This window comes from Paenibacillus sp. R-74696 (assembly GCF_055814915.1).
Window position 1 is genome coordinate 115,344 of record NZ_JBPULM010000026.1, and the last position, 57,671, is coordinate 173,014.

Annotated in this window: 48 protein-coding genes (2 of these 48 cut by a window edge); 15 read left to right on the top strand and 33 right to left on the bottom strand. The window is 50.2% G+C overall.

The genetic code is table 11. The features are described from left to right. On the bottom strand, positions 1-411 hold the 5' portion of the coding sequence (locus ACSR9A_RS09405; RefSeq protein ID WP_473756905.1) for an MBL fold metallo-hydrolase. 348 nt of this gene lie to the left of the window's left edge; only the first 411 of its 759 coding nucleotides appear in the window; its start codon is at positions 409-411; the stop codon falls past the left edge of the window. A 118-nt stretch (positions 412-529) separates the two neighbouring features. On the opposite strand from ACSR9A_RS09405, the gene ACSR9A_RS09410 reads away from it, so the two are divergent. Continuing rightward, positions 530-943 carry an Lrp/AsnC family transcriptional regulator gene (locus ACSR9A_RS09410; protein ID WP_341280635.1) on the top strand — a complete coding sequence of 138 codons (414 nt, stop codon included), beginning with the start codon at positions 530-532 and terminating at the stop codon, positions 941-943. A gap of 140 nt (positions 944-1,083) precedes the next feature. Here the strand turns inward: ACSR9A_RS09410 and ACSR9A_RS09415 are convergent, their stop codons facing one another. The 11 genes from ACSR9A_RS09415 to ACSR9A_RS09465 all read right to left on the bottom strand — a co-directional run bounded on the left by ACSR9A_RS09415 (position 1,084) and on the right by ACSR9A_RS09465 (position 22,641). Then, a complete protein-coding gene (locus ACSR9A_RS09415) occupies positions 1,084-1,863 on the bottom strand; it encodes a squalene/phytoene synthase family protein (RefSeq protein WP_473757074.1) in 780 nt (259 codons plus the stop codon). Between the two features lie 108 nt (positions 1,864-1,971). Beyond that, positions 1,972-3,477, bottom strand: a complete 1,506-nt coding sequence (locus tag ACSR9A_RS09420; RefSeq protein ID WP_473756907.1) for an NHL domain-containing protein — start codon at positions 3,475-3,477, stop codon at positions 1,972-1,974. A gap of 16 nt (positions 3,478-3,493) precedes the next feature. Next, the gene (locus ACSR9A_RS09425; RefSeq protein ID WP_473756908.1) at positions 3,494-5,839 is read right to left on the bottom strand and encodes a FecR family protein; all 2,346 of its coding nucleotides are present in this window, start codon (positions 5,837-5,839) and stop codon (positions 3,494-3,496) included. Beyond that, positions 5,836-7,593, bottom strand: a complete 1,758-nt coding sequence (locus tag ACSR9A_RS09430; RefSeq protein ID WP_473756909.1) for a CHASE2 domain-containing protein — start codon at positions 7,591-7,593, stop codon at positions 5,836-5,838. The genes ACSR9A_RS09425 and ACSR9A_RS09430 overlap by 4 nt, the downstream gene beginning before the upstream one ends. Before the next feature lie 246 nt (positions 7,594-7,839). Next, positions 7,840-11,052 carry a GAP1-N2 domain-containing protein gene (locus ACSR9A_RS09435; RefSeq protein ID WP_473756910.1) on the bottom strand — a complete coding sequence of 1,071 codons (3,213 nt, stop codon included), beginning with the start codon at positions 11,050-11,052 and terminating at the stop codon, positions 7,840-7,842. Beyond that, entirely contained in the window at positions 11,052-12,311 is a 1,260-nt protein-coding gene (locus ACSR9A_RS09440; protein ID WP_473756911.1) for a TRAFAC clade GTPase domain-containing protein, read from the bottom strand. The genes ACSR9A_RS09435 and ACSR9A_RS09440 overlap by 1 nt, the downstream gene beginning before the upstream one ends. A gap of 22 nt (positions 12,312-12,333) precedes the next feature. Then, complete coding sequence (locus ACSR9A_RS09445) at positions 12,334-12,975, bottom strand: beta-mannanase (RefSeq protein ID WP_473756912.1); 642 nt, start codon at positions 12,973-12,975, stop codon at positions 12,334-12,336. 25 nt (positions 12,976-13,000) lie between these two features. Continuing rightward, entirely contained in the window at positions 13,001-14,287 is a 1,287-nt protein-coding gene (locus tag ACSR9A_RS09450) for a vWA domain-containing protein (RefSeq protein ID WP_473756913.1), read from the bottom strand. A 52-nt stretch (positions 14,288-14,339) separates the two neighbouring features. Continuing rightward, entirely contained in the window at positions 14,340-16,748 is a 2,409-nt protein-coding gene (locus ACSR9A_RS09455) for a transcription initiation factor TFIID (protein WP_473756914.1), read from the bottom strand. Between the two features lie 4 nt (positions 16,749-16,752). Further along, positions 16,753-20,142 carry a tubulin-like doman-containing protein gene (locus tag ACSR9A_RS09460; RefSeq protein WP_473756915.1) on the bottom strand — a complete coding sequence of 1,130 codons (3,390 nt, stop codon included), beginning with the start codon at positions 20,140-20,142 and terminating at the stop codon, positions 16,753-16,755. A gap of 726 nt (positions 20,143-20,868) precedes the next feature. Continuing rightward, the gene (locus ACSR9A_RS09465) at positions 20,869-22,641 is read right to left on the bottom strand and encodes a vWA domain-containing protein (protein WP_473756916.1); all 1,773 of its coding nucleotides are present in this window, start codon (positions 22,639-22,641) and stop codon (positions 20,869-20,871) included. A gap of 273 nt (positions 22,642-22,914) precedes the next feature. Between ACSR9A_RS09465 and ACSR9A_RS09470 the strand changes: the two genes are divergently transcribed. Beyond that, positions 22,915-23,841 (top strand): hypothetical protein, encoded by a 927-nt coding sequence (locus ACSR9A_RS09470; protein WP_473756917.1) that lies wholly within the window; start codon positions 22,915-22,917, stop codon positions 23,839-23,841. A gap of 412 nt (positions 23,842-24,253) precedes the next feature. Continuing rightward, positions 24,254-24,865, top strand: a complete 612-nt coding sequence (locus ACSR9A_RS09475; protein ID WP_473756918.1) for a hypothetical protein — start codon at positions 24,254-24,256, stop codon at positions 24,863-24,865. 103 nt (positions 24,866-24,968) lie between these two features. On the opposite strand, the gene ACSR9A_RS09480 is transcribed toward ACSR9A_RS09475, so the two are convergent. The 4 genes from ACSR9A_RS09480 to ACSR9A_RS09495 form a co-directional block, all read right to left on the bottom strand. Beyond that, entirely contained in the window at positions 24,969-25,922 is a 954-nt protein-coding gene (locus ACSR9A_RS09480; protein ID WP_473756919.1) for an aromatic acid exporter family protein, read from the bottom strand. Between the two features lie 81 nt (positions 25,923-26,003). After that, positions 26,004-26,837 carry a methyl-accepting chemotaxis protein gene (locus tag ACSR9A_RS09485; protein ID WP_473756920.1) on the bottom strand — a complete coding sequence of 278 codons (834 nt, stop codon included), beginning with the start codon at positions 26,835-26,837 and terminating at the stop codon, positions 26,004-26,006. 156 nt (positions 26,838-26,993) lie between these two features. After that, a complete protein-coding gene (locus ACSR9A_RS09490) occupies positions 26,994-28,160 on the bottom strand; it encodes a Gfo/Idh/MocA family protein (RefSeq protein ID WP_473756921.1) in 1,167 nt (388 codons plus the stop codon). A 227-nt stretch (positions 28,161-28,387) separates the two neighbouring features. Next, positions 28,388-28,588 (bottom strand): cold-shock protein, encoded by a 201-nt coding sequence (locus ACSR9A_RS09495; RefSeq protein WP_046231731.1) that lies wholly within the window; start codon positions 28,586-28,588, stop codon positions 28,388-28,390. Positions 28,589-28,958: 370 nt separating this feature from the next. Between ACSR9A_RS09495 and ACSR9A_RS09500 the strand changes: the two genes are divergently transcribed. Further along, positions 28,959-29,636: a cyclase family protein gene (locus tag ACSR9A_RS09500; RefSeq protein WP_473756922.1), complete on the top strand. Its 678-nt coding sequence runs from the start codon at positions 28,959-28,961 to the stop codon at positions 29,634-29,636. Positions 29,637-30,632: 996 nt separating this feature from the next. After that, entirely contained in the window at positions 30,633-31,289 is a 657-nt protein-coding gene (locus ACSR9A_RS09505; protein WP_473756923.1) for a phosphatase PAP2 family protein, read from the top strand. Between the two features lie 150 nt (positions 31,290-31,439). Here the strand turns inward: ACSR9A_RS09505 and nikE are convergent, their stop codons facing one another. Genes nikE through nikA form a run of 5 tightly spaced genes read right to left on the bottom strand, consistent with a single transcriptional unit; the run spans position 31,440 to position 36,554 of the window. Further along, a complete protein-coding gene (gene nikE, locus ACSR9A_RS09510; protein ID WP_473756924.1) occupies positions 31,440-32,261 on the bottom strand; it encodes a nickel import ATP-binding protein NikE in 822 nt (273 codons plus the stop codon). Positions 32,262-32,264: 3 nt separating this feature from the next. Then, positions 32,265-33,098, bottom strand: coding sequence for a nickel import ATP-binding protein NikD (gene nikD / locus ACSR9A_RS09515; protein ID WP_473756925.1), 834 nt, complete (start codon positions 33,096-33,098; stop codon positions 32,265-32,267). A 15-nt stretch (positions 33,099-33,113) separates the two neighbouring features. Then, positions 33,114-33,944, bottom strand: coding sequence for a nickel ABC transporter permease subunit NikC (gene nikC / locus ACSR9A_RS09520; protein ID WP_445933823.1), 831 nt, complete (start codon positions 33,942-33,944; stop codon positions 33,114-33,116). Beyond that, positions 33,944-34,888 (bottom strand): nickel ABC transporter permease subunit NikB, encoded by a 945-nt coding sequence (gene nikB / locus ACSR9A_RS09525; protein WP_473756926.1) that lies wholly within the window; start codon positions 34,886-34,888, stop codon positions 33,944-33,946. Before nikB ends, nikC begins: the two co-directional genes overlap by 1 nt. A gap of 25 nt (positions 34,889-34,913) precedes the next feature. Beyond that, entirely contained in the window at positions 34,914-36,554 is a 1,641-nt protein-coding gene (nikA, locus tag ACSR9A_RS09530; RefSeq protein ID WP_473756927.1) for a nickel ABC transporter substrate-binding protein, read from the bottom strand. A 276-nt stretch (positions 36,555-36,830) separates the two neighbouring features. On the opposite strand from nikA, the gene ACSR9A_RS09535 reads away from it, so the two are divergent. Next, positions 36,831-38,177 carry an MFS transporter gene (locus tag ACSR9A_RS09535; RefSeq protein ID WP_473756929.1) on the top strand — a complete coding sequence of 449 codons (1,347 nt, stop codon included), beginning with the start codon at positions 36,831-36,833 and terminating at the stop codon, positions 38,175-38,177. A 23-nt stretch (positions 38,178-38,200) separates the two neighbouring features. On the opposite strand, the gene ACSR9A_RS09540 is transcribed toward ACSR9A_RS09535, so the two are convergent. From ACSR9A_RS09540 to ACSR9A_RS09570, 7 genes are all read right to left on the bottom strand, one after another. Beyond that, positions 38,201-38,938, bottom strand: a complete 738-nt coding sequence (locus ACSR9A_RS09540; protein ID WP_473756930.1) for an ABC transporter permease — start codon at positions 38,936-38,938, stop codon at positions 38,201-38,203. 1 nt (position 38,939) lies between these two features. Next, positions 38,940-39,659 carry an ABC transporter permease gene (locus ACSR9A_RS09545; RefSeq protein WP_473757076.1) on the bottom strand — a complete coding sequence of 240 codons (720 nt, stop codon included), beginning with the start codon at positions 39,657-39,659 and terminating at the stop codon, positions 38,940-38,942. Beyond that, positions 39,659-40,573, bottom strand: a complete 915-nt coding sequence (locus ACSR9A_RS09550; protein WP_473756931.1) for an ABC transporter ATP-binding protein — start codon at positions 40,571-40,573, stop codon at positions 39,659-39,661. Before ACSR9A_RS09550 ends, ACSR9A_RS09545 begins: the two co-directional genes overlap by 1 nt. Before the next feature lie 59 nt (positions 40,574-40,632). Next, complete coding sequence (locus ACSR9A_RS09555; RefSeq protein WP_473756932.1) at positions 40,633-42,060, bottom strand: sensor histidine kinase; 1,428 nt, start codon at positions 42,058-42,060, stop codon at positions 40,633-40,635. After that, on the bottom strand, positions 42,057-42,731 hold the full coding sequence (locus tag ACSR9A_RS09560; protein ID WP_473756933.1) for a response regulator transcription factor: 675 nt from the start codon (positions 42,729-42,731) through the stop codon (positions 42,057-42,059). Before ACSR9A_RS09560 ends, ACSR9A_RS09555 begins: the two co-directional genes overlap by 4 nt. Before the next feature lie 78 nt (positions 42,732-42,809). Further along, positions 42,810-44,282, bottom strand: a complete 1,473-nt coding sequence (locus ACSR9A_RS09565; protein WP_473756935.1) for an amidase family protein — start codon at positions 44,280-44,282, stop codon at positions 42,810-42,812. 237 nt (positions 44,283-44,519) lie between these two features. Then, the gene (locus tag ACSR9A_RS09570; RefSeq protein WP_473756937.1) at positions 44,520-44,969 is read right to left on the bottom strand and encodes an SRPBCC domain-containing protein; all 450 of its coding nucleotides are present in this window, start codon (positions 44,967-44,969) and stop codon (positions 44,520-44,522) included. A gap of 254 nt (positions 44,970-45,223) precedes the next feature. On the opposite strand from ACSR9A_RS09570, the gene ACSR9A_RS09575 reads away from it, so the two are divergent. Beyond that, entirely contained in the window at positions 45,224-46,045 is an 822-nt protein-coding gene (locus ACSR9A_RS09575) for an AraC family transcriptional regulator (RefSeq protein ID WP_473756938.1), read from the top strand. A 34-nt stretch (positions 46,046-46,079) separates the two neighbouring features. Here ACSR9A_RS09575 and ACSR9A_RS09580 read toward each other — a convergent pair whose 3' ends face one another. Next, a complete protein-coding gene (locus tag ACSR9A_RS09580; RefSeq protein ID WP_473756940.1) occupies positions 46,080-46,964 on the bottom strand; it encodes a LysR family transcriptional regulator in 885 nt (294 codons plus the stop codon). Positions 46,965-47,072: 108 nt separating this feature from the next. Between ACSR9A_RS09580 and ACSR9A_RS09585 the strand changes: the two genes are divergently transcribed. Continuing rightward, positions 47,073-47,867, top strand: coding sequence for an SDR family oxidoreductase (locus ACSR9A_RS09585; RefSeq protein ID WP_473756941.1), 795 nt, complete (start codon positions 47,073-47,075; stop codon positions 47,865-47,867). Positions 47,868-47,896: 29 nt separating this feature from the next. Then, positions 47,897-48,250, top strand: a complete 354-nt coding sequence (locus tag ACSR9A_RS09590) for a nuclear transport factor 2 family protein (protein WP_473756942.1) — start codon at positions 47,897-47,899, stop codon at positions 48,248-48,250. A 112-nt stretch (positions 48,251-48,362) separates the two neighbouring features. Here ACSR9A_RS09590 and ACSR9A_RS09595 read toward each other — a convergent pair whose 3' ends face one another. After that, on the bottom strand, positions 48,363-50,063 hold the full coding sequence (locus tag ACSR9A_RS09595; protein WP_473756943.1) for a methyl-accepting chemotaxis protein: 1,701 nt from the start codon (positions 50,061-50,063) through the stop codon (positions 48,363-48,365). Between the two features lie 170 nt (positions 50,064-50,233). Beyond that, on the bottom strand, positions 50,234-51,118 hold the full coding sequence (locus ACSR9A_RS09600) for a TetR/AcrR family transcriptional regulator (protein WP_473756944.1): 885 nt from the start codon (positions 51,116-51,118) through the stop codon (positions 50,234-50,236). Between the two features lie 172 nt (positions 51,119-51,290). On the opposite strand from ACSR9A_RS09600, the gene ACSR9A_RS09605 reads away from it, so the two are divergent. Both ACSR9A_RS09605 and ACSR9A_RS09610 read left to right on the top strand, forming a co-directional pair. Beyond that, positions 51,291-52,031: an MBL fold metallo-hydrolase gene (locus tag ACSR9A_RS09605; protein ID WP_473756945.1), complete on the top strand. Its 741-nt coding sequence runs from the start codon at positions 51,291-51,293 to the stop codon at positions 52,029-52,031. After that, entirely contained in the window at positions 52,028-53,146 is a 1,119-nt protein-coding gene (locus tag ACSR9A_RS09610; protein WP_473756946.1) for an AbrB family transcriptional regulator, read from the top strand. Before ACSR9A_RS09605 ends, ACSR9A_RS09610 begins: the two co-directional genes overlap by 4 nt. Positions 53,147-53,197: 51 nt before the next feature. Here ACSR9A_RS09610 and ACSR9A_RS09615 read toward each other — a convergent pair whose 3' ends face one another. Beyond that, entirely contained in the window at positions 53,198-54,145 is a 948-nt protein-coding gene (locus ACSR9A_RS09615) for a ketopantoate reductase family protein (RefSeq protein ID WP_473756947.1), read from the bottom strand. A gap of 164 nt (positions 54,146-54,309) precedes the next feature. On the opposite strand from ACSR9A_RS09615, the gene ACSR9A_RS09620 reads away from it, so the two are divergent. Continuing rightward, entirely contained in the window at positions 54,310-54,876 is a 567-nt protein-coding gene (locus ACSR9A_RS09620; RefSeq protein WP_473756948.1) for a TetR/AcrR family transcriptional regulator, read from the top strand. A gap of 13 nt (positions 54,877-54,889) precedes the next feature. After that, on the top strand, positions 54,890-54,997 hold the full coding sequence (locus ACSR9A_RS09625; protein ID WP_473756949.1) for a hypothetical protein: 108 nt from the start codon (positions 54,890-54,892) through the stop codon (positions 54,995-54,997). Between the two features lie 197 nt (positions 54,998-55,194). Here ACSR9A_RS09625 and ACSR9A_RS09630 read toward each other — a convergent pair whose 3' ends face one another. After that, complete coding sequence (locus ACSR9A_RS09630) at positions 55,195-55,743, bottom strand: hypothetical protein (protein ID WP_473756950.1); 549 nt, start codon at positions 55,741-55,743, stop codon at positions 55,195-55,197. A gap of 669 nt (positions 55,744-56,412) precedes the next feature. Here ACSR9A_RS09630 and ACSR9A_RS09635 point away from each other — a divergent pair. Then, positions 56,413-56,892 carry a MarR family winged helix-turn-helix transcriptional regulator gene (locus ACSR9A_RS09635; protein ID WP_473756951.1) on the top strand — a complete coding sequence of 160 codons (480 nt, stop codon included), beginning with the start codon at positions 56,413-56,415 and terminating at the stop codon, positions 56,890-56,892. After that, positions 56,892-57,671, top strand: the 5' portion of a protein-coding gene (locus ACSR9A_RS09640; RefSeq protein WP_473756952.1) for an MFS transporter. The gene runs 609 nt beyond the window's last position; only the first 780 of its 1,389 coding nucleotides appear in the window; its start codon is at positions 56,892-56,894; its stop codon lies beyond the right edge, outside the window. The genes ACSR9A_RS09635 and ACSR9A_RS09640 overlap by 1 nt, the downstream gene beginning before the upstream one ends.

The following is a 57,671-nucleotide window of genomic DNA, read 5'->3' on the forward strand; positions in this document are numbered from 1 at the left end:
GCCCATTTGCTCGCCGATTTCCCCTGTTCCGTGCCGTCCATAGGTTCGGCTGAGACTCACTTCCCCAAGCTGCCCCGATGGCATAAACAGCTGTACCTGCTCAAAGCCTTTTTCACGAATGGCTGCCGCATCCTGCTCATTTTGGGCAAAAATCAGCATATCCTTCGGCAGCAGCTCAATCGCCGCCTGATCAAAATGATCAATATGCAAATGTGTGACAATGACCGCATCTACAGGGAGCAGCTGCTCCGCTGGAAAGGGCAGCTCGACCGTCGGATTAGCCTGCTCCTGGTTAGCTGTATTGGGGATCGGCGGATAAGTTCCCTTTGGCGCCAAAAAAGGATCGATCAAAAAGCTCAGGCCACCGTAGTTTATTTTCAAAGTTGCATTGCGGACTTGGGTAATTTGCATATGCTGTTCCTCCTTTATTGTTGCTCTTTAATAGGTTACTATCTAAGAAATGACATGAACATAGCAGCAATCATTTAAATTGCACCAAATACTTGATTTTTGAAAGAGGTTGTCGCTTATGCTGGATCATACGGATAAACGCATTATTGAAGAGCTGTCGAAAAATGGCCGTATCTCGATGAAGGAGCTTGGCCAGCTCGTTCATTTGACCGGTCAGGCCGCTGCAAATCGTGTCAGCCGCCTGGAGGAAGAGGGATTTATCGAGGGATATACGATTCGTTTCAATCAGGAGAAGGCTGGACTTGCGGTCCATGCTTTCATCCACGTTTACATACGCGGGCTTTATCATGGGCCTTATTTGGCGTTTGTACAGCAGCAGACGGTCATCCTCCATCATTACAAAACGAGCGGGGAAACCTGCTACATGATGGAATGCCGCTTTCCATCCAATGCCGCGCTCGACCAGTTTCTCACTGACCTGAACGAGCATGCCAATTACAAGCTGTCGATTGTGATTAATCAGACGCTTTAAGCGCAATAAAGTAGAAAGTAAACGGTATAGAACGCATACAGAGTGTATGCAAACATAACAAATAACCCGCAGGGATAGCGGCTTTACGAGCAAAGTCGTTATCCCTGCGGGTTATGAGCGCCCGCCTGTCCAATCGGCAGCTAGTTCAATCGGTTAACCAGCTTAAGCACCGCATCGCGAGTGAGCTTATTGCCGCCTGCGGCAATAAGGTTCACAGTAGCATGAGCCAGCGTGAGCGGGATTTTACAGAAGCTGAGCGCAGGACCCTTCTTCAAATCCGCGATATAAGCATCCGCAACCTTCAGATTGCGGCGCGTATACGCCAGCATTTCCTTAGGCCCCCAGCCATCCGGGTAGAAGTCCACGCCACGTTCCAAATCCTCATCGCGGTTGCGAAGAATATTGACAGCTTGCAGCCCACGGCCAAAAGCGACCGCCTTCACCGTATCCGACTTCGTTCCATCAAACCATAACCAGATTTCCGACAGCATCTCGCCTACCATTCCAGCTACGCTGTATGTATAACGGTCGAGATCCTCCTCCGTATGGATATGCCAGCCTTTCTCCACCCATTCTGCCATTTGCTTCGACATCATCGCGATATAGCGATAGATGGTGCGGGCAACAGTCGACGGACACAGCTCCGCCCATTCATTTACCCGCATCGATACAGCTGGCAATACATCGTCATAAGGGGACAATAGCTTCTGTGTGGCGGCTGTCACGTCAGGAGACTGGAAAGCTTCTTCCATTCCGACGAGCAGCTTGACTTTCAATTGGTCTGAGATGTCGTTATGATCCTCTATTTCATCAATAGCCCGCATACACAGATATGCAGCTGCTACAGCTTCCTTCAAGCCGGGCTCGAGACGGCTGATAGGAATATAGAAAGTCCGGCTTGTTTGCTGCAGCATGGTCATAGCATCATTAAGGACGACGTTAGTAATGAGTGTTCCCTCCAAAAGTAGCTTCACATTTCTTATAATCATATCATACGACGCTTAACTTCCCAAATAAAAAACGTCCTATTATTGCCCGCTGTCTAGGACAGCAGCGCGATATTCGGTGTCATAGACGGCAAGGAATGAAGTTAAGCTCTCCAAGTGGCTGGCCTCGATATAAAGCACGCCTCTCGTTATGACAACTTTGCCCTTGGAATCCGGCTTAAGGCTCAGTGACCAATCGCCTTTATGCAGCTTGGCGGTTTTCGATGCGGCATGCCAATTCAGCTCAGCGCCCCATGCTGAAAATACGCTTCGCACCGGGAGATACACCTTATTCTCACGCGTGTAAGGTGCAGGACCGCTCGTCAGCTGCTTGCCGTCCAGCCACAGCTGTACAGCTGCTCCCGCAGGCAACAAATCAATGCCAGACAATAAATCCTCTGCACTTCGCACAGGCTGCAATTGAGCCGGATTAACCGCTAGCGTCTTCACATTGCCATTCGGCGGATCGGAAATATACAGCTTTCCTGAGCGGTAAAACAGCCCCGAAGGCTGATTGAACTGCGTCTGCTCAGCTGTGCCGATCTGGTCGCCAGCCGCATTGTTTCCAGCCAGTGTTACCACTCGGCCGTTCGCCGTCACAGCGCGAACCCGGTGATTGAGGCTGTCCGCCACGAACAGGACGCCATCTGCATAAGCAAGCCCACGCGGGCGATTGAAGCGTGCATCAGCAGCAGCTCCGTTTTGATAGCCTCCCATCCGATAGCCGGTCAAAGGATCGACTGCTGTCTTTTGCCCCGCAAGCGTCGCGACCTCTCCTTTATCTATTACCCTAATGACATGATTTCCACTATCTGCGACAAAAAGGCGCCCCGCTTCGTCAAAAGCAAGTCCTGTAGGCTCATTAAACCGTGCCTGTGCTGCCGTCCCATCTACATAATCACCTGTTTCTCCTGAAGGCGCCTGTCCAGCAAATGTCGATACGACACCTTCAGGCGTAATCCGGCGAATAACATGATTAAGCGTATCGGCCACATAAACGCTGCCCTCAGCATCAACCGCAATACCCGTTGGCGAGTTAAAACGCGCCTTGCTCTGCTCGCCATCCATGTAGCCAGCTTCGCCGTTTCCCGCCAGCGTCGTCAGCTTGCCACCCGCAAATTTGCGAATAGCATGGTTGTCTGTATCGCTAATGTACACATTGCCCTTCGCATCCGTAGCAGCAAAAGAAGGCGTGCGGAATGCAGCTGCCGCCGCTTCCCCATCCACATACCCCGCTGCTCCGCTGCCTGCGGCAGCACTGATTTTACCCGCAGCACCGTTCCAGCGGCCGATGTTATGGCTGCCCGAACTCACGACAAGCAGCTCGTCCCCGCTCGCTGCTGCCGTCAAGCCCCATGGCTGCTTCAAGCCTTGCAGCTCATAGGTTACAGCGGTAGCTGTCTCCTCCGCGACTGACCATTCCATAGCTGTTCCAGCTCCTGCTGTTGCGCCCGTGGCTGCCCCAGCGGCCGCGGCTATGCCTCCTTGCGGCAGCAGCGACGTGACCAGCAGCGCGCCGACTGCTAGCAGCATTCTTTTTTTGTTCATTGGATTTCCACTCCCTTTAGCCCAATATTCGTGCCGGCAAAATCAAAATTTCAATGAGCGCTGAGCTGACTTCTTGCCCATTTTGCATAATAAGGACTTCAACGAAATGGCTTCCCACATCCAAGCGATTATAAAAGGCTTCTGTTAGCGTAATCGTCGGACCTCTGCCCGGCTCTTGTTCAATGGTATAATCCGCTGCATCCACGATTCTCGATCCGATCTCCGATCCACCATAAATTCGCACCTCCCCTAAGTCATCACCCATCGTATTGATTCGAGTAACAGGGGGATTCGGCATGCTGCTATCTTTGATATGCTTTACATATCCCGGACTCCACGATACGGTAAAGAAAGTGCGCTCAGGCGTTTTCAGCATATCCGGCTGAACTTTGTCCTTTTCCGGGTTTTTCAAGCTGTTTCCGGCAATCGTTACTAAAATCCCCGTGCCTCTAGGGACAGCTTCAGCCAAATAGATCGACAGCTCCTGGCCTGATATTTCCACATATTCGAGCGGCAGCCTCCTGCTTCGATCTCCTTGCTCGTCATAGAGCCAGAACTCTACTTGCTGTGCGAGTCCCTGATTAGGAAAAGCCTGCTCATTGTAAATAATCGCTGTCGTGAAAGGCAGCACAAACGTATGGTCATTTTTAATATAAAGATCTTGATCGCTATTGAAGGCCTCCTCGTCAAAATAAGGCAGGTCGCGAGAATCCTCCACCACAATGTTCATCGTCAAATCTGCAACCTCTTCGCCTTCCAAATCCAGCTTAACCGACAACGTATAAGGCGCTGCTGCTGCATCCAAAGTTTCGAGCCATTGATTATTAAAGGTGAAGGTCAAATGATTTTCCCCGCTCATTTGAGTGGAATACGCCACCTCGGAATCAAAAGCTACCGGGCCTTCTGCATTTGCCAAAGTCATTGTCATAGTGGCATTGCTATAGCCGATATGATAGACGAATATATCGTCCAATTCAGTCGTTTCGCTCAAGTTCTGTACATAACGAAGGTCCGTTTGGCTAAGCGCTGGCTTAAAATCAATATCATTGCCATCCCGGCCAAGCTCGGTAAAGTCCGCCTGTACTTCACCTGTTTGAGCGTTTTTCAAATAATCGCCACGTACAGATATATACAGTCTGGAATTGAGCGGAAGCTCATTGGCTAATTGGATAACCAAATTTTTGCCGTCTATCGTTGCACTCTGGGCTTCCCAGAAAAACTCCGGATCATTGATTGCAAATATTACGCCGTCCAAAAGCGTCCGATTCGGATCATCCTCCTGCTCATTGAAGGCAAGCAGCGTCGTGAAAGGAATAACGATCGTCGTGCTATTTATGAAATAATGATATAGATTGCTGTAAAAAGCAGACGTATCCGCCTCTGGCGCCCCTTCATACACGACTGGTGTCGGTGTCGGGGTTTCCGTCGGCAGTGGTGTTGGCGTCACATCTGTTGTTGCCGTAGCAGTAGGCGTTGGTGTGGCTTCTGGTGTTGGCGTCACGGCAGGTGTCGGCGTTGGCGTGCTTCCTCCCGAACCAGAACCATTGTTTCCTCCACTGCTCGCTGGCACACTAGAAGCGGGCTGATCATACACAATAGTCGGCTTACCGAAAGGCTGCCCTGCCGCTTCTGCCGCCTTCTCCAGCTCCGCCTGTTTTTGCTTCACGAGCTCGCGTATTTGCTGCTGGAGCGCCGCATTCGCTTCCGTGTCAGCAGCCTGCTCCAGCTCCTCCAGCAGCTTCTCCAGCGCAACGAGCGGCAGATCGCCCAGCATAAGCGGCTCTTTCGCGCCTTCGCCTGCTTGATTCAGCTCGATCTGCTCATTCGCCAAAAGCGCCGCGATTCGCTCGCCATCCTCTCCGGTGACGCTTACGACACCTTCAAGCACGCCGACATAGCTGTTGTCCTGCTCATACGAAACAGCGAATTTAGTGCCCATAACGCCCATTGTCGCTGTCGGCGTCTCGATTTCAAAGCGGGAATCGCCGGTGAGCTTCTTCTTCACCTGAATAATGACTGAACCGTTCTGGAGCGTCAGCTTCGTCTTCCCGCCAATCGCGCTGGCGCTTTTGACCAGCTCACTGATGAGCAGCGTCGTGTTCGCTCCAATCGTCACTTCCTTGTCGCTGTCGAGGTCCATGCTTACTTTGCCATTGCTTCCCGTCTTAATCGTATCCCCCTGCGTAATGGCCATGCCCTTAAACGCATTGAAGCTTTTTGTGCCGCCGCCCTTCTTCACCTCGGCTTTGCCCGAAACAGACGTCAGCTTGCCGACTTTATCGGTATCCTTCGCCCATGCCGCTGCAGGCAGTGCTGCATAACACACAAGCATCCATACAAGCAGCCATTTGAAGCTTCTCATTTTAATCCCTCCAATTCATAAATGTGAATGCCCTGCTCCTTGCCCTTGACCTTTATTTCTCCAAGCGATTCCGCCAAAATGCGATCCTTGACCGCCTCATACGTCGACTCGCTCAGCACAATTTGTCCCGGCTTTGTATGGCTTTCCAGTCTGGCAGCCGTATTGACCGTATCGCCAATTGCCGTGTAGTCCATCCGCGTTTTGGAGCCGATGTTGCCGAAAACCGCAGGCCCCGTATGGATGCCGATGCCGAATTTCACCCCAAAGCCAAAGCGCTCGATAAGCTTCTTCTCCAGCTCCACTGACCCCTGCTTCATCGCCCACGCGGCGCGCACCGCTTTCATCGGATGATCGTCCAGCAGCAGCGGCGCGTTGAAGATCGCCATCGTCGCATCGCCAATAAACTTGTCGAGCGTCCCCTCCTGCTCAAAGATGCAGCTGGCAGTCAAATCCAAATACTCATTCAAAATTTCGACGATCTCTTCCGGCTCAGCCTTCTCCGACAGCGGCGTAAACCCGCGAATATCGACGAACAGTACCGTCAGAACGCGCCTGCTTCCGCCCAGCTTCAATCCATCCTCGCCATTTTTCAATATCTGATTGACGACCTGCGGTGCCACATACCGGCCAAAAATATCCGTCACCCGCCGCCGTTCCGCCAGCTCGCTTACATAGTTGAAAATGACGACCGCTAGACAGCTGGCTGCCAGCAGCGGCACCACATAACCCAGCGACAGCAAAATGCCCTGCCCATATAAATAACGTCCACCTGCGATAAATACGGCGATAAGCACCGCAACCGACAGAAAGGACAGCAGCATATTCAGCTTGCGGAACAAATAATAGGCCAGCACCACAGCCGCGAGCAGCACGAGCGCGTTCCATTTCCAATCCAGCTCCCGCTTGAAATCCTGCTCCATAAGCTGCTGAAGAATATTTGCATGAATCTCAACGCCGTTCATCGCTTGCTTATCGTTCATTGGCGTCAAATAATGATCGTTGAAGCCAACAGCATAAGGACCGATCAAGACGATTTTATTGGTAAAATAGTCCGCCGGAACGTCGCCGCTCAGCACGGCCGAATAAGAAATCGCCTCATACTGATTGGGACTGCTCGTATAGGCGATCGGGAAACGCTGAAAGCCATCGAGCGACAGCTTGGACGTTTCGGCCTGCTTGCCTAAACGCTGCATATACAGCTTGTAAATCTCCCATGTAAAGCTGTCGATCTGCACGCCTTCTTTATTAAAAGAATACAGCGCCTTGCGCACGACCCGATCTGAATCGGTAATCGTGTTGATGTGGCCAGTCGCTGCGGCCGCTTCCTTAAGGCCCTCGAACGGCTCGGAAAGCTCCTCCGCCTCAATCGCGCCTAAACGCGCCGACTCGGCGAAGGTCCCGTAGACAGGCAGCACGACATTGCCTGCTCTCGCAACCGCATCGACAAACTCGCTGTCCGCCTCCTCATCCGAGCTCGTCGCAAAGGTGACATCAAAGGCAATGACCTCCGGCTTGCCCTCGCTCAGCGTATCCACCAGCTGCGCATGTGCGCTGCGGCTCCACGGCCAGGTGCCGAGCTCCTCCAAGCTTTGATCATCGACAGCGACGATGACGATTTGTGTATCAACCGGGCTTTCCCGCTGCATTACATGGTCTTGGAAATAAAATTCAGCCTGTGAAAACGTCCCCCGATATAGACACAGCAAAGCAAGCGCCGTCAGAACAGCCATGACATGCTTGAGCTTGAGCTTCAATTGTTTTTCCCCTCTCAAGGCTTGCCGAATGACTGACTATGCGAGCAACGGCAGCCGGCAATATCTCTGTCTAATTTATCGTTTTAAATCTTTTGCTTTTATGTAAAATTATCCTGTCCTTTATTATAATTCAGAATGCTACGCTTGGCATGATCTAGCGTGAACTTTAGGAAAAAACATGGCTTTCAGTTGCATAGGAAGCAGCCCCCTGCCAATAAAACCGACAGAGGGCTGCTTCCTGCATGCTTAATTCGTTGTGTTGGTTGATGGTGTCGGTTCGCTAGTGCTTATGGCAGCATCTGTATCGGTCAGGCCTGCATCCTCAAAAGGCTCGGACAGTGTATATTCAACGCTTCCTACCTTCAATTTGCTTGCTGGCAGCAGCTCCACATCCTCGCCTAAATCGACAACGACGCGGTTCGGATAATCGCTCGGATTCGGCTGTGCTATGCTGCCAGCAGAACCTGGCTCGCTGGTGCCTGTTCCACCTGGGTTTGCACTGCTTCCGCCGGTGGAGGCTGCATCGTCATCCGCTCCTGCACTTGCATCCGGCGATGAGGAGGCGATACCGGGACTAGCTGATCCGTCATCTGCGGTACCAGCGGCTGTATTTTCTACATTGCCCGTATTGCCTGGCGCTGCATCGCTGGTTGCTGTAGGAGTGGGCGATGCGCTATCGCCCGGGCTGGCAGAAGCTCCGCTTTCATCCGTTCCTGACCCAGCGGGGGTTTCCGCAGGGGCTGCCGAACAGCTAGGAATGAACGTTAGGCCGCTATATTCCTTTGTTTCTCTATCTGCTGCGACAACAGCCACCGTCTCTGGGGAGAAGGTGCTGCATATGGCAGCATCCGTGAACCGGAATACGAGTGTTGTCGTTTGTTTGCCGTCAACACCTTCCTGCTTCGCCGCATATACGAGTGTATCTGGAATCGCTGCTCCTGGAGTAGTCAGGCCAGGGCTACCCGTAGCGCCAGGAAGATTGGCCCCGTCCTCAGGCTCGTCTCCGCCACCAAGCGCAAGCAAGCCACCTATGCCTACCATTAGTATGGCGAAAGCTATAACTATGGAGAAGAGGAACGGTTTACGATTTTGCCGAAACATCTTCGCCAGAGGCGAAGACAGCTCCCCTCTAACCTGCTTGTAGACAGCCTGCAGCCTCGGTCCTGCCTTGGAGAAATATTCATTCCGATTCGCACGGCTCTTGAAGGCATCGCGGTCATGCTGCCTGAAATAATTCGTAATGGCGGTTGCATACGCAGGCACGAAGCCACGCGGCCGCATAAAATCCTCATGGCGCTCCGACCATGCAAAAAATTGATAAATGAGTTCTTTTTCCCCTGCGCTCTTGCGCAGCGTATCCAGAAGCCCTGCATAATCAATCGTCTCCATGTCTGAGCTGCGATAGAAGGCAAGCACAAGCTGCTCGAACCGCTCGGCTTTCATTTCCGAATCGACCGTCAGCATCCAGCGCCGTCCAAGCTGCTGGACGCGGTCGATTTCGACCGGAGACAGCTTTGCGAACAGGCTCGCCTTCGGCAGCGGTCTGAAGAACCAGTCGTAAGCCGCTTTAATAATAAGCGCCGTCGACTTTTGCCTAGGATCAGTCAATTGAGCGTTCCACTGCTCCAGCCGATCCGCTCTCTCCAGAAAGCTGCCCTTGAGCAGCTCGCGCTGCGACAGCCGGTCCAAATCTAGCTCCGTCAGCAGCGTCCGGTAAGCGACGAGCTCCAGCTCAAACAGCCGGACGCCAATTCCTGCCGTCAAATGGTTCGTCTTCACGCGGCCCTCGTCGCTGTCGAAAGCGGTAGCGCTAAGCTTATCCAGCTGCTCATGCACTTGCTGGAACACCTGCACAGGCTGCGCTTCATCCATCAGCTTATCCTTAAGCTGCTGCCTGACGAGCTTGTGCACGACATCATTATCGAGAATGGCTGGAAACTCCTTGCCCCATTTGCCCATAAAAATAATAATATCCTTCGCCGATCTTGCATCCCGCAGCTTGCCGTCCAAAAACGGGAGCAGCAGCCGTTCCAGCAAGGGGCCGTTCGCGAGCATTTTGCTGACAAAGTCCTTCAGCAGCAGCGGGTCGGATTCCAAGGTTCCATAGTAGGCAGCCATCGCTTCCGCTTGCCCCTGCTGCTGTGCAGCAAGCAAGGAACGGATGAAGAAATCGACGATTTTGCCACCATTATATTTGCTGTCGATGTGGTAATAATCCTTAAAGCTCTCCGCAATGAACGGCTCGGGCACACGCCCGTCACGAACAGCATCAAACTCATAATCGAAGCGGGACAAAAACAAATCATTCATCCGAATGCGCTGCGCAAGCGCTCCTGCCGGCTGCAAATACTCCAGCATTCCGCGCAGCACGGCGCTTTTATGCGTTTCATACAGCTCATCGCTGCCTTCCTCGACTTGGAACAGGACGCTTAGCTCATGGTAAGAGTGGGGCGACATTAGCCGCTCCTGCCCCATGCCGCTGAGCATTTCCTCAGCAAACTGATAAAAACGCTCGGCGCGGTCCGGCTCGTCCAAGACGCTCCAAGCAAAATCCAAATAAGGATGCTCTCCCTTATCCAAATCCACATTCAGGAATCGATCGTTAACAAAATCAAAGGTGTAGTCCTTATCCACATTGCGGTCGCCCGCCCGCAGGCTGCCCTTCTCGACGAAGGTGAGATGAATCCCTTTGCGGCTTTGCGGCTCCTTGGCAAACGTCATGAAGCCAAGCTGCTTGCGGAATGCATAAGGCAAGCTCGCATAAAGCACCGCCAGCAGCGCTTTTGCTTGTTCCGGCAGCCGCCCGATAGGCACATCCAGCGCCACATATACCTTCTTGCGTCCGCCAACCGATGCCATTACGGCAAGCAGCAGCTGCTTAAAGCGCTGCTCGCTTATGTTCAGCGCAGCGAGCGCCGCCCGCTGTCCACCACCGCCAAAGCCCGCAAGCCCTGCACCGCCAGCCGCAGAGCTTGCGGCTCCAGCCTCGCGGGCCGTCCATGCTCCGCCCGCCGCTTGCGGTAGCGCCGCTAAATCGGGCAGCTCCATGCCTTGCTCAATATCGTAGCTGTCTACGAAGGCAGCGCCGAGGAAAGCTTTATAGCTTTCCGGGTCAGCATCTGCAATCGCGGCAGGAATGACGTAGTTGTGCGTGAAGAAGGCGCTGCGCAGCCCCGTAAAGTCAACGGCTTGATAGACGCTGCGGCCGACAACCGCCTCGCCGCCCTCCAGCCGCAGCACATACGCGGTTTCCGGATAAGCGGCGCCATCCTTCTCGCCGCTTGCGGCCAGCTCAGCTGGAGCATCATAGACGCAAAGCGGATGCAGCTGCTTTTTCACAAACTGCTGATCCAGCCCTTCGGACTTGGCTACCGTGTCATAACCTTCCGTCGAGCGAAAAATGCCGCGCCGCTCCCGCGTATACAGCTGCTGGCCAATCATAGAGGTAGAATGCTTCACTATTCTCTTCTCCCCTCTATATAACCCAGCTTATACAGCAGCCATATAAAGGGCTCATCAACGCGGATCGGGCTGACGACCGTCTCCATCTTCTGATTGACTGGATTGCTGCCGAGCGCCGATACCGCATAATAGGCCGTATCCTTAAAGTAAACGTCCATCGTCCCTTTAAACGGGCGGTCGACCTTCTCAATAAAGCGCCGCATTTCGCCATCTATATTCTCAAATTCGGTTAAATTAAAATAATTGCGATGCACCATATTGTGAAAAATGTTGCTGTTCGACTTAATATATTCGCCTTCATCGTCCTTAAGCGCATGCAGCATATCGCTCTTCGTCAAGACGACGGCGGTTGGAATATCCGTCTTGCTGTTGTCCTGGTAGGCGATAAAATCCTTGAACATCGTCAGCACGACATCCCTTGGCTCATCATATTGCGGAGCCCACTCGCCCGGCTTGTCACCGTGGTTAATGCGCAGCTTCTCGCGGATGGAACGGATTTGCAGCGGATCGACCATGAACAAAATGCCGGAGGAGTTTTTAATGTGCTGCCCATGCAGCCCCAAATAATCCTCCTCGACCATGCCCTCGCCCGCCACATCGAAAAATACAAGCGTCAGCGGCGGCTTCGACTCGTCACGGAAAACGAATTGAAAAATAAACGGCTCCTGCATTTTTTCCTTCTGCGTGGAAGCCAGCAGATCGCCGCGCCCAAACAGCGGCTCCTCATAGTTCGTGCGGAACTTGCGGCTGATCTCCGCCGTAAGCGGCATGCACGCCGCGTTGAAATGATCGGCTGTCGTATTTTGCAGCGTATGTATGAGCGCTGTCATATACACCGATTTGCCGACCTGGGAAGCGCCAATAATCGAAATAATATTGCTCGGCACCTTGCCCGATGTCACCGGCAGCTCGTTATGGCATTTCGGACACAGCCTTCTGCGCGTCAGCTCCCCGTACCGGTCGTTCAAGCCGATCAGCACCTCGCCTGCATACAGATGCTTCTCCTCCGGCACATCCTCGGGATGAATAACCGCCTCAAAATCATGTACCGAATCGAGGCCGAAACGCTCTCTGTACCGATTCAGCTGCTCATCCTCGCCCAGCGCATAATCCTCATCGTCCTCGCGGCTGTGTGTGGCACGAAATACGACATCTTCCGGCGAAAACTTGCTGAAGCAAAATGGGCATACAATATCATAAGAGCCTTGAAGCAGCTCTGCTTGCGGTTTTCTTTTCAAAAAATCAAAAAAGCCCATGCCTTATCTCCCCTTCCTGCTGTCATTCCGGCACCAGTTCGTACAGCTGTGCGAAACGCGGGCCATCGGTGAAAAATACACGGACGAAGTCCTGCTTGCCGACCTCGATTGGCGGCAGCACATTCCGCCCGGAGGCGAAAGCAGCGGCAAATGGATACATCATGCCATCGTCCTTGCTCGCTGGATAGCCCCCTGCCTTTTTCACATAACATAATACATCCTTGGCAATCGGCACCTCCGCCGTCACCTGAATAGACACCGTCTTATAGCGCTGAAGAAATCCGGTCTTCTGCTTGACGGAATAGCGGATCTTCGCTCTGCCGGCGCTCACATCCAGCTCGCTCAGTCCATCGCTCTGCAGCCAGATGACTTTGCCATCCTCCGCTCCCTCTTCATAAATGTAGACGGTAAAGCGGTAGCGCCCGATGCCCTCCAGCCGTATATGATAGCCGTTGTTTGACTTGTATTCAGCCCTTGTATAGAGCTTTAATGATGCAAGGTCCGGCGTTCCTCTGAATGCCGCCTGCTCAGCCTCCGCCTTGCCGATATAAACCGCCTCGACGCCGCTCGGCCATAGCCATTGCAGCGTGCAGCGGTCGCCACTCAGCGTATGAGTCAAGCCTTTGATTCGCGGCGAATCGCCCTCTGCTTCCACAAATCGCATCTGTCAATCGCCCCCTAGCTGACTTCTAAAATCCATGGTTGCGGCTATCCTTTGATTTTCCGTCGCCGCTTGATGCTCCGCGCTCTCTCGGGACTGGAGCCCCGCGGCGCCTGTCGTTCACCGGACGGCTATTCTCCCTTATTGGCACAATCAAGGTGAATAAGGAGATCATAATCGCAAGCAGCGCAATCGCCATAAAGCGAGTGAACGAATCACTGAGAACATGGCCTGACAGCCACGCTTCCAGCACGAGGCCCGCCAGCAAGCCGCCAACTGCGCCGCCGATGCCAAAGCTGCGCGCCAAATAGCGATTGTCGAAGAATAATCCGATCGCCACGCCCAGCACACCGCCGATCAGCAGCATCGAGATGACGCGAACGATTTTGTAAAACGTTGCATCGGCCATCGGTCCCGTGCGCTCGGTTACGAGCGTACGATCATCGATCGTATCATAGATCGTCTGGAAGGCCGTAGATACCTCTGTTGCCTTCTGCACATCGTAATAAGCGCCGCCTGTTGACTCGGCGATGTTGCGCAGCAGATCCGCCCCTCTCGAGTCTACGAGGCTGAGGCCGACGGAATTAATTGCAATCTGCTGCTCCTTATAGAGCGCAAGCTGCGGAGCCACATCGGATTCGCTGAAGCCATCCGACAGCAAAATCACCATCGTACCACGCTTGCTCTCCGCCTTCGCCTCAATCGTCTTTAACGATTCCTCCAGCGCGACGCTGAAATTCGTTCCGCCATCCGTTGGCACAAATGAATCAATCGCCGCGTTGACCGCTGCCTTATTGGCAGCCGAGTCTACGCTCGTAAACGGCAGCACCTGCTCCGCCAAATCGCTGAAGCCCACAATCGCAACGCGTTTGTCATTGTCCATCTGGTCAATAAGCTGCTTCGCCGCCACATAACGCTGATTGTCTGGATCCGTCTCCGCCATGCTGCCGGAGTTGTCGATGACGAGGACTATGTCCTTCACCTGCTTTAAGCCGCCAATATTGAGGCCATAAAAAAATTGCAGTCCCCAGCCCGCTACGAATAGCAGCACAAGCGTCGCCGGCACGAACAGCTTCCACGAAAGCCCCGTGTAGCGCTGGCGCCAGGATGAGCCGTTCAAATGCGGATTGACCAGCTCTGCAACAAAGCAGCCGAGCCCGATAAATAATGCGAGTACGCCAAAATACAAGCCCATAAGAACCGAACGCGGCATATCGCCCGTCCACTGCGTAAGCATCAGTTCTCCGATGGCGTAGCCGATGAATCCCCCTATTAAGCTAAACAACAATAGTAGCAGGTTTATTTTTCGCTGCATGTGTATAGCATCCTCTCTTACATTCATTCGGCCTATTTACCGCGCCCCCGGTCTAACGCAGCTCCGGCAAGCCCGCCGGGTCCACGCCGTGGAACGCATAGCCGTTCTCTCTATATGTCTCGTAATACACCTTGCCATTGCGATAATACAGCAGGTCTTCAAGATGGAAGCCGCCCATCAGGTTCAGCTTCTCCACACCGCTGCTGCGCTTCTCGTGAATGCAGCCGAGCTTGTAGATCCGCGACGTTTCGTCGACGCCAAGCGCATACTGCACAAACTCGCTGTCCGCATCGCCGAACATATATTTTTCCTCGTAGCGATGCTCATGCGTGTAGTCCAGCAGCCGAACGTTGATTGACGCATTTTCCTCCAGCGTCCGGTAGAGGCGCTTGAACAAATCCTCTTTCGCCAGCGCTTGGCGGTTGGTGTAGTCGATCGTCACATTCGCCCTGCGAAGCAGCTCCTCCTCAAACGTCTGGGCGAATGGCTCCGCCGTCAGCACATGCTTCAAGCCTAGCTGGGCTAGCTTATTCACGTAAGCCTCGTTGCCCTGCTCCAGCAGCTCCGCCGCCGAACCGAGATAACGCTCATCAAACCAGATGCCCGCACCCCGTTTGTCCTGTACATCCAGCACGATATCACCCGTTACCCGAGCATAATATTCAAAAATATTTTGCCCGATGTAATCATCAGCGGTCTTGATGCTTTGCAGCGCCGTCAGCTTCATGACGTCTGCCATATCCGCCATCTGCTTGACGCGCAGACGATACAGCTCATGAAGCTGCTCCAGCTCATCCGCCAATCGGCGATACAGCGACAGCTCCAGCTCCAGCCGGAGCAGCTCCCATTTCTGGCCATATACCAACCCAAAAAAAGCACGGATAAACGAACGCAAGTTTTGCTTATCCATAAAAGGCAGCCGCTGAATGCGGACATCCTCCGCGCGTCCCGACTGCGTGCGCTCCAGCTCCTCGCGCGCCTGCTCCACCGCAATCGCCAGCTCTTTAATGCGGCTGCGGACGCCTGCAAGCACACTGCCATCGTCGCCGCTTGGCTCCGTCCAAGCACATAGCTGGTAAAAGCTAATGTCCGTACGCTCCCGCTCGAACTTGGCAACAGCACGGCGCATTTCCGCCGCCGCGCCAAATTCGGACAGCCGCTGCTGCGCCGTGCGGGCGAAATGATTATGGAAAAAGACAGAGGCTCCGTCCCCAAACAGCGCCTCCTCGGCGTCACGCAGCGATAACGGCTTAAGCTGCTCATAACGAACGCCGGAGGTTAGCAGTCCCGTCATGTCGGTAAGCTGCTCGTCGCTCGGCAGCAGCTGTGTCAGCATCGCATCGACCGAGGCCGGATCGAGGCCGAAGCAGGCAAGCTTCTCCCGCATGCTGAGCTCAGGCTCCTTCGCCAGCAGCTCGGATAGCTGCATATGAAGATGATACAGCACCGTCAGCGCAATCGAATAATTCGGGCGCTTCACCTTCGACAGCCCCGCAGAGACGAAGCCCTGCCTGCCTGATTCCGTACGCAGGCTGTTCTTGAACGTCGAGTTATTGTAGCCGCCATAGGCAGCGTCCGCCTGCGCGTCCTTGCGCTTGCGGTTTTTGAGCAGCTGAATATGGCAAATAATATCGTAATTGTCTCGAATTCCGTTGACGGCTGTCATGCCCTTCTCATTGCGGTCCGACAGCACGTAGACGAGATCGAACAGCGGAGACGGCGGATGAACGACCGGAATCGCCAGCCCGTCGCCAGTCACCTCAAGCAGCGCCGAGAACGTATAATCCGGCCGCTGCATGCCTTCCAGCTCGCGCAGAAAGCTCACGCCAATAGCGCTGGCGTGAGCGAAGGTATCCATTTGCTCACGCTCGCTGATTAGCGTATAAAGATCCATCTGCACGGATTTAAACGATTGCTGAAAAATCGCCTGTGCCAGCAGGGAAATATCCGGCACCAGCGCGTTCATTGGGTCATCCGCACGCGTGATAACCGCCAAATGCAGCCGATCAAAGGAGGCATACAGCCTGCCATAATCGGCAATCGTATCGCTGACACCGCGGAGCGCGCGGTTCAGGTCAGCCAAATAACCGGCATTGCCGCGGAAAGCTTCCCATAGCTCCTTGCGCCCCGCCTTATGGTCGCTGCCAAACGGCGACAAGCCGTCCAGCACGACCTCTGTCACCTTAGCGGCATGGGCGGCGCTCGCCGCCTGCCGTCCGTTCCCGCCGGCGGAATCGCCGCTCCTTGAAGCGGACGCCGCGTGAAAATAAATCACGCCAGCGCTATTTTCCCATTTCGCCGCATTCATCTGAATCATGGGCTCAATCGCTTGGCCCGCCTCGTCGCCAATATACAAAAACACGGTCGGATAATGAATGATGCTCTGGTCGTCTCCATGACCGCTGAGCATTTGCTCGGCAGCCGCATAATCAGCTGCATACCGCTCCAGAAGCTCTCTCATAGGCCTACTTCAACTTTCTGCGTATGTCGTTTAGTTTGCTCGTCATTTGCTTGTAGAACTGGTACAAATCTTCTCCGTTCGCCAGCTCGATCCGCTCGTACTCCAGGCGGTCGCGGGCGTCGAGGAATGCATTAAACAGCTCATCCAGCTTATGAACGAGCAGCTTCGTATCCTCCGTTGCCGTCAAATCCGTCACCCGGCGCGATGCTTTGCGCAGCAGAGCGGCACGGTTTTTCTCATCCAGCGCCCGGAAGCTCTCGAACACTTCATGCTCCACGAAGCTGCTGCTCTTCATCAGATTGGCGAATGGCGTCCACGCCTCTTCCTCTGGGTCGCGGTCATAGACGTAAAGCGCGCCCTTCTTCACAATCGTATCCGTATAAAGCGCCTCAATAAATTGATCCAGCCACTTCTCCTCATCCTGATGCAGGCTCAGCAGCTTCTCAAGCTCAGCGACCTTGTCGCTAATCGAGTCGTATTTCGCCAGCTCCTCGCGCACACGCGCCAGCAGCTCTGGGGAACGAATAAGGTTTTCCTGCGCCAAATCTTCATTCAGGCTGCCGAAAATATCCTTCATTCCATCCGATGCCAAGCCTTCAGCAAGCAGTCGGCGAAGCTCAATGACTGCGCGCTTCACTTCTCCGAGATTCGGCTTAGCAGCAGCTGCCTCCATATTGTAGGAGCTCAGCAGCGCTTGCAGCTGGAATGGCTGGGTGAACTGCACCGCATAACGGCTGCTCATGCTGTTGTCTACACCCTTCTCGCTAATAATCCGGTAGCCAAGCGCACGCTGGAATTCGGCGCGAACGCGGGCATTATAGCCTTTCACCCTCGCATTGCTGTACGTATCGCCCCATGATTTTTCAGGAATTGGCGAAGGAAGATTCGTCCAGTTGACCTTCTCCGTCATCACGAGATGGCGGCCGACGCCTTCCTTATCGAGAATCGTCCGTTCATAGCTTTCCTCATATACCTTAAGCGGCGTATAGACGAACAGCGGCACACCATTTTTCGTATTCAGCCAGAAAATCCGGTTTTTCACTTCACTCTCTTTAATGGTGAAATGCGATTTCCCTACCGCATTGCTCTGGTAGTTGCGAATGCCCTTGAGTATGCTCGGCGCATGCTGCGGCACCGATACGAAGCCCCATGATGGGAAATGCAAATTGCCTGAGCTGTTGCTTAGATTGAATACGGCAACGGCCTCTTCATCCAGCTTAGTTGCAATAAAGCGTTCTACGAACTTCTCAATCGACTCGTCATTGCCATATTTCATCACGAGGAAATCTTCCATCGATCTCGTAATCAAATCGCCGAATTTATCGGTCAGGAAGTCGGAAATGGAATTGACGATGTCAATGTCCTTCTCCTTCACCCACTGGTCGGAATGGTCAAGCAGCCCCTGCGAGAAGTCGCGAATGAGCTCATCGACATCCTTCTTCTCCATGATGCGAGCGATCACATCGGAAATGTCTGGCACGCCGACCAAATTCCAATAGTAGGTTTTGTTGCCCTTGTGATCGGCTTGCTCGTCGCCATTGATCAGAATATCGCCATTTTTCGCAAAAATGCCGTTCAGCACGTTCAGCACTTCGGTAAATACGCTGTAGAAGCGATTATTCTCGTTGTTCAGCAGCTGATACAGATCCTCGTAGAACTCAATCATTTGCTCGGTACGCTCTACATCGGCGCGCAGCCAATATTCATTGATTTTAGCTTCGATATAGCTGTTTTTCTTCTTGTCCTTGGACACGAAGGCGCTCTTCGCATCGCCCATCCGCTCTTCCGCTTGAATGCTTGCCGACTCAATGTCGCGCGGCAGGCGCAGCAGCGTTTCGCGCAGCACCTCAATGTAGGAAAGCAGCATTTTCAGCAGGCAGAAGCCTTTCTCGGTGTGCAGCAGGCGGGATACGTAAAACGGTCCCTGCTCCGGATGCAGGAAGGTACGACGGATTTGATCGGTGAACTGGCCGACGATTTCCCCTGGCAGCTGCTTCTTCGCCTTCACATATTCCTCGCGGGCACGCGTCAGGAACGTCTGCTCCAGCTCCGTATCCATGTTGACCACCTGCATTTTCACCACATTGCTGTAGTTCAGGCGCTCGCTGTTCTCAAAGCCCGGAAGCGGCTCCGGCACACGCGACTCAAACGTCTTGATCATCGTATCGAGATCAATGCCGAGCTTGCGGGCAAATTTCTCCACATCATCCTGTGTCGGCGCTTTGTGGAACATTTTATCCATTTTGCTAAACAGGCGATACGCTAAAAAGGTCGTCATTTCCTCAATCGGCAGTACTGCCGAGGACGCACCAATAATGTTGTAATCGTAGTTAGCCGGATACTGCTTGTTCATTTGTGCAATATTCGTGCGGATGTTGCTAATATAGTCATGAATGGCGAATTCCTCGCCGGATTGCTTATCCTCGCTCGCCATAAAGTTCGTAATATTTTCCGCTGTCACGTTCATGCAGTAGTCATAAGCATTTTCCAGCAGCTTGCCCTCGGTATTCGTCGCCGAAATCAGATGGCAAAGGTTAAACGGCGGAAGCGGCGAATTGACGCTGAGAATGCTGCCGTATTGCTGCTTGAAGCGCTCGCCGCGGGCGTCAACATTCATCCAGTAGTCAAGCTCTTTGAGTGCAGCGTAGCCATTTTTCTTAATATACTCTCTAGTATGCTCGCTTAAGCTTTTGTTCGCGAGATTAATGTCCGGCGTAAAAAGGTACCCCAGCGTGTTGACGCGGTCAACACCCGCCGAGCCATGATCGCGCTCAATAATACCGCGCACAATATACGAAATATCAAGGAAGCAGCCGCTGCCCGTACCGCCGGATAGACCCGTAAGCAGGAATACCATCAGCTTTTTGCTCGTGCCGACGGAAAGCGTCTTGATTTTTTTATCGATGCTTTGCACAACCTGATTGATCTTTGTAAAGAGCAGCAAGCGTCCCGCTTGGCGTACGCCTGCCGCGCCGTTCATGCCATCGGTAATGCTCAGCTCTGGCGACAGCCAGTCGGTGATGTACGGCTCCAAAATGCTGCGGTTTTGCAGCAATCCGCCGACTTCGGCATTAGAGAGCAGTACAAACTCATTGATCGGGTCGAGGCCGATGCCTTTATATTTTTTGTTGCGGTCCTGTTCATTGGTCTCAAAAGCTAGAAACTCGACGTTATTCGGTTTTTCCAGCTTGCGTTTGGACAAAGGATCTTCCGGCAGCTTAAAGCGGCGGTTGATTTGATATTTTAGGCGCAGCAGCGCATCGATGCCGGTGCCGCCGAGGCCAATAATGAGAATAGGATTATCAATCGTATCGACGCGGATTTTCTCACTGACGATACCTCCGCCTAATGAAACATCTAGCTGCTGGATATGTTCTCTAACAATCGGCTTCATTTGTTCTACCTCCAAATGGTATGAATCATTGCTGTATACTTGTTAGAAGGATGGTGAGAAAGAAACTGCATTGCATGAAAAGATTGGCTTCCGATCGTCATTACCCTTGAATTTCTATTAATTATTCCCCAGGGGGGAAATTCAAGGGTAAAAACGAGCGCTAACGCTTCTCCAGTCCAATCTTTTCATTCCATTCCGCTTTTCTCACCATACCTCTAACCCTATATTGCCGCAAAAGCTATCTACAATAGACGACCGCAAGGCCCCATACCCCTCGCAAATCCTCTAATATTTTTGCTCCATGCTTTTTCTTTCCGCTGTTTGTTCGTGCTTTTGTTGTTGCTCTTGCTCTTGCTCTTGCTCTTGCTCTTGCTCTTGCTCTTGCTCTTGCTCTTGCTCTTGCTCTTTTTTCTTAGCTCTTTTATCTTTTATCTTTTATCTTTTATCTTTCATCTTTATCTTTATCTTTTAGGTTCACGGGGTGTTCTTCCCCGCTAGAACCCCCATGGTTTTAATGTTCTTTAAAACCCTTGCGGTGAAAGGGGAGCGCAGCGGAGTGAAAGGTTTGAGCTGGAGAAGCGGAGCGTTCGCTTTTGCCCTTGGAATTGTACCGTTGAGCGGTTTATTCAACAATTCCAAGGGCAATGGCGATCGTAAGCCAAACCTTTCACGCCGCGCAGCTCCACTCTTCACCATCCCCATCCGTTTTACGAACCCCAAAACCATCTAAACAATATATTCGATAAAAATCGTCTTATCGATCTGCTGCAAAGGAATCGTCAATCGTTCCCCGCTCTTGACCTCAAGGCCGCCGCTGGCATCAACCGCACGCCCGGATTTCTCCACCGTACACGGCGAGCCATTACGAAGGACAAGGCGGTCGCTGTTGCCCGGCACGAAAATGAGCTTCTCCGTCTCTTTCAGCTCCGGTGCCAGCTGCAGCAGCTGATGCAGCGAGAATTTGCCTCGGAAGGCGTTAAGCTTCTTATATTGAGGAAACGTTTTGTCGCCCGTATTTTCATCGCGAATCTCGATGACCATTTGGCCGACAAAGCCACGCCGCGCTTGTTTCAAGTAACGCATAATGAAATATGCAGCGACCAGCAGCGCAATCAGCACAAGCGCTCCGATAATGACGGGAATGAGCGGGAATGGCTTTTCGCTTTCCGACGCAGTCCCCGTGCCTGTGCTCGCCGAGGCACCGCCTTTAGCGCTAATTTTCACGACAGCTGTTTCACGGTAGAAGCTTGCCTCCTCCGCACGAACCTTCAGCTCATAATCATGTTTGTCTGCCACCTTATAGGTGCCTTCAAAATGATCGCCCGCATTGTTCAGCTGAACTTCCTCTGTGGTGCCCGTGTCCAAATCATTGACGTACAGAACCGCCTTCATGTTGCGGTATTGCTCCTGATCGCTTAGCTTATTCCCGCCGCTTACCAAATAAGCATTAATCGGGATGCTGTCGCCTTTGCTGTATGACGAGCTTTTCAGCTTATCCATCTCCAGCGCCAGATCATAGTTGAAAATAAGATTGATGTCGATTTTGTCGCGATCCGCACCCTTCACTTGAAGCGTCCAATCGCCCTCCTCCGGCTTAATTAGCTTCATCAGGGAGTAGGTCTTGGATGTCGAGAGCAGCACCTGATCACTTGGAATAGCGATTTTGTTGCCGGAAGGATCGATGAGCCTTGCCTCCACCTGCTTGGAGGATGTAATGGATATATTCGCTTCAAGCACGTTGCTGTTTGGCACCGTGATTTTAACATCCTGATAATTGCCATCTGCTGTAAAAGAATCGACAGGCACTACATTCAGCTGCGAATGGCTGGCGAAAATTTCACTTAGAATTTGCGGCAGATCAGCCGCTGTATTTGTGGAAAACGATTTACCGCCCGTTTGTTGGGACACGCTTTCCAGTGCCGCTTTATTCAGCTTGCCATCCGCATTCAGTCCAATTGTATAGACGGGATAGCCCTTGCTGGTCGCTTCCTTGAGCGCCTCAGCCATATCAGCATCCGAATCGGCCTGCGTGCGGCCCGACTTCGAATTAAAATCGTTGTTGCCATCCGCCAGCACGATGATCAAAGGCTCATGATCGGGGTCGGCACCGTCATTCAAAATTTGCACCGCCTCTTTCACGCCGACAGCGATGTCGGTATAGGCCCCTCTTTTGAGCTGGTCAATGAACTGCTTGAGGTTGGTCTTATCAGCGGCCGAGCTAATTTCTAGCAGCGCCTTCTCCCGCTGAATTTGATCGGTATAAGATACGACACCCACCTGATCGCCTTTCTCGGACAGCATGTCGATAAACATCTTCATCGCCTCATTGCCGATGCCGCCCGGATCACTCGTGCTCATTGACTGGCTGACATCCAGCACCAGAACGGCGTCGATTTGCGAGCTCTGTGCGGCTGCATGTGCAGGAGCAGGAGCAAATCCAGCTAATGGAAGCAGCGTTATAAGTAATAACAGGGTGAGGTAACGATATATTTGAATCATCTTTTGGCTCCTTCTCCACAAATTAAGCATATTGGTCCTTGTTGTCTCAATAATGATATACTGTCAGTATACCTGATAGAATCGCTTAAATCACTTCAAGCATAAGAGAGGACTCGCGCTTATGGTTACATACGTATGTCTGGGAATATTGTTTCTTTTCGTCGTGCTCCGGGGTGTCCACTACTACAACCAGCGTAAAAAAGCACCTACGCCAGAGCAGCTTGATCAGCTTGCCTTAGCTATCTTCAAGAACAACGATCGGGGGAACTCGTGATGAAAAAGATAGCCGTGCAGCTGAATCCCTACATTAAAACACGACAAGCTTATGAAAAGCTTAAAATTTGCCGCAGCTGCGGCCGCTTCACCATACTCGGCGATAGCATATGCCCCTCCTGCGGAAAATCTTCCCTCATTAAACTGGAGAAAAAGGCGCTATCGCTGCAACGAAGAAGCATCGTTAAGGAATCTATTCTCATCCTTGCCCTTGTTGCCGCTGGAATATTCTTTTCAGAGTCGACTTTGCAGACAAGTCTTTGCGCTGCTGGCGGCGTAACGTCGCTCATTCTCCTCTGGATGCTGCGCCGAAACACACATTCCGAACGGGTAAGCTACCAGTTAGGGAGGCTGCTGCAGAGAGAATCGTTTAAGCTGGTGGACGGGCTGCGGCTCGACCGCGAAGCAGCGATTGAGGTGTTCCACAACGACGAGAAGCAGCAAGCGTATGAGATGCTGCGCGAGATCGGCACGCTCGTCCGTACGGACCAAATTAAGGTAGAGCAAATTTTGCTGCTGCAATCATTCGTACTGCGCAAAGATATGGACCTGATGCTGGAGCCGCTGTTGCTCGACCACTTCAATCCGGATCTTGTCGAGTATATGGGCGAGCTCACCAAGCTGAAACGGGGTTTGCTGAAGGAGAAGGCGTTCCGCTACGCCCTCATTCATGAAGCGCAAATTTTGCGCATGAAGGACGGGGAGCCTATTCTCGTCGGTATTGCCGGAGCAGCCGTCCGCTTGAAGCGCTACGTCATTTTATACCCGCATCTGGTTATGCGTTATGCGCGCAAGCTGCCGAAGGACCGCTTCCTGCGGCTCTACAATGTCATTCGCAATAACCCGCAGCATAACTGGGGAGCGCTTGGCGCGGAGGTTTCCGAAATCTATAATGAAAAATACAAATGGGACACTCAGTTTCAATAGAACAGCAACATGACCGCTGGCCCAAGGTGAAACGGCTGTCGACGTCCTCAGGCGGCGCGGTGCGTTTCAGTCCGAGAAATAGAGAGAAAGGATGGCGAAACCATATACTTTCCTCTATTTTAAAGCTGGAAAAACTTCCTTTTCTCTATACTACCTATTTTTAGGTAAAAAGAATAGCGCAAACCCAGCTTTTGCTGTCGAAAAACAGCTACCCTCGTACGTTTGGACGCCATATTCACATAGGGATTTCCCAATTACGGGAGGAAGCGCGCCAGCACGCGCGGCAGGGGCATTTTTCGGCAGTTTCACACTAGTTTTAGCGATTCGACACTACCTTTGTCACCCTAGCAGGGAGTACCTCATTCACCACGAATACTTAACAGCAAAGACGAATGAAACGAGGTGCTCGCTAATGAATCTGTTAAAAACGAAAGATGCTGCCAGACAGCTAGCTGTGAGCGAAACGACGATCAGACGCTGGGTTGCCCTATTCCCTGCCTCCTTTAGCAAGGATATGTTCGGTCATTATATTTTTGATGAGCCTGCTTTAGAGAAGCTGCAAAGCGTAAAGACAAAGCTTGAGGCGGGTGAGCTGCTTCATGAGATGACCTTGCCTGAGCTCATTCAAACGGTCGATGTCACCGGGCTGCAGCAAGTTGCTGCAAGTGTCGCTGGTGCTGCCGCTCACTTCCCTGTTTTCAGCCCGGAAGATACGAAGAGCAAAATCGATTCCGCTTGGGATTTCAAAAATCCGCAGGAAGAGCTGGCAGAACGCCTAGAGCGCATAGAAGGAACGTTGTCGCGCAAAGCTGACGAGGTTATTGGCGTGCAGCTGCTTCATCACCGCGAGGAGCTGGAGGAAATTCGTCAAACGCTTAATCAATTGGCGGCTTCCCTATCGAGCATGCAGGAGCGTAATAAGCAGCTGTCGTCACTCGTATCCTTGCAGCCTGAAGCAGTAGGCATGGAGCGCAAGCCGCATAAGAAAAAAAATCTCTTCCGCCTGCCCTTCTCCTTCTTCTGAAAGCGGCACTTGCCGACCAGCCATAAAAAAGCCAAGCCACCCTCTCCCATTGTGCAGGAAGAGAATAGCTTGGCTTTATTGTTTTGCTTGCCGGTTCAGAGGGCTAAAGTGTATTGACGAAACGCTCCAGCTCATTGGCCACCGCAAACAGGCTGGCGCGGTTTTCAAATTCATCCCTCGTCTGCGGCAAAGGCAGCAGCTTATGATACTCGCGCACGCCGCGCAGCATTTCATAAAAATAATCGTAACGGTCTTCTCGCGAAGACTCGGCTTCGCCAACGTAGGCGCTGAGCTGCTCCATACATTCGCCAATCCGTTCGCCTTGCTCCAGCTGCGAAGTAATTTGCGAAACAAGCGGCAGCAGTCGCTCCAGCAGATCATATTGCTTGCGCTTCTGCTCAAAATATTGACGATAGCTCGGCCCTTTCTTGAGCGACCGGTAATTTTCCGCATCCAGTTGGGCGATCTGGCTCGCCTTCCGCAGCACCGTTTCCAGCTGCAGCAGCTCATTGCCGTCCCACAGCGTATACCCCTTCTTCAAATAACAGGCATATTCCTTGAGAATGACGGCAATATAACGCTCCGTCTCCTGCTTGTAGCGGGTCATTTCCTTATCAATACTCGGCATGTAGCTGTTTACCAGCAGCGCAACGCCAAGGCCAATCACGACGACGAACAGCTCATTGAGCAGAAAAGAAACCTCGACCTTCCCATGGACAAACACATGCATCATAATAACCGCGCTGCTGGCTATGCCTTCATGTATGCGCAGCTTCACGCAAAACGGAATGAACAGCAGCAGAACGACCAAAAAGGCATACGCATGGTAGCCGAGCAATTGAAACATGAGCATCGAGAAAAGCATGCCCGTCATACAAGCAAGAAAGCGGCTGACCGCCGCTTGATTCGACTGGCGGCGGGACCGCTGAATGCACAGCAGCGTCAAAATACCCGCTGCCGTAAAGTTTTCCAGCTGCAAATAATGGGCGATTAAGATCGACAGGCTGACGCCAACCGCCGTCTTAATCGTCCGAAAACCGATTTTAATGACTTTCACCTGATTTCATTCCAGTTGTAGGGTATGCTCGAATCATAGCATACATCCGCAAATGGAGTAAAATCGCCCTTTGCTATCGATTTATTGCTGATACGAGATGACTTTTTTAATGAAGCCGTGCATTTCCAGCCCCGTTTCGTTCATCTTCTCAATAACCTCCATGAGATTGCTGACCAGCTTCGCTTGCTCTTGGGAGGATGACGTTATTTCGGCAATTTCCGTTTCCATCAGCTTGATTGACTCCTGCACCAGCTTGAGCGACTGCTCAATTTGTGTAGTCGCACCTTTCGTATCCACGGACAGCTTGCGAATTTCCGACGCCACCACGCCAAAGCCTGCTCCCGCTTCACCTACACGTGCTGCTTCAATTGCCGCATTGAGCCCAAGCAGGTTGGTTTGCTCTGAGATTTCGCGGATAAAGCCTGCGACTTTATTGACATCGCGTGACTTTTCGACCGCTTCCTTCGTATTAATTAAAATTTCCTCGGATGTCGAGTTCAGCTGCTCCGAATGGGCAGCCAGATGCTGGACACCATCGAGCAATTTCCCATTAAAATGCTCCGTCTTATCCATGAGCTGTTTCAGCAGCTCTTGATTATCCATTTTGTAGGTGACGCACAGGCAAGCTTGCATTCCACCTTGTTCATTTTTTATAGGCAAAAATAAGCAATCCAGCGGCACACCCGCTATTTCCTTCGGAATATGGGCTACCGTCTTCTCGTTGCCATTCTTCAAATCCTTATAGTTCTGATTAACCTCCAGCAAAGGGTCGCCGGATTTATATCCGAGCTTGAACGGGTCCTCTGTATCATAATAAACAAAGGATTTCTCATCAATGATGGATAGTGAAACATCTTCACGAATCATTTGTCGAATGAAAGGCATGGCTTCAATCAGAGCTTGAACGGTAGTCATAATTTCCCATTTCCCCTTTATTAAAAGCGTTATACTATAATATCGACAGCAAGGTTAATTTTATGGAGTGTTAATTCATAATAATTCTAGTGTACTGGAAGGTCCCACAAAAAAAGACATAGCGCTTCATATAAAGCAGCCATGTCTCTATTTCCGCTATACTTCCAAAATCTCAACCTTAACCCACGTCTCCGTCGCTTGGCTTTTCAAAATAGCATCCGTCGTGCTCATCGAAACATGCCCGTCCAAAAACGTTGCGAAAGGCGGCTCCTCGCCGCTCAGCTGCTTGCCGTCGCGAATATACGCATAGAAATGCTGCATCATGTTCTTGATGGCATCCGGCCAGCCTTCATTATGCCCACCCGGATGATGAATGGAGGAACGGGCGTCTGCCGCAAAAAGCGCCGGATCAGCCATCAAAACCTCATTCGCCTTGTCCCGGTAGCCAATCCACAGCTTTTCCGCTTCCTCCTGGTTCCAGAAGGTTGATTTCTCCGTGCCATTCAGCTCGAAGCTGAGCCGGTTTTTGCGCCCCGCGCTCACTTGCGATACCGAGAAGGCTCCCTTCGTTCCGTCGGTGAAACGCAGCAAGACGGTTGCATAGTCTTCCGTATCAATCGCTACATCTTCATATTCTACGTTATCTCCTTGCTTCTGATACGTTTCGGAAGCCTGCTTCGGCTTCTTCCGTACGGGATGCACGGTGGAGAAATCAGCGAATACCGCGTCAATCTTTTTGCCCGTTACATATTTAATCAAATCGCACCAATGCGAGCCTATATCCGCTATCGCTCTGGATCTGCCGCCGATATCCGACGACATCCGCCAGTTATAATCCGTTTCGTACAGCAGCCAGTCCTGCAAATAGCTGCCGTGAACCAAATTGACTTTGCCTAAATCGCCATCCCTTACCATAGATGCAAGCTGCTGAATAATCGGAAACTGGCGATAATTGAAATTAATGCCGTGGACGATGCCTTTTTCCTTCGCAAGCCGCAGCAGCTCCGCCGATTCCCTACTAGAAATCGCCAGCGGCTTTTCTGAAAGCACATGCTTGCCCGCTTCAATGGCTTCCTTCGTAATTTGATAATGCAAATGGTTCGGCGTACAGTTATGAATCGCCTGAATATCGGGATTTTTCAGCATGTCCCGGTAATCGCCATAAGCGAGCGGCACACCCAGTTCCTTCGCCTTTTTGTCAGTGGAGCTTTGATCCGAACCGGAAACCGCTATCACTTCTACAAAGCCTAGCCTTCGGCAGGCCTCTATATGCGCTGGACCGATAAAACCTGCCCCTATTACGCCTACTTTTATTTTTTCCACTTTCTTCACCAACCCGTTAGTCTAATGGAAGAAGCTCTTATTCTGGTAAGCGCTTTCGTCATCCTAAACATGATTCCCTTTCAGTGTAGCGCTCGCCCAGCCTTTCGTCAACGCTCATACAATGGGGCGTTTGCGCTGATTATTTATAAAACACAAAAAAACAGCTGCCGGGAAAATCCCGAACAGCTGTCTTTGATCCCTTGCGGGAATTTAGTCCGTTTTAAAGCCTACAGCTTTACAACGTTCTCGGCTTGCGGTCCACGGTTACCTTGAACCACGTTGAATTCAACTTGTTGACCTTCGTCCAAAGTTTTGAATCCGTCGCCAGTGATTGCACTGAAATGTACGAATACATCGTTTCCGCCTTCAACTTCGATAAAACCAAAGCCTTTTTCAGCGTTAAACCATTTAACTGTTCCTGTTTGCATAAGAGCACCTCCTTCTTTATAAAACATGACCCCATTATTTCGTTAAAAATAAGAAATCACATATGGTAGCAGGCTATAACCTCAAAAACCATAACCTTCTATCATATGTGAATTCAGGTCTAATTTTTTATTACCCTTATCATAACACATCTGTTTAGAAAACACCAGCGTAAATGTAAGCGATTAAAAAAAAGCGCGGAAACAGCGGGTTTAGCCGTATTTTCCTGGCTCTTTTGGTCATGAATAAGCCGCTTCATCAATAGGATAGTTCCATGCTGTATTAGGCGGCGAGACTGGCTTGCTTCAATTACAGACTCGCGAGAGCAGTAGAAAAGGCACTACAAAATAAATATAAAGGAGAGTACTTGAAATGAAGCGACTGCTCTTGTCCTATCCGCTAAGTGTGCATACTCCTGTCTATAAAGATAATCCTCCTGTTGAGATCGTGCAGCAGTTCAGCATCCAAAGAGGCGACCTGTTTAATCAATTTATTATAAAAACCATTAATCATAGCGGCACCCACATCGACGGTCCCTGGCATTTTAATCCGCAAGGCAAAAAATTAAGCGACCTTCCCATTGATTATTTCGTCTTCACCCATGTGACCGTCCTCGATATTCCCAAAACCGATAATGAGCTGATTACTAAAGCAGATCTAGAACCTTTCGCCAACCAAATCGCCGGTTCAGATTTGCTGCTCATTCGCACGGGATTCGGCGAAATTCGTGAGTCTGATCCTGTTCGCTACGGCAATCATAACCCCGGTTTTTCCGTATCCGCCGCAAACTACTTAATGGTGTTTGATTCCCTGCGGGCTGTAGGCATGGATTTTATTTCTTCTACATCTCCACTGCATATGGATGAAGGCATCGCGTTCCACCAAACCATGCTTGGGAAAGACCGGGTGGATGGACGATTTATCCTGTTGATCGAGGATATGAACTTAAATCATAATTTGTCCAATGTGAGCGTCGTCTACGCGGTGCCCTTGTTTATTGAAGGAGTCGACAGCAGCTTCGCTACGGTTTTCGCTGAGAAGCGCTATTGAGTACTTAGCACGTAAAAAAAGAAATCCATAGCCTAACGCGAGCGCCTGTTAACCTGCTCGCGTTAGGCTATGGATTTCCTTCCCTTCATGTTTCATCCCCTGATCATTATTCTAACAGCTCCCCAATAACGACAAATTTGGTGTCTCCTAACGAAGAGAGGGGCGCTAACATCTAAAAACACGACAAAAAAAGACTGCTGGTCATTTCCCAGCAGCCTTCAGTAACCCTATTCCACTTGCCTGCATATCCTTTGATGCATACGCATTTGTTTTCAATAAGCTTAGCTTTTCATCGAATTCAGCTGTGATTCGCCTTGGTACAGCTCCTTGAGCATGCTTTGGTAAAAGTTGTGCTCTTGGCCGCTCAAGCCTTCCCGGTTATTTTTAAGAATGAATGAGTTCAAGTGTCGTTTCAGAATTTCGTTTCGGCGTCCCAACATCTTCTTGTAAGTCAAGTGAGTAACCTCCATTTTGTTCAAATATAAGAGTTATAAGTTTCACACTATAATTACGCTTATATTTCTCGGACTGAAACGCACCGCGCCGCCAAAGGACGGCGACAGCCGTTTCACCTTCTCCCCAGCGATCGGGTTTCTTTAAGTATAGCGGACTTTGCAGGATGTATAAAATCCGGTCAGACCGCCTCTGGTCCGATAATATGTGCTTAGCCACTCTCTCACAAGCTCATGGGAGGCATCCAGAAACATCCTGCCATATTCTCCCGATAACGTACCAAACCGGCTGAAACAGCCTGTATGCCCTACCATCGAAAACGCGATTGTGTTTCAGGAGAAATCAGGGAAATCGCATACAATTTGAAATAGGAAGCTAAATTGTCTATAGTTAAGGCATAGAAATGACTAGCGTAAACGACTGTCGCCGTCCTCTGGCGGCAAAGCTAACGTTTCGCGGTGAAATATGAGCCCATTATAAGTGTGATACTTATATAAGCTAATATTTTTAAAAATTGTATGTGCGTCGCTTAAGGAGGCCGTGATGAAGTCGTTTTTTTTACGATGGTGGCATGTATTGGGTGTTTCAACCATTTATATACAAGGATTGATTTACTTATGGATTGGGAGAAATGCAGGTGCCATTGAAACCGTCCATTACAACTATTATTGGATTGACTTAAAAATCCCTTTCCTCTCCTGGTTTGTCTTTCCTTATATGAGCTGGATGCCTGTCATGTATTTGGCGTTTATCTACTTTGCCATTGTTGACCGCAAAATCTATTGGCGCGTTCTAGCTGCCTACAATATTGCCGTTATGGGCTGCAATGTGATTTTTCTATTGTTTGCTACGTATGTGCCGCGCCCGGACATTGAACCAAGCAATTTGGCGCTGACGCTGGTACAGTTTATTTATAACAATGATGCTCCGCTTAATTGCTTCCCAAGCGTGCATTGCCTCACCAGCTATTTGCTGTTCATTACGATCAACCGAGACCTGAAGCTGGGTAACGTTTCCCGTATCGCCTGGAGCGTCCTCATGTGGCTGATCATCGCCTCTACCGTATTCATTAAGCAGCATTCCCTGCTTGATGTTGTTGGCGGCATTCTCGTCGCTGAGGTCACGTATCAGCTCGTTCGCATGGCAGCTAACCGCTTCTATGTGCGTAAGAAGCAATACGTCGGCAGCAAGGCGATGTGACAAGGCAGCGTACTCGCTGCCACTGTGAATCTACTTGCCACATTCGTGCTTAGCGGCATCCGTCATTAATAATGCAAACAAAGAAGACTCCAAAGCCACTTTACAAGTGGGGCTGGAGTCTTCTTTGTTTGCGATCTTCTATGTCTACGATTAAGCCTCTGAACGGCTGCCCAACGAACGTGAACGATAGCGAGGATGCTCAGGAAGCATCGCGGCAAGCAGTTTTTTCACGGCCCTGTGAGGGGATGCAAAAACTTGATCTTTATCGTCGCACATCTCAACGATTTGCCCATGCTCCATTACTGCAAGCTTATCCGATATGGAGTAGGCCGCTTTAATATCATGCGTAATAAACACATACGAAAGCCCAAAATCCGCCCTCAGCTCGCTTAATAAGCTCAAAATATGCGTTTGATTCACCATATCGAGACTGCTGACCGATTCGTCCAGCACAATCAGCTTTGGCTTTAAAGCAATCGCTCTCGCAATATTAATACGCTGCAATTGGCCTCCGCTAAATTGGTTCGGGTATTTCCGCATGTCATCCGGCTTCAGGCCGACCCGTTCAAGCAGCCCGCCAATCGTTCTTTTTTGCTCCTGCAGGGACAGACGCTCATAATTTTCCAATGGCTCCCCAATAATCTGCTCCGCCGTCGCACGCGGATTGACCGATGAGTAGCAGTCCTGAAACACCACTTGCAAATCCCGGCGCAATGCTCTGCGTGTCGCTTTATCCGAGTGATAAAGATCATGTCCCTGAAAGAAAACCTGACCTGCCTGCGGCCTTTCCAATCCGAGAATCACTTTGCCTAATGTGCTTTTTCCCGCACCGCTCGTCCCGAGCAGACCGAGGCATTCGCCTTCCTCCAGAGCAAGAGAAACATTCGAGAGCACAGGGGCACGCTTGGAAGAACGCCATAGCAGCCTCGTCTCACCATAGGTATGGGTGACTTCCTTTACCTGCAGCAGCATACGTTACCCCCTGTTTTCAAAATACCCGCTCAAATGGTCCGGCAGCTTCGGTCTGGCATTCAGCAGCTTCTGCGTGTATGGATGCTGCGGGTGGTCAAACAATTGAAACACATCTGCCTTTTCTACAATCCGCCCCTGCTGCATCACAGCAACCTCGTCCGCCAATTCCGAAATGACGCCTAAATCATGGGAAATGAGCAGAATCGACGTGCCATGCTCCACACGCAGGCGATCCAGCTCTCTCAGCACCTGCAATTGGTTCACGACATCCAGCGCCGTTGTTGGTTCATCTGCAATGACGACCGCTGGACGCAGAACCATGCATATCGCAATCATGACCCTTTGCAGCATGCCCCCGCTGAGCTGGAACGGATACAAGTTCAGCAGCTTGGCGGGATCAGGCAAATTCATCGCCTCCATCGCGGTGACTGCCAGCTCTGCTGCTTGTTTTTTCGTAAGGGCGGTATGCGTGCGAATCGTTTCAATGAAAGGAACGCCAATCGTATATACCGGCGTAAAAGCATTCATTGGATTTTGCATAATGAAAGACATTTCTTTGCCGCGTATTCGCCGCATGTCCTCCGCCTTCAGACCATTCAGCTCACGGCCATTCAATTGAATGCTGCCTTCGACGGTCGTATGCTTCGGGTCCAGCAGCTGCAGCAGGGAATTGCAGGTTACCGACTTGCCGCTGCCGCTCTCTCCTACAAGGCCAAGCACCTGGCCACGCTCAATATCAAAATGAATATCCTCGACTAGGGAAAGCATCCCTTGCTCCGACTTTACTTTCACACGCAAGCCGCTTACCTGCAGTACCTTGCGAGATTTTTCCACCATGGGCCTCATTCCTATTCACATCCGTCGTTTTACCCCAAACCGCTCCGACAACGCCTCGCCTAAAACGTTGAATGTAATGACCACAAGCAAAATCATCAAGCCCGGATATAACATCAATTCCGGATGGCTGCGAATAAAGGCTTTGCCTTCATGAATCATCGCTCCCCACTCCGGGGTCGGCGGCTGAATGCCGAGGCCTAGAAACGATAAAGCCGAGATATCCATAATCGCCCAGCCCATTTCAAGCGTTCCCATGACCAAAATCGGCGGCAGCACATTCGGAATAATATGCCGTCTAATAATTTTCCACTCAGAGGAGCCGCTGATACGAGCGGCGGTAATAAACTGGCGTTCTTTTAAGCTGATAACCATGCCGCGGAACATGCGGGCGTAATACACCCACTGTACCAGCATCAATGCGAGCACAACCTGCAGCAGTCCCGGTCCAAAAATGCCGACCATACCCAGCACAAGCACGAGATTCGGAATCGTCATGACCGCTTCGCAAAAGCGCATCAGGCAGGCATCCAACCAGCCCCCTCTATACCCTGCAATGGTTCCTATCACTAAGCCAATCCCCAGGGAGGCAATGAAAATCAGGAACGCTAGGCCAAGCGAAATACGGGCGCCATGCAGCAGACGCGAAAAATTGTCACGCCCTAAATGATCGGTACCGAGCCAATAGTCTGCCGAGGGCGACTGCAGCTTAAGCGCCAAATTGACTTTAATGGGATCATGCGGCGAAATCCATGGAGCTAAAAGCGTCACTATTGCGAAAACTAGTAAAATGGCCGTGCATATGGCAATCGCTTTCTGGCCCCTCAGGACGGTGCGTAGTCTCGCAATCACTGGTCGGTTCTTCCTTTCAGGGAAATTCGGGGATCCATATAAAGCTGTACCAAATCAACGATTAAATTGCAGATAATGAACAAGCAAGCCGCAAGGAAAACATAACACTGGATGACCGGAATATCACGATTGAAAATCGCATCGACAAAATAACGTCCGAACCCCGGCCAGGAAAATACCTGCTCCACGATAATCGTCCCGGTCAGCAATTTGCCAAAGTTCATGCCAAGTCCTGTAATGACGGGCGAAATCGCTATTTTCAGCACATGCTTGACCATAATAATCCGCTGTTTGATTCCACGCGTCTTCGCATATATCACATACGACTCCTGCAATTGCTCCAATACACTCGCACGCAGCAGCCGGGTATAGATAGCGATAAGAGCGAGTGACAGCGTTAGCGTCGGGAGCACGAGATGCTCCCACGAGCCTTTGCCTTCTACGGGAAGCAGATCCAGCTTGACGGCGAAAAAAAACATCAATAAATAACCGAGCCAAAACTGCGGGATGGACGCCCCGAAATAGGAGAGCCCTCTACTGAAATAATCAATCAAGCTGTTTTTATAAATGGCCGATAAAAAGCCGAGCGGGATGCTGACGAGCATCGCAAACAAAATGCTGCTGACGGCGAGCTGCACCGTCGCGGGCATTTTCGACACCACATCCTCCCATACCGGCTCATTCGTCATATACGATTGCCCAAAATCAAGCTGCGCCATCTTGACGACCGTATGCCAATATTGAACAAGTAAAGGCTGATCCAGGCCAAATTCATGTCTCTTCTCGGCGAGCAGCTCCTCCGTCGGATGAATATGGGCAGCTGTTAAATAGGCTTCCGCTGGGTCTACAGGCGAAACATGAATCAGCACGAACGTAATAAGAATGGCAAAAAGAATGATGGGAACGATTGCGAGCAATCGCTTCCCGATATAGCTGATCATGGATTGCCTCCCTGCTGGCTGCTTGCTACTGGCTAATGTTTATTCCTTCAAAAGGATTTTCGTCCCGGTTCGCAGGGAACGCAAAGTCCGTCACCTTGTTTTGGAACACGACCGTTTTCTTAATATAGGAAATTGGCACAATCGCCGACTGCTCCTGCAGCGTCAGCAAAATCGAGCTGTAAAGCTGCTGGCGCTTCGTCTCATCCGTCGAGGCAAGCGCTTCATGAATTTGCTCATCGAGCTCTTGCTTCATTGGCAAGCCGGAATTGGCTTCGGCAACACCCCAGCCTTTTTCTGCTACAACATTAATGAAGGAATGCGGGTCATAAGGTGCTCCGTAGTTGTACCAGAAATCAAGGTCAAAATCGCCCGCTTTCCGGCGTTGAATTTGCGTCGTGAGCTCAAGTCCCGTAATGTTCAGCTTAACGCCGATAGCGCTCCATTCGGCTTGCATCGTTTCAGCCATCGCTTTTTGAATCGGATCAGTCTTATCGAAGATCAATTCCAGCTCTAATGCCTGTCCATCCTTCTCGCGAACCGCTTTCCCGGCAGGCAGCTTCCAGCCCGCTTCATCTAGGTAAGCAGACGCTTGGTCCGTGTTGTATTCAACAGGCTGTACGTCGATATCCGTGTAAGGGAAGTTTTTGGACAAAATCGTATCCGCCTTTTCCTCAAGGCCGAGCGTAATGCCTTCAACCATCGCCTGCTTATTGAAGCCAGATTGGAGCGCCAGACGCACCCGCAAATCGGAAAGCTTGTCATTGGTTGTATTCAGCAGCAAGCTTCTTGTTCCGACCGGCTCGGACAATTGGGTTGTATACTTTCCGGATTCTTTCAATTGATTAAAGGCATCCATACTGATGACACCTTCTCCATAAATCAAATCAAGCTCGCCTTTTTCAAACGCCAATACGCGTGTTTCCGGGTCAGGAATGATTTTGACGGTGATTTTATCGATTTTTGGACTTTCGCCCCAGTAATTCGGGTTGCGCGTAAATACGGCATATTCGTCCTTCTTGTATTCAGCCAGCAACCACGGTCCTGTTCCAACCGGCTCTTTAATTCCTTTAGAAGTGTCTCCGTCATCCGGGAAACCGGCTTCACCCAGGAAACGAACGGGGCGAACGAGCGAGAGATCCTGAATAGCTGGATAATACGCCTGCTTAAGCGTCATTTTAAAGGTGTATTCGTCAACAGCTTCCGTCTTGTCCAGAACGTTGATAACGCCAAGCCAGCTGTGCAAATTCGGGTTTTTCATGACCGCATCAAAATTTTTCTTCACGATCGCTGCATTAAAAGACGTTCCGTCGGAAAATTTCACATTTTGACGAAGCTTGAAGGTATATTCCTTGCCATCCTCCGAAATTGTCCATGATTCAGCCAGCATCGGCTCAAGCTTGCCTCCTGCTTTATAGCTGACCAATGGCTCATAAATCATCGATTGGGCAAATAGCTGTGAAGGGTTATAGGTGTGGGGATTCATCGTTCCAATATCGCGCGGCCAAGATAGCGTAATGGCCTTCTCTGTTGCAACTGCTGCGTTTTCAGCAGTTCCATTGCTCGCACTTGGAGCCGCTTCCTGCTTCGTACATGCCATAAGCACGGTTGATACGAGGAAAATCGTAGCTGCAATAGCTAGCAGCGTTTTCTTGGTCGTTCTAATCATGTTGTCGTTATCTCCGTTTCGATTCAGTAATAATGATTCTCACTAATAATAGAGAAAAGCGTATAGGCTGTCAATGAGCTTTCTCATGACTACGCCACAAGCCGTCCTCTTAAGAGCTTTCTGAATTTTAGGTAAGACATGACGCGCCAAGGAATCCCCTGGACTTCTATACGCTCCTAACCGCTCATGTTATACTTCATGAAAGTTAAAATTCCACATGGGAAGCAGTAGAGTCGTTTAACGAAAGCACTGTTCATCATCAGATTGGGGATCGTTATGTTTGGATACGGCAAGGCCATTAAACAGCTTGCGCCCGCTGCAAAATGGCTGATTTTTAGCGAAATATGCTTTGGAATGACCATGGGGCTGTCGAGCCTTGTGCTGAATTTATATTTTTTATCCAAGGGTGTGAATGAGGGGGCAATCGGTCACCTAACATCGGTCAGCACCTTAATTGGAGGAGCTGTCGGCATCCCCGCCAGCATGCTGGCAGGGCGTCTGGGTAGAAAGCGCATTATGGTCATCGGCATCAGCTTGATGTCCGGCAGCTTTGCGCTGTTTGCAGTGAGCGACCACTTGCTTCTATATTATTGCGCTCAGGCTATGCTGTCCTGCGGCATCGTATTCATTGTCGCAACGGAAACACAGCTGTTGTTTCAATATAATCGTTCACGGGAATCGGAAACGCAGGCTTACAGCCTGTTTCTTGCTGTATTTATGTTCTTCAACATCGGCGGTACGCTGCTCGGCGGGTATTTGCCCCGCTGGCTTGGCACGCCTGAAGACAACTATGAGCCGCAGCTGTGGCTGGCAGCGATATTCATGCTGCTGCTTGCGATCATTCGCGGCTTGAAGCTGCCTTCTGACCGCCACGCTGCAGTGAAGCAGCAAACGCAGGAGGCACACCACCCGGGAGATGATCGACTGACAGCGGCAGCGAATGCTAGGAAGACGGGAGCTGGCTGCGAGGATCGGGTGACCATTGTGGAAAAATCCGCTTCGCGTAAATTCACGCGTTCGCTCGCTCAACTATTGCCGACGAAGCAGGTTTGGCTGCTGTCCGGGTTTATTTTCATATCCGGCATTGCTGGCGCTTTAACCATGCCCTTCCTGAACGTCATCGTAAAGTACCAGCTCGATTGGGAAAATGAAGCCGTATCGTCGCTGCTCGCAGCCCATTATTTCTTCTTATTCATCGGCACCTTGCTCGTGCCTTCAATCTTGTCCAGGCTCGGCGAGGTGAAAACGTATATGCTTCTGTTCGCGCTTACCATTATAAGTGCAGCGGTGCTGTCCCTAACGAGCTCGGTTAGCCTGTTCGCTGGCGCTCTGCTGCTGCGAGGCGGGCTGTTCGCCTTCCTTAATACGCTGATTGACAGCAACACAATGTCGTCGCTCCCGGACGAGGACCGCAACAGCTTTGCGGGTCTGCGCTCTCTGTTCCGCAGTATAGGCGGCGCGGCGGCTGCCTATGCTACAGGATTAATGCTGGAGCACAAAAATGTCCAGCTCCCTTTTCTCATTACCGCTATCGTTATGCTTATTAGCGCCCTCTACTTCTGGTATGTGGTCAGGCCGCTCTTGCATAAGCAGCAGAAAACGCAGCAGCAGCTCAAACCGTAAGGCTGAGCTGCTGCTGCCTGTTATTATATTTCTTTAGCTCGAAAATAGAGCAGGCCGCCGATAAAAAATAAAAGCAAGCTGCCTATAATCGTCATAAACAAGTTCATTGGAGGCATAGTGAAGGCACCATAATTTTCGGAGCCCAGTGCCAGCATCGCAATCGTCGGCTGCGCCCAAGGATAAAAGGGGCCATACTCCGCTGAGTTGATAACTAATATATTCGGCAGCGTCAGCATGACGTTAATCGTTAGCGGCGCTGCAAAACTGCTCCAGCTGGTGGATGCCCACAGCTGAAGCGCTGCTAATGGCAAGCAAGCGAGCCAACCTCCCAGCAAGCCCAGCAGCATGAAATGCCAAGGGATTTCATGGAGTCCGCGGGCAGCACCTGTAATGAGCACCGCTGCCAAGAAAAGCAGCTGCACACCGATGAGCAGCTCGGAAACGAGCCAGAACTTGGCGAAATACAGCGATTTACGCGATATTGGCAGCGCCAGCAGCTGCTTCCAGCCTCCCCCTGCATGCTCATAGCGGCAGACGAAAGCCGCAAAGACGCCTGTCAAAATCGGCAAAAGCAGCACCGCATGAAACAACGCCATGGATGAATACAAGCCTTCATATTGCTCGGCAGGCGTGCCCTCTATTGAATTAGAGAGAATGCCTAGAAAAAGAGCCAGCAGCGGACTAATGGGAACGAGCAGCCAGATGAAGGTACGGGATAGCTTAAGCCGCTCGGAAGCCAGCAGCCTCATGAATGCAGCCATTTTAGACCACATCCCTTCGGCCAAAATGGACAGAGCCCAGTGAAAAAATAACGAGCCCGGTCAATATTCCTGCGCCGATATAAAGCTCTCCCTGCTCGCCTCTGAAGGCGAGCAGCGGCCAGTTCAGCGGCAGCCACGTATATTTGGCCGGAAGATACAAGGAAGCTATCGCGGTAACGATCCCGGCGGAAATGGAGAAGCCCTGATTGCGAAAGGTCATGCAGAGCCATAACATGCATGCAAGCATGGGCAGCGCACCTGCATAAGGATAGAAGCTTAGCCGCAGCACCTCTGTCAGCGGAAAGTGCCAGCCGAAGCCAAGCAGCACACCTAAGGCGACAGAGAACACAGCAAGCAGCAGGCAGGAGCATGCCAACAAAATCGCGCTCAGCGCAAATTTCGCAGCAAACACCGTCAGCCTTGATATAGGCAGCGCCAGCAGCTGCTTCCATGAGCCTGTGCCATGCTCCACATTCGCCAGCAGCGAGCTGACAAGCACACAGCCGAGAAACAGCGATATTGGTACAAACATGAAGATGTTATGCAGCAGGCCGCCCCATAAATCTTCGGAATATTGCTTCACCAAATAGTCATAACGAAGCCCAAAATTGACAGCTTGCAGCAATACAACGCCAAAAGGAGCGAATATTACGAGCGCCCAAAGCCCTTTACGACGTATTTTCAATAAATCGGCAGATAGTGCCCTGAAAAGCATGCCCATCACCTCTGTCCCCCTTCCCCAACAATTTGCAGGAAAAGGTCCTCCAGCGACTTTCTCTTTTCCTCGATGCGGTACACTTCATGCTTGCGCGCTACTAATTGATTGACCATCTGCGCCGCAGCAGCATCACTAACTCCTTCCAGTGTAATGAGCGCGCCCTCTCTGACAGCGTCCAAGCCCTGCTCATACAAGGTGAGCAGCGCCGCTTGCGGGTCGGATACCCGCAGTACAATCGAGCCTTGTGCCTGCTGCTGCAAATTTTGAATCGTATCCTGAAAAACAAGCTCCCCTTGGCGAACAATGCCCACCGTTCTAGCCATTTGTTCAACCTCGCTCAGCAAATGGCTGGAGATGAGCACCGTAATGCCATGCTGCTGCGGCATGCGCTTAATCAGCTCGCGAATTTCCAAAATGCCGGATGGGTCGAGGCCATTCGTTGGCTCATCCAATATCAGCAGCTCCGGATTGCCCAGCAATGCGCTGGCGATGCCAAGACGCTGCTTCATGCCGAGCGAATAGCCCTTTACGGGCCGCCGGGCTTCCTTCGTTAAACCAACGATGTCCAGCACCTCGGAAATTCTCGTCTTTGGAGCATCAATAATTCGGCGAATCGCCTCCAAATTATCGATTGCTGTTAAATGCCCGTAATAGGACGGGTACTCCACCAGCGAGCCAATTTTGCGAAGAATCGCCAGCCGTTCCTTTTGCAGCGCTTTGCCAAAAATATGCACACTGCCGCTGGACGGCTTAATCAGCCCAAGCAGCATGCGGATGGTCGTCGTTTTTCCCGCGCCATTGGGCCCAAGGAAGCCATAAATGTCGCCTTTGGCAATTTGCAAATTCAGACCCGATACGGCGTAGCGCCCTTTATATTTTTTACTAAGTCCCTTCGTTTCTATGACCCACTCGTTCATGTCTATCACCTCGAAAGCTAGAATAACGCATCAAGGTTAAAACCATAGACCTGCTTTGTTTAAATTTTGTTTAAAAAATAACCCGCCGCCGCTTCCGGGTAGATCAGAATACGCGTGCCAGCAGCCGAGCTGTCGATATGCCACGCCAGCCCCATCTCGCGGACCAAATAATGAACAATCGCAAGGCCGATGCCTGCTCCTTTTTCCTTCGAGGCCGACTGGGTGCCGGGCCCCCTATCCGAAATGACGAGTGCCGAATGCTCGCCATGTTGCACTATGGCTGCTCCAATGTAACCACCGTCCGCGGCATGCCGCATAACATTTTGGAACAGATTGTCCAAAATACGGCGGAAGCCCTCCTTGTCCACACGCCAGATGAGCGCCTGCTCGGGCAATTCAATATCCGCCGCCAGTCCTTCGCGCTCCCAAAGCGGATACCAGGAGGCTGCGCTTTCCCTGACAAGCCGGAGTACATCCTGCGGCGCAAGCTCCAGCGGATACCGTCCGCTGGTCATCAGCGTATACGAGAGCAGATTTTCAATCAGACTGCTGACCGTATCGATTTTATGTTCCAGCTGCTTCACCGTTTCGCGTCCCGCCTGACTAAGAGGCTCCTTGTGCAGCGTATACAGCTGACCGCCCATCACCGTCATCGGTGTGCGGAGATCATGCGATAAATTCGCAATCAGCTCCTTGCGCAGCTCCTCTTCCTCGCGTTCCCGCTGCCTGCTCGCTCTAAGCTGCAAAATCATTTCGTTAAAAGCGGTTTCGAGCTGTCCGATCTCATCGTGCTTCTGCTGCTCTACCAGCAGCGGCAGCCCTTCCTCCCCCTGCCTCTTCATAGCAGCCTGCAAACGCAGCAAGCGCCTGCGTATATGGCGAAAGAACAACAGCGACAAAGCCACGAAAAATAGGAACACAAGGATGAGAAAAAGAATATAAAAAGGGGCACCAGAAATCAGCGGCGTGCTGCTTTGAACAAGCGTACGCGGCAATTGCATCGCCATAAAGCCTTGGCTGAGCGGCTTATCTCCGATAAAGGCTACAACTGTAAACATGTCCGAGCCGGTATATTCCTTCATAAACTGGATGCTATCCTCACTCGACCAAATCGCCGGCAGTCCGATCTGCCCGCCGAGCTCCAGCTTGGTCTTTCCATTCCCATCGACCCAAAAAAAGGAAGCATCCGGATAACGCTCCCGCAGCTTGTGCAGCGTGTCATTGATGTGCTGGTTGGATGCGCCGGAGAGCTCAGCCGCCTGCTGATGAAACATTAGCTCAATCTGGCTGGTGTTGCCGTACTTAAGCTCCTGCATGTCCTGCTGTTGAACGGCAACTCCCAGCAAATAATACATAATCGTTGCCACTGGAAACACGATCGGCACGAACAGAAACGCCAATAAAATAATGAGCAAATATTTGGATTGCAGCGATTGAAAAAAACGGCCACCTTTGCCTGTCCGCTGCTCCTTCTTTTCCCGCTTCACGGCTTCACCCGATATCCGATGCCCCGCACCGTTTCAATAATTTCGGGATGAGCCGGGTCCTTCTCCAGCTTCTCGCGCAAATAACGGATATGTACCATCAGCGTCTTGTCCCCTTCCAGGTAAGCTTCGCCCCATACACCCTCATAAATTTGCTCCTTCGTCATAATCTGCCCTAGATGCCGCAGGAGGTAGGAGAAAATTTGAAACTGCTTGCCGGTCAAAATCAGCTCTTCTCCGGTCTCCCGATTTTCAATCCGGTTCTCCTGCTCATACACGAGCCAATGCTTCACCGCCAGCGGCTCAGCCGCAACGTTCGCAAAGCGGCGCAGCAGCACCTCGACCCTTGCCGTCAGCTCATCAGGATGAAAAGGCTTGGTCAAATAATCATCAGCAAATTGCAGGCCCTGCAGCTTATCATCAATGGCCGTCCGAGCGGACAACATTAAAATCGGCAGGCTCGGGTCGTTTTTTTTCAGCCTCTGCCCAATCGTAAAGCCATCCAGACCCGGCAGCATCACATCCAAAATCGCCAGTCCACAGCCCTCTGCCTTCTCCAGCGCCCGTTCACCGCTGAGCAGCCATAGCACCTCATAGCCCTGCTCCTTCAAATGGGCACATACGAAATCTCCAATTTCCTTGTCATCCTCGATATATAAAAGCTTTACACTCATCGTGGCTTCCCCTCCCTAGCTACAGCCAAGGTTATCAAGCTGCAATACTTTGAAAATATTACGCAGCAGCCTCAAACTCTATTTTTCTTCCTTCAATACAGGAGCAAAGCGATGCTTCGTTAATTGTTCAAAGCCATAAGCCAGCTTTATTAGGGTCGGCTCGCTGAAGGCGGCCCCCACAAAAGTGATGCCTTGCGGTCCATTGGTTACATATCCGCCACTTGCGACAACCCCCTTCTCCGCATATCCGCCAGGTACGGTAATAACCGGATAACCCGCTCTTGCAGCGAGATCGTCCCCCCCCTCGTTGCCAAGGAACAGCAGCGCGTCCAGTTGATGCTCTGCAAGTGCGTGGTCGATTCCAAGCCTACCCGCCATTTCTTTATTCCTTGCTAGGCTTTCCAAATAAGCAGGCTCCGTTAAGGTCCCGCTCGTCTCTTCCGAAGAAATAAGCATATCCTGGCCATATTTTAACGCTTGCTCAGCGTTTGCAGCATTAAAGGCAATGACCTCCTGCAAGGAATGAACAGGGACATGCGCAGCAAGCTTGCCCAAATAATCATTCAAGCCCTGCTTCAATTCGTAGCGGATGACATTGCCATCCCACTGTACCTGTTCACATGGCAGCTCTACAGGATCAACAATCGTTACTCCCGCCTCTCTCAGAACGACAATTGCAGCCTCTACTATCTCAAGCCGATCAGTATCTAAGCCCTGGTAATAAAATCTGGGAATGCCGATTCTCGCTTTTTTTAAATAGGAAGCGTCCAGAAAAGGGAGATAGTTATTTATAAAGCGCGTCTCTTGCTGTCCGTCCGCACCCATCATTGCCCCCAACAGCAGTGCTGCATCAGCAACGGTTCTCGTCAAAGGACCCGCTGTATCTTGTGAATGAGAGATGGGGATAATGCCAGCGCGGCTAACGAGACCAATAGTTGGCTTCAGTCCGACAAGGCCATTTTGGCTGGCAGGGCTAATGATCGAGCCTGTCGTCTCCGTTCCAATAGCTGCTGCTGCTAAATTAATTGCGGTAGCTGCCGCTGAACCAGAACTGGAGCCACCAATGAACAATTCCCCTGGGCCATATGGGTTGAGCGTGAGACCGCCTCTAGAGCTGTATCCCGCCCATATTTGACCCGACATGCACCCTGCCCATTCGGTCATATTTGTTTTACCAAGCAATACCGCACCCGCTTCACGCAAGCGGGCAGCTACGAACGAATCCTCTTCGGCAATGGAATCTGCTAAAGCTATGGAGCCTGCGCTTGTATGCATGGCGTCATGCGTATCTATATTATCCTTTAACAAAATAGGAATTCCATGCAGCAGCCCCCTGCTCCCACGCTCCTCGCGTTCCTTATCCAACTGCTTCGCGATGGCTATGGCCTCTGGATTTAGTTCAAGCACCGCATTGATGATCGGGTTATAACGTTCTATTCTTTCTAAATATATTAACGTCAGTTTTTCGGAGCTAAGTACGCCCTCCTCCATAGCTTTGTGCATAGAGGCTATATCAGCTTCCACAACCCATTCCTCAAACTTAATCCGCATAAATCCATCCCCTTGATCGTTTGTATGTATATAACATCCATATTAGCTTGTTCTTAGGGTTTGTAAAGAAGTTTGGCCAAACCAAGCTGACTCGTTATTCTTTCTTTAAATCGCAAAAAAGAACCAAAGCCGCCTATGGCTCTGGTTCTTTTTTTTCGATGAAAGCGGATATATCCTTACTTTTTTTCAAAAAATGCCTCTATTGCTCTCACTCTTTAACCCATTACGTTTGTGCGCTTACCAGCCAAAATCAAGCGTCTTGCCCGTCTCCGCCAGCGTCTTAATATTGCTGAGAATCATCCACCAGCTCGCCTTCGTATTTTCATACGACGGGTGGTCTGCTGGCCACTTATCATTCACCAGCGTCAGCTTCGTGCAGCCCCCGACCATCTCAAGCGACAGGGTAAGCCGCGTCTCCAGCTCCGCATGATTTTCACGATAGGATGGCCCCGGATGCTCCGTACAGCTGAATAGCTCATTTGGCTTATATTCCAGCACCGTTCCGTATACATGCACAACCTCTTCGCCCTTCTCATTCGGGCCAATGTATTCATAACGGGCGCCTGGCTCAAAGGTCGAATGCAGCGTGCTGCCAAAAAAGATTTTGCGCGTGTTTTCCGGCTTCATGAACGCATTCCATACCTCCTCCGGCTCGGCATTGATATAAAAATCATATTTCAAATCCATACCTACACTCCTTCGCAATCGTGAATGGGCTGACCTTTTTACTTGAAATATAGGAAAGGATATGATTGTTCCATCCTTTCACTATATTTCTCGGAATGAAACGCGACGCGACGCCAGAGGTCGGCGAAAGCCGTTTCACCTTATCTTGCTAGTATGCTTGGCTGTGATAAAATTATTATAATGTGCAAGCAGCAGCATGTATTGTAAAAACGCGACAACGATAATGACAACGACAATAATATGCGGAGGAATTTATGATGAGCACAAGCAAGCATCGACCAAGCATGGGCCTTCTCCATTTGCAGGAGGGGGAGAAAAATTTTCAGCTTACGCGTTATGCCCCTTCCGAGGATATTGCTTTTTTCGTCAAGCATTTCTGGATCGTCAGCTGGGACTTGCCTGAGCAAAAGCAGTATTTGCAGGAGGTTGTCCCTAATCCATGCGTGAATCTCATTATTCAGCAGGGAAGAAGCGGTATTTTCGGCGCAGCCAAGCAGAAGTATAGTTATCTTGTAGAAGGCAAAGGCTGCGTCTTCGGGGCAAAATTCCGCCCTGGCGGCTTCTATCCTTTTATGCAGCAGCCGGTGTCCTCACTAGCTGATCGCCCGCTGGACATTCGTGAAATTTTCGATGTTGATGGTCCCGCCACGGAGGAACTGCTGCTGTCACAGGAAGGGGAAGCGGCAATGGTCGAGCTCGCCGAGCGCTTCATTAAACCGAAGCTGCCCGTACAGGATGAGTCGGTCACGCTCATTAATCAGATGGTCGATTGGATTATGGCACAGCGCGACGTTACGAAGGTCGACCAGCTATGTGCGGCTTTTCATATCAACAAAAGAACGCTGCAGCGTCTATTCGACCAATATGTCGGCGTTTCGCCTAAATGGGTCATTCAGCTGTATCGGCTGCAAAATGCCGCTGAAACGCTGGATCGCAGTCCCAGCCACGATTGGACGCAGCTGTCGCTTGAGCTTGGCTACCACGACCAGTCGCATTTTATTAAGGATTTTAAAGCCGTTATCGGCGTCACGCCCGAACAATACGCCAGCGGCAGCAATAGGAAATCAAACGCGTAATCCAACCAATTTCTGCAAAAGTGTTGAGTTATTGCTAATCAGACTGCCGCTGCCCATTTTCAACAAATGCAATAAACCGCTTGGCAGCCGGAGAAATATGTCGATCCTCCCTCCACTTTAAGCCTATTTCCCAATACCAGCCATCATCAGTAATCGGAATCCAAACAAGTTCGTTTAACATCAATCCCATCGTCTTAGGCAAGACAGATACACCAAGATTTGACTTCACAAAACCAGCTACTGTGATTAAGTCCTCGGCTTCATACGCCGAATCAAGCACAAAACCAGTATGTTGGAAACGCGACATAATCGTCGCTTTTAATCCGCAATTATTTTTCAAACCAATGAATGGTTCACCCGAAAGCTCTGCCAAACTCAAAGCTAAACGATTCGCTAAATGATGCTGGGAGGATACAACAATATACAATGGGACCTTCTGAATAACCAACCATCTATGATTGTCTAAAGTAGATTCCTTCGATGTAATCATAAGATCCGAATGTCCTTGTTCCAAATGTTCATCTATATCTCCAAGATTCCCTTGTGTCAATTCAAAGCGGATTTTGGGATATTCTAATTGATAGCTTCGAACTAAATGAGGGATTAAGTCAACACCAAGGATATTGAGATAGGACAGAGTAACAACGCCCGTATCCGGGTTAGACCATTCTTCGATTTCCTTTACGCCGCTTTCAATGTTCTGCAAGGCTTTGCCAATCCATTTAGAGAACATGGCGCCATTACGGTTCAGCTTCAAATTTCGCCCGTTACGCTCAAACAAGGGAGCCCCGATTTCGTTCTCAAGCTTGGCAATCGCATGACTTAGCGCTGGCTGAGTGATACCGAGTGTCTTTGAAGCCATCGTCATGTGTTCTAAACGTGCAACCGTCATAAAGTACTCTAATTGTGTAAGCTCCATCATATGACCTTCTTTATATTAATATTATTCATCATTTTCATTATTATAATAGATTGGACGTTATAAAGGAGTCAAGTGTACTATTATTCATCATAAGGAGGAATGGATATGGGCAGAACATTTGAGTACTCGGCAACAGAATTTAAAGGCAAGAAAGTGCTTGTAACTGGTGGTACAAAAGGAATGGGGCAAGCTGTTGTGAAGAGGCTAGCAAGCAGCGGAGCTACTGTCTTGACAACGGCCCGTTCCGTATCTGCTGACATGCCCGCTTCGGTGAAATTTGTTCAAGCCGATATGGCGTCGCCTGAAGGAGTAGAGCAATTGATTGCAGCAGTGAAAGAACAGCTTGGTGGTATTGATATTATTGTCCATTGTGTTGGCGGATCCTCTACTCCACCAGGAGGCTCACTTGCTCTTAGCGATGAAGATTGGCTGCAGGCATTAAATTGGAATCTTCTGGCCGCAGTAAGACTTGATCGCGGCTTAATTCCACTCATGTTGGAAAATAAATCAGGGGTTATTCTTCATTTCACCTCAATCCAAAGAAAATTGCCTCTTTATGAAACTACATTAGCTTATGCAGCAGCTAAAGCTGCTCTCGCTAATTACAGCAAGGGGCTGTCTAATGAATTTTCTCCCCGTGGTATTCGCATTAATTCATTGTCTCCTGGCTTTATTCAGACTGAAGCAGCAGATGCGTTGATTGATCGGATGGCAACTGCAACAGGAAGCAGAGAAAGTGCGCTCCAGCAGCTTATGGATTCGCTTGGAGGCATTCCAATTGGCCGCCCTGGATTTCCTGAAGAAGTCGCTGAGTTGGCTGCATTTTTGGTCTCAGATCGTGCAGCATCCATTACAGGAAGTGAATATGTCATTGATGGCGGAACCATTCCTACCGTTTAATGGTTCAAACTAACTAAGGGGGAAGAACAATGGAAATCATGCAAATTCCTACTGTAATCCGTGAATATATACATGCATCGAATAAACCCGATCCGGAAGCATTTATTAATTGCTTTACGGAAGACGCCGTTGTGTTGGATGAAGCTAAACAGCGGATTGGCAAACAAGAGATTAAAAAATGGAGTGATCAATACCATTTTGGAGCAAACGTAACCCTAGAGCCTAGAACAGTAAAAGAAAATAAGGATGAGGTTGTTGTAACATGCAAGTTGGAAGGAACCTACGACAAAACTGGGTTACCCGATCCGTTACTCCTCGACTATCATTTCCGTATTGTAGATGCTAAAATTGTGCGCTTATCCATTTTTCTAAACAATCCATGAGTCGGTGTCACGCCGTAGGAATACGTCCATAAAAAGCAAAGAGACAGTCCCTTATATTACGGGATCTGCCTCTTTGCTTTTATTTCAAATAAAGCTTAAGAGCGTTATTCGCTTAAACTTTGAATCTGCTAATCTTATCCTGAAGCTCCTCAGCCATGCTGGACAACGATGCCGCTGAGGAAGCAATTTCCTCCATCGAAGCAAGCTGCTCCTGTGTCGCTGCGGACACATTATGCGCGCCGCCCGAAGCTTCCTCCGCAATGTGGGAGATTTGCTTCACAAAGCCGACAACCTCATCCGTGCTTGCTGCCATTTGCTCCGCGCTAGCCGAAACCTCTTGGATTTCGCCGGCTACCTTGTTAACGGCATCCAAAATTTGCTCAAACGCTTCTCCAGCATTCGTCACAACCGAAATACCTTGCGACACCTCTTGTTTGTTCATTGTCACAGCTTGGACTGCATTAATCGTGTCCTTCTGAATAACGCTGACCAGTCCGGTAATTTGCATAGCCGAAGCAGACGATTGCTCCGCTAGCTTGCGGACCTCATCCGCTACGACCGCAAAACCGCGACCATGATCGCCTGCTCTTGCCGCCTCAATTGCCGCGTTCAGAGCCAGCAAATTGGTTTGCGTCGCAATAGCCGTAATCACATCGGTAATTTTGCCAATCTCATCCGAACGCTCGCCAAGTCCAGTAACCAGCTCAGCAAGCGAGGAAATCGAGCGCTGAATGGAGTCCATTTGCACAACGGCCTGTTGAATCGTCCGATTGCCCTCTGACGATTGAGCTGCCGCATCGAGTGCCGATGTGGATACACTTTGCGCACGCAGCGCGATCTGCTCGACGCCAATCGACATTTCATCGATGGCTTGGGAGGAGCGCTTCACCATCTCGACCTGCTCGCTTGTCCCGACAGCCAGCTCCTCGACCGTCTCGGAAATTTGCTCCGACGCCTTGCTGTTCTGGTCAGCGCTTGCCATCAGCTCCTCAGAGGAAGCTGCAACGAGCGAGGAGGTCATGGAAACGGAATGAATGACCTCGCGCAAACTATGGGTCATGGCATTAAAGGATTTAGCCAAATCGCCAATTTCATCACGGTTTTTAATAACGATCGTCTCTCCGGTCAAATCGCCTTGGGCAATTTGCTCTGCCGCTCTGCTTACTTTCTGCACAGACCGGGATACCATTTGCGCAATCATGATTGCAACAGCCAGCGCCAGTATTACAGCTATGATGACTACAGCAATAATGGTATTCGTGCTTGTCTCAGCCAAGTCGACCGACTGATCTGCAGCACTTTTCGATCCTTCGATTCCCAGATTGATCATTTTGGTAATATTATCATTGGCCGTATACCAGAGCGGGTAAGCTGCCGTATGCAGCTCGCTTGACCTAGCGAAGTTTCCTTCCTTGCCATATGCAACAAACTCCGGCATTTTGGCTAGATAGAGATCCAGACTTTTACTATATTCATCGAAAAATGCCTTCTCTTCTTCACTTTGAAGCATCGTTGCTAATTGTTCGTTTTCGGCTTTAAGCTTGTCGAGAAGATCGTTCAAAGCAGTGTTCATTTTGTTGAGTTCATCTGCGTCCTCTTCTACAATGATGTTCAGGGCAAGACGCTCAATGTCAGACACTTCCCCATTCATAATACCGAGCAGCGACACGCTTGGCATCCATCTTTCATTCATTTCCCTTGCTTTGTCGCCCATTCCGTTCATTGCAAACATAGCGATTAGCCCTGTTGCAACAAGTAGTAATGCTACCGAAATAAAACCCGCTAGCAATTTGAATCGAATACTAAATCTCATAAATTCACTCCTCTTGATCTGTGTGATATGTATATCGACATTCTCAGGGAGGGAGTGAATACGCTGACATAATAATTTTCATTCTAGAGCTGGATCTGTCGGATATTTTTACAATTGATGTAAAAAATAGTTTTATGTGTTCAAATCCACCCTTTTACCATAGCAAGCGGTTAGAATAGCATGAGATTCAGCTGCCGCACGTCAGCCCTCAGCTCGGAAACATTTTCTAAATAAGCTGCAAGCACGCGCAAAAGGGTCGGATTTCGCAGCTCTGCCCGTGCCTCCTGCTGAATAAGCGAAACGACCTCCCGCAGTTCTGCGCGAACCGCCTCTGGTCTAGGCAGCTCATCTATTTTCCCCGCTAGCGTTTGCAGAAACTGCAGGGCCGTCTCCCGCCGTACCGGCTCATCGCTTGGGTTCAAATGGTTAAAATATACATTGGCGCCGTCAATAATCGGCTTCGGCTGCTTGGCCGCCATATCGCGGACGACGGCGTCCATCCGGTCCACCAGAAAAGCCGCCAGCTCAGCCATCGGCACAGCTAGGACCTTCTGAATGGCATAGGATAAATATTGCAGCAGCATGCCTCGAAAAATCGTGACGACATCCCATATGTGGTGGTCGATTTGCTCGCCGTACGCCTCTGTCAGCAGCTCCCGATGCCACGTCAGCATAGCGGCTTTTTTATTTTGCCATGCGGTCAAAAATTTGTCATTTGCCGTAATCGGCAGCTCCTTAAAGTCGAGCATGAACAAATGATTCTCCATTGTATAATACAGCTGGAATTCAATTTTCCGGCGAAATTTCTCCTTTGGCGCAAGGCCCTGCTGCGATTGCACGCGGTCAAGCTCCGCTTCCTGCTCCAGCAAAGAACGGTAGCAGACGGTAAACACCTCGGTAAATAAATCTTCCTTGGAAGCAAAAAATTTATAAATGCTCGCTTTCGCCATGCCGCAAGCTTCAGCAATATTTTGCATGGAAACAGCGCTGTACCCCTTCTCTCGAAAAAGCGCTAAAGCAGCATCCAAAATTTTTCCTTTTCGTAATTCCTCCATCTGTATGCCCACCTCCCCCCTATCTTGACATGAGGAAAGAGCAAGGTCAATGTGTAGAGTTGACACCGAAACTATTTAGTTCTATATTGAACTCATAAGTTTTACTTTACTGGTAAAGGAGGTGCGCTGCCGCTTGTTTCTATATAAATAGGAAAGACGCGGTGGCCTGCACATGCGCATAGCTGAAGGAATTGAAATGCTGGAATTGACTTTAAGCTTGGGAGGCAATCAACGAGTATTCCATCCCACAGCGATATGGGGACCGGACTTCTGGGTGCTGGTGGATACTGGTCTGCCCGGCTCTGCCGAAGCCATTCAGCGAATCGTCGTAGAAGCGGGGTTCCCCGATGCACCGCCTAGCGCGATTATACTTACCCATCAGGATCTAGATCATATTGGCGGCTTGCCAGGTTTTCTGTCCGGAAGCCGCAAGCTGCCTGTCGTTTACGCTCATCTTGGGGATCTGGCCGCCATTGACGGGCAAGAGCCGCTGCTCAAAGCATCTCCTGAAAGGATGGCACAGCTGCTGGACACGATGCCTGAGCAGCAGCGGACAGCCTTTGAGAACACGTTCATACACCCAACCCGTCCGAACGTCAATTTGACGATTGCAGATGGCGATACACTCGACTTCGGCGGCGGTCTTACCGTCATTCATACACCCGGCCATACGCCGGGGCATGTCGCTTTATACCACCAGCCAAGCAAGACGCTTCTTGCGGGCGATGCCATGGTCGTTATCGATGGCCAGCTATCTGGGCCAGTGCCTGCTGCTACACCTGATATGGCTGAGGCTATCCGTTCCCTCGGCAAATTTAAAGCTTTTGATATCGAGCAGGTAATTTGCTACCACGGCGGGTTGTTCCAAGGAGACGCAAACAAACGGATTGCCGAGCTAGCTGATCAATTGTGATCCGCTTTCTTATTACACTTGCACTCGCGCTGACTGGCGGTTTTCTATTCACGCTGCTGCAGGTGCCGCTTGCTTGGCTGCTCGGCCCGATGGTCTTCGCCTTCATCGGCTCCCGCTTGCTCAAGGAGAAGCTGCGGCCGGAGTGGCCCAGCTCTATACGCGATACCGCACTCATTATGATCGGCTATTCGATCGGACTGTCGCTAACGCTGGATACGATCAGGCAGATGGGTCATCAGCTACCGACTATGGTGCTGATGACCGTGCTTCTTTTGCTGTTCAGCGGTTTAATCGCCGTGACTTTCGCCAAGCTGTCTGGACTGCCGCTGCCGACCGTGCTCATGGGCTGTATTCCCGGCGGCTTGTCGCAAATGGTGATTTTGGCGGAGGATACGAAGGGGATTGATATTACGGTCGTCACCTTTTTGCAGGTGTCGCGATTAATGATGATTATTTTCTGTGTGCCGCTGCTCGTATTCAGCCCTCTATTTGGTGGAGTGCATGAGGCGGCTAAAGCAATAACGGATGGTTCTGAGGGTGCTTACTGGGCCGCGTTATTTCCCGGCATTGTACCTTTCGCCATCGCATGCGTGGCGGCTGCCCTGCTGGCGAAAAGGATCAAAATGCCCTCCGCCTATTTGCTGGGCCCAATGATTGCAACGGCGATTATTCACGGCTTTGGCGTGGATGCTCCTGTACTTCCATCGGCCATGATTAACGCCGCACAATTGATGATCGGCACTTATGTGGGGCTGCTGCTGCGGCCAGAGAGTCTGAAAAGCAAAGTGCGAATGACGCTGCTCGCCGTCGCTAGCGGAATTGTTCTGCTAGTCGGTGCATTTGGCCTTACCGTGCTGCTTGGAAAGCTGCATACGATTGCGCCCGCAACTGCCTTCCTAAGCATGGTCCCCGGCGGAATGGATCAAATGGGCATTATGGCGAAGGAAATTCATGCCGATATTGCCATCGTCAGCTGCTACCAGCTGTTTCGCATTTGGTTTATCTATTTTGCGGTTCCGCCGCTGCTTCGGCTTATTTTCAAGCGGATCGGGGGCGGCAGCGGAACTGGAACGGCTTCAGGCACAGCTGGACATCAACCACTGAAAAGCCAATAAGCAAGGACAGCAGGCTTGAGCGAAGCCGCGCTGTCCTTTTTCATCCCCCGCTTATCGTCTTCCGTTAGCCTCCCCCTCCATTTTAGAGATGAACGCCTCCTCAAGCTCATTCCAGTTTGGCGTTGCTATACGAGCTTGCTGCTTCCAAACATCAAACGCTTTATGCAAATGGGCGATTTCCACGAATGAGCCATCTATCATTTTCGCAACGGGAAGCCGATGATAAATTTTCAGAAAAAAGTAGACGAGCTGCCTTTTCCGACGAAAATAATCAACCTGATTAGCAGGTGTAATCGTATAGCCGACAGCCTCCATTACTTTAAAGCCTTCATCAACAGCTGCAATCATTTGCTGGAGCAGCTTTTTGTCTTTCGCTATATGTTTAAATTGATTATCTTTGACATAGCTGACGGAGCTCAACACCAGAATCGGCACGATGTGGCTTTTAAGCCATGCATCTATATCCTCATGATAATCGATTTTATATTTCGCTACCGCAAATGCTTTGTCGATTAAATCTTTAAAGGGAACAGGTCCGTTCAGGCTGCCAAGCACCATTTGACCGCCTCCACGTACGGCGATCATGCGCCCCTTTTCTCTGCGGCCGCCGCTTAGCTGGAAGCCGAAGGCGACCTTTTTGTCAGGCAAGCTATCCGCCAATAACTCTTGCTCCGTCGTACTGGCCGTCGGATTATTGCCGACAAGCACAATATGGCGGCTTTTATTTTTCGCCAAAATCGGCAGCACCGCTGGAAAATCATTATATTTCATCACGACAAAAATCAAGTCATAGTTGTCATCCGCCGGGAGCGTCTGAATGACCTTCACTTTATCTACGGTCGTTTTACGCTGAAAATAATGGCGAATCACGAGCCCGTCACTGCTCAGCTCCTCCGCTCTGCTGCCTCTGGCAAGCACCGTAACATCATTGCCTCCCTGTACTAACACATGGGCCAGATAGCTGCCTAACACGCCCGCGCCATAAACTAATATTTTCATATTGCCCTCCCATCTTATTGAACATTTGTTGCTTTATCAACACTCGTTCAATACAATGATAGTACCAACGACTTGGGCTCGCTTCAATCGCTAAAATGGGCCCATTTGTTGATTATTCAACAGATTTGGCAAAGTTGTTCAAAACCATTTTTCAGGAGGGTCCTATGGACAGACGGGTGCTCAAAACGCGGGAAGCGATTATGAAAGCTTTTATTGCACTTATGGCAGAGAAAAATTTTGAGCAAATAACAATCAATGAGATCGCAGATCAGGCGAATGTAAACCGGGGCACCGTGTATTTGCATTATGTAGATAAATTCGATCTGCTTGATCAATGCATCGAGGTCCATTTGGTCCAGCTGCAGCAAAAATGCTTGCCTACCCAGGAAGCAACCTCCTTTTCTTCTAAAGAGCTGCTGCTTCAAACCCTTGAATTTTTAGAGGAGCATACTTTTCTATATGCAACGCTGCTCACGAACAAGAGCATTCCCGCTTTCCGAAGCCGCATGATGGAGTTGATGTTTCAGCAGCTCGGTGAAAACATAGATATGCAGGGGATTAACAAAGACCGGAACAAAGAGGTACTGAAGCAGTTTTTAGTATCCGCCGCAGTTGGTGTTCTGGAGTGGTGGATAACCCGTTCCATGCCCTATCCGGCCGAAGAGCTGGCCGAAGAGCTATGGGCGCTGCTTGAGCGCAATCAGATGATGCCGCCAGCTGTGAGAGCTTGAGGAAAGCGGCCCGGTGGAGCGCACCGTTTATGCAGAGGCTCTACCAAAGGTTGAATATACTTTGCCCCCGACTGGAAAAGTCCTGTCCCCTCCTGCTGCGGCTGATACAGGTAAAGCTTAACAAATATTGTTCATACAAGCACATTGTATCGAGGCTCATCTGAATTAATTACTGGAGGAAAGCAGTCCTTACGGTAAGAAATCCAAGAGCAGACCAAATGTTAAGTAAAAACTATGCGGACAAAAACACCCCAAAACATCAGTTAAATTAACTAGTGTTTTGGGGCTAATCATAACCACTTAACTAAATCTTTACTTTTAAAAAGGTTTTCCTTCATTTATGACAATTGGTGTATTTTCATATAAGTTTCTGCTTTCTGCTGTAGTCGTCAAACGATCGGAACCAGTAAACGAACCATTAGCCATTAAAAGACCAGAATTTGATTCTACCACAATTTTTCCATAAGCAGGCTTGTCAGCACAAGGGGCAAATGTAGAAAGTGTACTTCCTGCTGTCACAGCGCCAAATCTCTGTGCGTATGGCAATGTGCTATTAGCATTCAGTACGAATGAAGTACCCGGTGTAAATGTACTATTTAGTCCCGCCGCATTCATTCCCGAGGCTGTAAATAGACTGCCATCGTTTTTATAAAAGTATACCGTTGCTGAAACAGGTGTATCACTTATGTTATTTACATTAAAATGTATCATAGACATTCTCACACTCGCGTCACATAATGTATTATTTTGAATCGTAAAATACATAACTCGACTAATAGCACCTGTATTCGCAGACACTGGCATAACTAATGTTACTGTAAATAATAGAGCCATTATTAAAACACTTGAAACTATTCCTTTTTTCATTCCTGCCATCCTCCTAAGTTGTCATTCACTAACGTTGCATTAAGAACCCATAGTGACCTATGACTTTGCACAGCTTATACAACCCAGCATCGATTGGCGAAAATATCTTACCATATTTGCTAGGACATCAATAGCCTTTTGCACATTAATTCAATATACACAAAAACACTTTACACAACATTAGTGACTGAAGGTAATTTCATCCTTGATAATTAAAAAAGTATAGTCTATATTGTTCAATATTTTCATACTATAATAAAGAGTTAAATCAATAAATATGACCATAAAATACAGCGAAGAACCACCAAGATGCAAGTAGCCGAGTTATCCCTCAACTGGAACATGCAATTGCTTTAATATAAGCAGTTTAAGGTTTCTCATTTTTCTATAAACAATTTAATAGCTGAAAAACGAGCCGCTAGAATCGCTTCTAGGGCTCGTTTTTATTGCTGAGGGTCATACTCCTCCTAAAATTCATGATATTTTTTAAAATCAGACTTTTTCATTGGCCTCCAAATAGGTGCCCTGTTTAATTAGTTTGAATCTGAACGACGCTGTATTGCCTATAAAATTAGTTGCAATAACATCATATTATTGATAGACTGCTAATACATAAAATTAGTTGCAATAGCATGCTATTTTAATCTTAATGTTAAGAGGAGAGTCAATATGAGTCAGATCAGTGATGACATGGAGCCGCTTGTATTCGAATCAGCGAATAAGTATGTGTCGGCGATTCACCGCCATCTACAAATTATTATTTCTGATGAATTAGCAGGCTTCCGAATAGGAAGCGGGCAGTTTATCTTCCTGTTGGAAATTGCCGTATTGCAGGGAATAACGCAGAAGGAACTAAGCAAGAAGCTGCTAATTGACAAGACAACAACAGCCAAGGCCATTAGCAAATTGGAGGCAGAAGGATACGTAAAGCGTGTTCCCTCACTCGCTGATCAGCGCTGTAACCAGATTTACCTGACTGAGGACGGCAAGGCTGTCGTTCCAAAAGTGAAAAAACGTTTGTTTAAGCTGATGCAAATTGGACGTAAGGGTATCAGCGATGAAGAATATGCGTTGTTCCTAAGGTTAATCAAGCAAATGCTAAGCAATATACATGCCATGGTGCATCATAAAGAGGGAGAGGACGCATAATGGAAAATCGTATAGGCGAGCGCGGTATGGGAACACCCTCAGCACCTTCAGTAAGTAATGAGCATTCGCAGACAGGGAAGGGCATCATCTATTTGCTTGGTTGTCTTTTGTTGTTCTCGGTTATGAATGTGACCGTATTTAATGTAGCATTGCCCGAGATTTCTAGAGAGCTTAACATCTCCTCCTCGCTTGCAGGCTGGGTTAGCACGGGCTACGCGATGGTCTATGCAATAGGGTCGCTGCTGTATGGTAAGCTGGCCGATTTATTCCCCTTAAAGCGGCTAATGACGATAGGTATTATTATATTTGCTGCTGGTTCTGTGCTCGGTTTTCTATCGCATGGCTATGTCTGGCTGTTGATTAGCCGTATGGTGCAATCGGCAGGAGCCTCCTCCATTCCAGCATTGGCTATGATGATCCCAGCGCGTTACTTTGCGCCAGGGCAGCGCGGAGCGGTGATGGGCCTAATTGCCTCCTTTATCGCGCTTTCATCAGGTGTTGGTCCCATTATCGGTGGAGTAGTCGCAGGCGGACTTCATTGGAAATATTTATTTCTATTATCCTTAGGTACATTGGTCGTACTGCCGTTTCTCAGGCGTGCGTTACCAGAGGAAGCACGCCGCCCAGGGCAGATAGACATGATAGGGGCCGTGCTGCTTGCAGGGTCAGTAGCCCTACTCATGTTGACCATTACCAGCTTCGGAACCGGATTGGCTATCTTGTATGGCGCATTGTGCATCCTGTTGATGGGCGGATTTGTAATACGCAGCCATCGCTCG

Coding starts and splice junctions, on each gene's coding strand:
- ACSR9A_RS09605 (WP_473756945.1), top strand. CDS start 51,291: ATGCGCATAGCTGAAGGAATTGAAATGCTGGAATTGACTTTAAGCTTG.
- ACSR9A_RS09585 (WP_473756941.1), top strand. CDS start 47,073: ATGGGCAGAACATTTGAGTACTCGGCAACAGAATTTAAAGGCAAGAAA.
- ACSR9A_RS09485 (WP_473756920.1), bottom strand. CDS start 26,837: ATGACTACCGTTCAAGCTCTGATTGAAGCCATGCCTTTCATTCGACAA.
- ACSR9A_RS09470 (WP_473756917.1), top strand. CDS start 22,915: ATGAAAAAGATAGCCGTGCAGCTGAATCCCTACATTAAAACACGACAA.
- ACSR9A_RS09475 (WP_473756918.1), top strand. CDS start 24,254: ATGAATCTGTTAAAAACGAAAGATGCTGCCAGACAGCTAGCTGTGAGC.
- nikD (WP_473756925.1), bottom strand. CDS start 33,098: ATGGTGGAAAAATCTCGCAAGGTACTGCAGGTAAGCGGCTTGCGTGTG.
- ACSR9A_RS09635 (WP_473756951.1), top strand. CDS start 56,413: ATGAGTCAGATCAGTGATGACATGGAGCCGCTTGTATTCGAATCAGCG.
- ACSR9A_RS09460 (WP_473756915.1), bottom strand. CDS start 20,142: ATGAAGCCGATTGTTAGAGAACATATCCAGCAGCTAGATGTTTCATTA.
- ACSR9A_RS09495 (WP_046231731.1), bottom strand. CDS start 28,588: ATGCAAACAGGAACAGTTAAATGGTTTAACGCTGAAAAAGGCTTTGGT.
- ACSR9A_RS09595 (WP_473756943.1), bottom strand. CDS start 50,063: ATGAGATTTAGTATTCGATTCAAATTGCTAGCGGGTTTTATTTCGGTA.
- ACSR9A_RS09630 (WP_473756950.1), bottom strand. CDS start 55,743: ATGAAAAAAGGAATAGTTTCAAGTGTTTTAATAATGGCTCTATTATTT.
- ACSR9A_RS09600 (WP_473756944.1), bottom strand. CDS start 51,118: ATGGAGGAATTACGAAAAGGAAAAATTTTGGATGCTGCTTTAGCGCTT.
- ACSR9A_RS09440 (WP_473756911.1), bottom strand. CDS start 12,311: ATGGGCTTTTTTGATTTTTTGAAAAGAAAACCGCAAGCAGAGCTGCTT.
- ACSR9A_RS09420 (WP_473756907.1), bottom strand. CDS start 3,477: ATGAACAAAAAAAGAATGCTGCTAGCAGTCGGCGCGCTGCTGGTCACG.
- ACSR9A_RS09560 (WP_473756933.1), bottom strand. CDS start 42,731: ATGAGTGTAAAGCTTTTATATATCGAGGATGACAAGGAAATTGGAGAT.
- ACSR9A_RS09565 (WP_473756935.1), bottom strand. CDS start 44,282: ATGCGGATTAAGTTTGAGGAATGGGTTGTGGAAGCTGATATAGCCTCT.
- ACSR9A_RS09590 (WP_473756942.1), top strand. CDS start 47,897: ATGGAAATCATGCAAATTCCTACTGTAATCCGTGAATATATACATGCA.
- ACSR9A_RS09455 (WP_473756914.1), bottom strand. CDS start 16,748: ATGAGAGAGCTTCTGGAGCGGTATGCAGCTGATTATGCGGCTGCCGAG.
- ACSR9A_RS09615 (WP_473756947.1), bottom strand. CDS start 54,145: ATGAAAATATTAGTTTATGGCGCGGGCGTGTTAGGCAGCTATCTGGCC.
- ACSR9A_RS09550 (WP_473756931.1), bottom strand. CDS start 40,573: ATGAACGAGTGGGTCATAGAAACGAAGGGACTTAGTAAAAAATATAAA.
- ACSR9A_RS09500 (WP_473756922.1), top strand. CDS start 28,959: ATGAAGCGACTGCTCTTGTCCTATCCGCTAAGTGTGCATACTCCTGTC.
- ACSR9A_RS09570 (WP_473756937.1), bottom strand. CDS start 44,969: ATGGATTTGAAATATGATTTTTATATCAATGCCGAGCCGGAGGAGGTA.
- ACSR9A_RS09450 (WP_473756913.1), bottom strand. CDS start 14,287: ATGCAGCGAAAAATAAACCTGCTACTATTGTTGTTTAGCTTAATAGGG.
- ACSR9A_RS09445 (WP_473756912.1), bottom strand. CDS start 12,975: ATGCGATTTGTGGAAGCAGAGGGCGATTCGCCGCGAATCAAAGGCTTG.
- nikE (WP_473756924.1), bottom strand. CDS start 32,261: ATGCTGCTGCAGGTAAAGGAAGTCACCCATACCTATGGTGAGACGAGG.
- ACSR9A_RS09575 (WP_473756938.1), top strand. CDS start 45,224: ATGATGAGCACAAGCAAGCATCGACCAAGCATGGGCCTTCTCCATTTG.
- ACSR9A_RS09535 (WP_473756929.1), top strand. CDS start 36,831: ATGTTTGGATACGGCAAGGCCATTAAACAGCTTGCGCCCGCTGCAAAA.
- ACSR9A_RS09580 (WP_473756940.1), bottom strand. CDS start 46,964: ATGGAGCTTACACAATTAGAGTACTTTATGACGGTTGCACGTTTAGAA.
- nikB (WP_473756926.1), bottom strand. CDS start 34,888: ATGATCAGCTATATCGGGAAGCGATTGCTCGCAATCGTTCCCATCATT.
- nikA (WP_473756927.1), bottom strand. CDS start 36,554: ATGATTAGAACGACCAAGAAAACGCTGCTAGCTATTGCAGCTACGATT.
- ACSR9A_RS09410 (WP_341280635.1), top strand. CDS start 530: ATGCTGGATCATACGGATAAACGCATTATTGAAGAGCTGTCGAAAAAT.
- ACSR9A_RS09465 (WP_473756916.1), bottom strand. CDS start 22,641: ATGATTCAAATATATCGTTACCTCACCCTGTTATTACTTATAACGCTG.
- ACSR9A_RS09545 (WP_473757076.1), bottom strand. CDS start 39,659: ATGGGCATGCTTTTCAGGGCACTATCTGCCGATTTATTGAAAATACGT.
- ACSR9A_RS09415 (WP_473757074.1), bottom strand. CDS start 1,863: ATGACCATGCTGCAGCAAACAAGCCGGACTTTCTATATTCCTATCAGC.
- ACSR9A_RS09425 (WP_473756908.1), bottom strand. CDS start 5,839: ATGAGAAGCTTCAAATGGCTGCTTGTATGGATGCTTGTGTGTTATGCA.
- ACSR9A_RS09620 (WP_473756948.1), top strand. CDS start 54,310: ATGGACAGACGGGTGCTCAAAACGCGGGAAGCGATTATGAAAGCTTTT.
- ACSR9A_RS09505 (WP_473756923.1), top strand. CDS start 30,633: ATGAAGTCGTTTTTTTTACGATGGTGGCATGTATTGGGTGTTTCAACC.
- ACSR9A_RS09540 (WP_473756930.1), bottom strand. CDS start 38,938: ATGGCTGCATTCATGAGGCTGCTGGCTTCCGAGCGGCTTAAGCTATCC.